Annotated in this window: 63 protein-coding genes and 2 pseudogenes (1 of these 65 cut by a window edge); 53 read left to right on the top strand and 12 right to left on the bottom strand. The window is 30.1% G+C overall.

What is annotated here, in order from left to right; all coding sequences use genetic code 11:
- Positions 1–428: 428 nt before the first annotated feature.
- On the bottom strand, positions 429–530 hold the full coding sequence (locus C661_RS0117535) for a putative holin-like toxin (RefSeq protein WP_017416661.1): 102 nt from the start codon (positions 528–530) through the stop codon (positions 429–431).
- A 255-nt stretch (positions 531–785) separates the two neighbouring features.
- Here C661_RS0117535 and C661_RS23760 point away from each other — a divergent pair, with 255 nt between their 5' ends.
- The 7 genes and pseudogenes from C661_RS23760 to C661_RS22265 all read left to right on the top strand — a co-directional run.
- Complete coding sequence (locus tag C661_RS23760) at positions 786–938, top strand: hypothetical protein (RefSeq protein ID WP_017416660.1); 153 nt, start codon at positions 786–788, stop codon at positions 936–938.
- Between the two features lie 26 nt (positions 939–964).
- Positions 965–1,747 (top strand): GNAT family N-acetyltransferase, encoded by a 783-nt coding sequence (locus C661_RS0117525; RefSeq protein ID WP_017416659.1) that lies wholly within the window; start codon positions 965–967, stop codon positions 1,745–1,747.
- Between the two features lie 286 nt (positions 1,748–2,033).
- Complete coding sequence (locus C661_RS0117520; protein ID WP_017416658.1) at positions 2,034–2,432, top strand: (deoxy)nucleoside triphosphate pyrophosphohydrolase; 399 nt, start codon at positions 2,034–2,036, stop codon at positions 2,430–2,432.
- Positions 2,433–2,658: 226 nt separating this feature from the next.
- Positions 2,659–2,829 carry an Rpn/YhgA-type helix-turn-helix domain-containing protein gene (locus C661_RS24050; protein WP_192812675.1) on the top strand — a complete coding sequence of 57 codons (171 nt, stop codon included), beginning with the start codon at positions 2,659–2,661 and terminating at the stop codon, positions 2,827–2,829.
- 40 nt (positions 2,830–2,869) lie between these two features.
- Complete coding sequence (locus C661_RS24045) at positions 2,870–3,040, top strand: hypothetical protein (RefSeq protein WP_017416656.1); 171 nt, start codon at positions 2,870–2,872, stop codon at positions 3,038–3,040.
- 128 nt (positions 3,041–3,168) lie between these two features.
- A complete protein-coding gene (locus C661_RS24355; RefSeq protein ID WP_017416655.1) occupies positions 3,169–3,312 on the top strand; it encodes a hypothetical protein in 144 nt (47 codons plus the stop codon).
- 12 nt (positions 3,313–3,324) lie between these two features.
- Positions 3,325–3,489, top strand: a pseudogene (locus tag C661_RS22265) (DUF4351 domain-containing protein); the annotation flags it as partial.
- Between the two features lie 82 nt (positions 3,490–3,571).
- Here C661_RS22265 and C661_RS0117500 read toward each other — a convergent pair.
- Positions 3,572–4,057: a GNAT family N-acetyltransferase gene (locus tag C661_RS0117500; protein WP_017416653.1), complete on the bottom strand. Its 486-nt coding sequence runs from the start codon at positions 4,055–4,057 to the stop codon at positions 3,572–3,574.
- Between the two features lie 312 nt (positions 4,058–4,369).
- Here C661_RS0117500 and C661_RS0117490 point away from each other — a divergent pair, with 312 nt between their 5' ends.
- From C661_RS0117490 to C661_RS0117455, 7 genes are all read left to right on the top strand, one after another.
- Entirely contained in the window at positions 4,370–4,720 is a 351-nt protein-coding gene (locus C661_RS0117490) for a DUF2200 domain-containing protein (RefSeq protein ID WP_017416651.1), read from the top strand.
- Between the two features lie 372 nt (positions 4,721–5,092).
- Positions 5,093–6,298, top strand: a complete 1,206-nt coding sequence (locus C661_RS0117480; RefSeq protein ID WP_017416649.1) for an aldo/keto reductase — start codon at positions 5,093–5,095, stop codon at positions 6,296–6,298.
- 223 nt (positions 6,299–6,521) lie between these two features.
- Positions 6,522–7,082, top strand: coding sequence for a nitroreductase family protein (locus C661_RS0117475; RefSeq protein ID WP_017416648.1), 561 nt, complete (start codon positions 6,522–6,524; stop codon positions 7,080–7,082).
- 195 nt (positions 7,083–7,277) lie between these two features.
- Positions 7,278–7,850, top strand: coding sequence for a bifunctional transcriptional activator/DNA repair enzyme AdaA (locus tag C661_RS0117470; protein ID WP_017416647.1), 573 nt, complete (start codon positions 7,278–7,280; stop codon positions 7,848–7,850).
- Positions 7,837–8,754, top strand: coding sequence for a DNA-3-methyladenine glycosylase 2 (locus tag C661_RS0117465; protein WP_017416646.1), 918 nt, complete (start codon positions 7,837–7,839; stop codon positions 8,752–8,754). Before C661_RS0117470 ends, C661_RS0117465 begins: the two co-directional genes overlap by 14 nt.
- Positions 8,738–9,226, top strand: coding sequence for a methylated-DNA--[protein]-cysteine S-methyltransferase (locus C661_RS0117460; RefSeq protein WP_017416645.1), 489 nt, complete (start codon positions 8,738–8,740; stop codon positions 9,224–9,226). Before C661_RS0117465 ends, C661_RS0117460 begins: the two co-directional genes overlap by 17 nt.
- Positions 9,227–10,006: 780 nt before the next feature.
- Positions 10,007–10,849, top strand: a complete 843-nt coding sequence (locus C661_RS0117455) for a nitroreductase family protein (protein ID WP_017416644.1) — start codon at positions 10,007–10,009, stop codon at positions 10,847–10,849.
- A 270-nt stretch (positions 10,850–11,119) separates the two neighbouring features.
- Here C661_RS0117455 and C661_RS22925 read toward each other — a convergent pair whose 3' ends face one another.
- Positions 11,120–13,216, bottom strand: coding sequence for a PocR ligand-binding domain-containing protein (locus tag C661_RS22925; protein ID WP_017416643.1), 2,097 nt, complete (start codon positions 13,214–13,216; stop codon positions 11,120–11,122).
- A gap of 153 nt (positions 13,217–13,369) precedes the next feature.
- On the opposite strand from C661_RS22925, the gene C661_RS24040 reads away from it, so the two are divergent.
- Genes C661_RS24040 through C661_RS0117440 form a run of 3 tightly spaced genes read left to right on the top strand, consistent with a single transcriptional unit; the run spans position 13,370 to position 14,856 of the window.
- Positions 13,370–13,558 carry a hypothetical protein gene (locus tag C661_RS24040; RefSeq protein WP_192812674.1) on the top strand — a complete coding sequence of 63 codons (189 nt, stop codon included), beginning with the start codon at positions 13,370–13,372 and terminating at the stop codon, positions 13,556–13,558.
- Between the two features lie 44 nt (positions 13,559–13,602).
- Positions 13,603–14,625, top strand: coding sequence for an SPFH domain-containing protein (locus tag C661_RS0117445; protein ID WP_017416642.1), 1,023 nt, complete (start codon positions 13,603–13,605; stop codon positions 14,623–14,625).
- Positions 14,626–14,655: 30 nt separating this feature from the next.
- Positions 14,656–14,856 carry a type II toxin-antitoxin system antitoxin gene (locus C661_RS0117440; RefSeq protein ID WP_017416641.1) on the top strand — a complete coding sequence of 67 codons (201 nt, stop codon included), beginning with the start codon at positions 14,656–14,658 and terminating at the stop codon, positions 14,854–14,856.
- A gap of 120 nt (positions 14,857–14,976) precedes the next feature.
- Here the strand turns inward: C661_RS0117440 and pdxR are convergent, their stop codons facing one another.
- Positions 14,977–16,401: a MocR-like pyridoxine biosynthesis transcription factor PdxR gene (gene pdxR, locus C661_RS0117435; protein ID WP_017416640.1), complete on the bottom strand. Its 1,425-nt coding sequence runs from the start codon at positions 16,399–16,401 to the stop codon at positions 14,977–14,979.
- Between the two features lie 258 nt (positions 16,402–16,659).
- Between pdxR and C661_RS0117430 the strand changes: the two genes are divergently transcribed.
- Entirely contained in the window at positions 16,660–17,121 is a 462-nt protein-coding gene (locus tag C661_RS0117430; RefSeq protein ID WP_017416639.1) for a pyridoxamine 5'-phosphate oxidase family protein, read from the top strand.
- Between the two features lie 536 nt (positions 17,122–17,657).
- Positions 17,658–17,807, top strand: coding sequence for a hypothetical protein (locus C661_RS23755; protein WP_017416638.1), 150 nt, complete (start codon positions 17,658–17,660; stop codon positions 17,805–17,807).
- Between the two features lie 184 nt (positions 17,808–17,991).
- Here C661_RS23755 and C661_RS0117420 read toward each other — a convergent pair whose 3' ends face one another.
- Positions 17,992–18,456, bottom strand: a complete 465-nt coding sequence (locus C661_RS0117420) for a GreA/GreB family elongation factor (RefSeq protein ID WP_017416637.1) — start codon at positions 18,454–18,456, stop codon at positions 17,992–17,994.
- Between the two features lie 479 nt (positions 18,457–18,935).
- Here C661_RS0117420 and C661_RS0117415 point away from each other — a divergent pair, with 479 nt between their 5' ends.
- The 17 genes from C661_RS0117415 to C661_RS0117350 all read left to right on the top strand — a co-directional run bounded on the left by C661_RS0117415 (position 18,936) and on the right by C661_RS0117350 (position 32,183).
- Positions 18,936–19,328, top strand: a complete 393-nt coding sequence (locus tag C661_RS0117415; RefSeq protein ID WP_017416636.1) for a YgaP family membrane protein — start codon at positions 18,936–18,938, stop codon at positions 19,326–19,328.
- A gap of 463 nt (positions 19,329–19,791) precedes the next feature.
- On the top strand, positions 19,792–20,058 hold the full coding sequence (locus C661_RS22255) for a flavodoxin family protein (protein WP_017416635.1): 267 nt from the start codon (positions 19,792–19,794) through the stop codon (positions 20,056–20,058).
- A 148-nt stretch (positions 20,059–20,206) separates the two neighbouring features.
- On the top strand, positions 20,207–21,343 hold the full coding sequence (locus C661_RS0117405) for a tyrosine-type recombinase/integrase (RefSeq protein ID WP_017416634.1): 1,137 nt from the start codon (positions 20,207–20,209) through the stop codon (positions 21,341–21,343).
- The gene (locus tag C661_RS24505) at positions 21,333–21,551 is read left to right on the top strand and encodes a hypothetical protein (RefSeq protein ID WP_017416633.1); all 219 of its coding nucleotides are present in this window, start codon (positions 21,333–21,335) and stop codon (positions 21,549–21,551) included. Before C661_RS0117405 ends, C661_RS24505 begins: the two co-directional genes overlap by 11 nt.
- A 205-nt stretch (positions 21,552–21,756) precedes the next feature.
- Positions 21,757–22,773, top strand: a complete 1,017-nt coding sequence (locus C661_RS24500) for a hypothetical protein (RefSeq protein ID WP_341349162.1) — start codon at positions 21,757–21,759, stop codon at positions 22,771–22,773.
- Positions 22,698–23,297 carry a tyrosine-type recombinase/integrase gene (locus tag C661_RS24495; protein WP_341349163.1) on the top strand — a complete coding sequence of 200 codons (600 nt, stop codon included), beginning with the start codon at positions 22,698–22,700 and terminating at the stop codon, positions 23,295–23,297. Before C661_RS24500 ends, C661_RS24495 begins: the two co-directional genes overlap by 76 nt.
- 2 nt (positions 23,298–23,299) lie before the next feature.
- On the top strand, positions 23,300–23,674 hold the full coding sequence (locus tag C661_RS0117395; RefSeq protein ID WP_017416631.1) for a DUF6262 family protein: 375 nt from the start codon (positions 23,300–23,302) through the stop codon (positions 23,672–23,674).
- Between the two features lie 93 nt (positions 23,675–23,767).
- The gene (locus tag C661_RS0117390; RefSeq protein ID WP_017416630.1) at positions 23,768–24,619 is read left to right on the top strand and encodes a TIGR04255 family protein; all 852 of its coding nucleotides are present in this window, start codon (positions 23,768–23,770) and stop codon (positions 24,617–24,619) included.
- Positions 24,612–24,818, top strand: a complete 207-nt coding sequence (locus C661_RS0117385; protein ID WP_017416629.1) for a hypothetical protein — start codon at positions 24,612–24,614, stop codon at positions 24,816–24,818. The genes C661_RS0117390 and C661_RS0117385 overlap by 8 nt, the downstream gene beginning before the upstream one ends.
- Complete coding sequence (locus tag C661_RS0117380) at positions 24,806–25,792, top strand: ComEC/Rec2 family competence protein (RefSeq protein WP_017416628.1); 987 nt, start codon at positions 24,806–24,808, stop codon at positions 25,790–25,792. Before C661_RS0117385 ends, C661_RS0117380 begins: the two co-directional genes overlap by 13 nt.
- A gap of 35 nt (positions 25,793–25,827) precedes the next feature.
- Positions 25,828–26,016 (top strand): hypothetical protein, encoded by a 189-nt coding sequence (locus C661_RS24350; RefSeq protein ID WP_017416627.1) that lies wholly within the window; start codon positions 25,828–25,830, stop codon positions 26,014–26,016.
- 102 nt (positions 26,017–26,118) lie between these two features.
- Positions 26,119–26,721: a P63C domain-containing protein gene (locus C661_RS22245; protein ID WP_017416626.1), complete on the top strand. Its 603-nt coding sequence runs from the start codon at positions 26,119–26,121 to the stop codon at positions 26,719–26,721.
- Between the two features lie 4 nt (positions 26,722–26,725).
- The gene (locus C661_RS22920; protein ID WP_157785708.1) at positions 26,726–27,238 is read left to right on the top strand and encodes a flavodoxin family protein; all 513 of its coding nucleotides are present in this window, start codon (positions 26,726–26,728) and stop codon (positions 27,236–27,238) included.
- A gap of 680 nt (positions 27,239–27,918) precedes the next feature.
- Entirely contained in the window at positions 27,919–28,902 is a 984-nt protein-coding gene (locus C661_RS22915; RefSeq protein WP_017416624.1) for a DnaD domain-containing protein, read from the top strand.
- Positions 28,903–28,910: 8 nt separating this feature from the next.
- Positions 28,911–30,224 (top strand): replicative DNA helicase, encoded by a 1,314-nt coding sequence (dnaB, locus tag C661_RS0117360; RefSeq protein ID WP_017416623.1) that lies wholly within the window; start codon positions 28,911–28,913, stop codon positions 30,222–30,224.
- Between the two features lie 249 nt (positions 30,225–30,473).
- A complete protein-coding gene (locus C661_RS0117355) occupies positions 30,474–31,055 on the top strand; it encodes a hypothetical protein (protein WP_017416622.1) in 582 nt (193 codons plus the stop codon).
- Positions 31,056–31,436: 381 nt separating this feature from the next.
- Positions 31,437–32,183: an alpha/beta hydrolase gene (locus tag C661_RS0117350; RefSeq protein WP_017416621.1), complete on the top strand. Its 747-nt coding sequence runs from the start codon at positions 31,437–31,439 to the stop codon at positions 32,181–32,183.
- Between the two features lie 800 nt (positions 32,184–32,983).
- Here C661_RS0117350 and C661_RS0117345 read toward each other — a convergent pair.
- A complete protein-coding gene (locus C661_RS0117345) occupies positions 32,984–35,470 on the bottom strand; it encodes a hypothetical protein (RefSeq protein ID WP_017416620.1) in 2,487 nt (828 codons plus the stop codon).
- Positions 35,471–35,597: 127 nt separating this feature from the next.
- Positions 35,598–36,881 carry a hypothetical protein gene (locus tag C661_RS0117340; RefSeq protein WP_017416619.1) on the bottom strand — a complete coding sequence of 428 codons (1,284 nt, stop codon included), beginning with the start codon at positions 36,879–36,881 and terminating at the stop codon, positions 35,598–35,600.
- 249 nt (positions 36,882–37,130) lie between these two features.
- Here C661_RS0117340 and C661_RS0117335 point away from each other — a divergent pair, with 249 nt between their 5' ends.
- The 3 genes from C661_RS0117335 (at position 37,131) to C661_RS24035 (ending at position 40,560) form a co-directional block, all read left to right on the top strand.
- Entirely contained in the window at positions 37,131–38,174 is a 1,044-nt protein-coding gene (locus tag C661_RS0117335; protein WP_017416618.1) for an RpnC/YadD family protein, read from the top strand.
- A gap of 343 nt (positions 38,175–38,517) precedes the next feature.
- A complete protein-coding gene (locus C661_RS0117330; RefSeq protein ID WP_017416617.1) occupies positions 38,518–40,257 on the top strand; it encodes an ABC-F family ATP-binding cassette domain-containing protein in 1,740 nt (579 codons plus the stop codon).
- 39 nt (positions 40,258–40,296) lie between these two features.
- Entirely contained in the window at positions 40,297–40,560 is a 264-nt protein-coding gene (locus C661_RS24035; protein ID WP_017416616.1) for a hypothetical protein, read from the top strand.
- Between the two features lie 61 nt (positions 40,561–40,621).
- Here the strand turns inward: C661_RS24035 and C661_RS0117320 are convergent, their stop codons facing one another.
- Genes C661_RS0117320 through C661_RS22230 form a run of 3 tightly spaced genes read right to left on the bottom strand, consistent with a single transcriptional unit; the run spans position 40,622 to position 41,747 of the window.
- Positions 40,622–41,194: a Uma2 family endonuclease gene (locus tag C661_RS0117320; RefSeq protein ID WP_414632545.1), complete on the bottom strand. Its 573-nt coding sequence runs from the start codon at positions 41,192–41,194 to the stop codon at positions 40,622–40,624.
- Between the two features lie 59 nt (positions 41,195–41,253).
- Complete coding sequence (locus tag C661_RS23250) at positions 41,254–41,424, bottom strand: DUF4351 domain-containing protein (protein WP_083861712.1); 171 nt, start codon at positions 41,422–41,424, stop codon at positions 41,254–41,256.
- Complete coding sequence (locus tag C661_RS22230; protein WP_083861711.1) at positions 41,352–41,747, bottom strand: PD-(D/E)XK nuclease family transposase; 396 nt, start codon at positions 41,745–41,747, stop codon at positions 41,352–41,354. Before C661_RS22230 ends, C661_RS23250 begins: the two co-directional genes overlap by 73 nt.
- Before the next feature lie 274 nt (positions 41,748–42,021).
- On the opposite strand from C661_RS22230, the pseudogene C661_RS23245 reads away from it, so the two are divergent.
- A pseudogene (locus C661_RS23245) lies at positions 42,022–42,132 on the top strand (transposase); the annotation flags it as partial.
- A gap of 17 nt (positions 42,133–42,149) precedes the next feature.
- On the top strand, positions 42,150–42,224 hold the full coding sequence (locus tag C661_RS24590; protein ID WP_500681105.1) for a hypothetical protein: 75 nt from the start codon (positions 42,150–42,152) through the stop codon (positions 42,222–42,224).
- A 65-nt stretch (positions 42,225–42,289) separates the two neighbouring features.
- On the opposite strand, the gene C661_RS0117305 is transcribed toward C661_RS24590, so the two are convergent.
- Together C661_RS0117305 and C661_RS0117300 are read right to left on the bottom strand one after the other, a co-directional pair.
- Positions 42,290–42,772, bottom strand: a complete 483-nt coding sequence (locus tag C661_RS0117305) for a hypothetical protein (RefSeq protein WP_017416612.1) — start codon at positions 42,770–42,772, stop codon at positions 42,290–42,292.
- A gap of 359 nt (positions 42,773–43,131) precedes the next feature.
- Positions 43,132–44,043: an Rpn family recombination-promoting nuclease/putative transposase gene (locus C661_RS0117300; protein WP_017416611.1), complete on the bottom strand. Its 912-nt coding sequence runs from the start codon at positions 44,041–44,043 to the stop codon at positions 43,132–43,134.
- A gap of 343 nt (positions 44,044–44,386) precedes the next feature.
- Here C661_RS0117300 and C661_RS23750 point away from each other — a divergent pair, with 343 nt between their 5' ends.
- The 12 genes from C661_RS23750 to C661_RS0117235 all read left to right on the top strand — a co-directional run.
- On the top strand, positions 44,387–44,527 hold the full coding sequence (locus C661_RS23750) for an Rpn/YhgA-type helix-turn-helix domain-containing protein (protein ID WP_017416610.1): 141 nt from the start codon (positions 44,387–44,389) through the stop codon (positions 44,525–44,527).
- Between the two features lie 376 nt (positions 44,528–44,903).
- The gene (locus C661_RS0117290; RefSeq protein ID WP_017416609.1) at positions 44,904–46,298 is read left to right on the top strand and encodes a bifunctional metallophosphatase/5'-nucleotidase; all 1,395 of its coding nucleotides are present in this window, start codon (positions 44,904–44,906) and stop codon (positions 46,296–46,298) included.
- Between the two features lie 656 nt (positions 46,299–46,954).
- Positions 46,955–49,849, top strand: coding sequence for an AAA domain-containing protein (locus C661_RS0117280; protein WP_017416607.1), 2,895 nt, complete (start codon positions 46,955–46,957; stop codon positions 49,847–49,849).
- 78 nt (positions 49,850–49,927) lie between these two features.
- Complete coding sequence (locus C661_RS0117275; protein ID WP_017416606.1) at positions 49,928–50,596, top strand: metallophosphoesterase family protein; 669 nt, start codon at positions 49,928–49,930, stop codon at positions 50,594–50,596.
- A 436-nt stretch (positions 50,597–51,032) separates the two neighbouring features.
- Complete coding sequence (locus tag C661_RS24345; RefSeq protein WP_017416605.1) at positions 51,033–52,019, top strand: SHOCT domain-containing protein; 987 nt, start codon at positions 51,033–51,035, stop codon at positions 52,017–52,019.
- Between the two features lie 114 nt (positions 52,020–52,133).
- On the top strand, positions 52,134–52,685 hold the full coding sequence (locus tag C661_RS0117265) for a hypothetical protein (protein ID WP_017416604.1): 552 nt from the start codon (positions 52,134–52,136) through the stop codon (positions 52,683–52,685).
- A 201-nt stretch (positions 52,686–52,886) separates the two neighbouring features.
- Positions 52,887–53,708 carry a hypothetical protein gene (locus C661_RS22905; protein ID WP_017416603.1) on the top strand — a complete coding sequence of 274 codons (822 nt, stop codon included), beginning with the start codon at positions 52,887–52,889 and terminating at the stop codon, positions 53,706–53,708.
- Positions 53,686–54,273, top strand: a complete 588-nt coding sequence (locus C661_RS0117255; protein ID WP_017416602.1) for a hypothetical protein — start codon at positions 53,686–53,688, stop codon at positions 54,271–54,273. The genes C661_RS22905 and C661_RS0117255 overlap by 23 nt, the downstream gene beginning before the upstream one ends.
- Before the next feature lie 415 nt (positions 54,274–54,688).
- Entirely contained in the window at positions 54,689–55,273 is a 585-nt protein-coding gene (locus tag C661_RS0117250) for a GGDEF domain-containing protein (protein WP_017416601.1), read from the top strand.
- A gap of 55 nt (positions 55,274–55,328) precedes the next feature.
- Positions 55,329–56,303 carry a helix-turn-helix transcriptional regulator gene (locus C661_RS0117245; RefSeq protein WP_017416600.1) on the top strand — a complete coding sequence of 325 codons (975 nt, stop codon included), beginning with the start codon at positions 55,329–55,331 and terminating at the stop codon, positions 56,301–56,303.
- Positions 56,304–56,445: 142 nt separating this feature from the next.
- Complete coding sequence (locus C661_RS0117240; protein WP_017416599.1) at positions 56,446–57,561, top strand: hypothetical protein; 1,116 nt, start codon at positions 56,446–56,448, stop codon at positions 57,559–57,561.
- On the top strand, positions 57,561–57,671 hold the start of the coding sequence (locus tag C661_RS0117235) for a hypothetical protein (protein WP_017416598.1). 1,638 nt of this gene lie beyond the right edge of the window; only the first 111 of its 1,749 coding nucleotides appear in the window; its start codon is at positions 57,561–57,563; its stop codon lies off the right edge, out of view. Before C661_RS0117240 ends, C661_RS0117235 begins: the two co-directional genes overlap by 1 nt.

Below are 57,671 nucleotides of genomic sequence, written 5' to 3'. Positions count from 1 at the left end.
ACTAAAGCATCAAAGGAGTACTATAAGCATATATGTATTGGGAAGGGAAATTTTAAGTCTCTTAATTCCAGTTGAGGACCTTTTAGTGACGGAAGCTATAGAGAAGGAAGATTCAATATTGAGATGAGTCCACATCTCATGGTTATAACATGAGAATAAATTTGGAATAAAGAAGACTTGCAAATAAAATTAAATTATCAGGATTCAATTAACTTCCATATACTGGGTTTATGGACGTAATAAATTTTAAAATTATATAGGTTTATTTTCTACTAAAATTTGATATAATATAAGTAAGAAATACAAATAATAAAAAAAGTAGAGTGCGTCAACACTCTACTAATATACAATTCTAGTTGCTTAGGCAACTGGTATCACTAAATTTTTAGTTTATAAAAATAGTAGCTTCCAATTGCGAGTCGGGGCTACTATTTTTTTGATATTTTATCCATAAGTAACACTATAAATGTTAATAGTGCCAATAAAAATAATCCACCAGTAAATAGTAACGTTAAAACATCATTACTCATAAGTATCACCTCCCTTCATAAAAGAGGTAAGTGATACCAGTAGCCCACGATTAACTATTGAATTGTACTTTACAATTATACCATAATTATGAAGGACTTATACAGAGGAATAAATCAGTTCAGATAAAATGTCCAAACAATTAAATTTCTAATTGTTTGGACATTTTGACATTATTCAACAAATCTTTCAGTATATAGATGTTATAATATGAATTATAATGTAAAAAATGGAAATCAAAAGTTGAAGAATTTTAAATGTCATTACTAGGGCTTTTATTTGGTAAAGGCAAAAAGATTGATAAGCCAATATTTGTTAAGGAATTTAGCAAACAAAACAAACAACTTAATGATTTAGAAGAGTTATGTGAGAAGCTATCTAATAGTGATAAGAAGGAACTTATTGAATAAGAAAAGATATTAAAAGGGGGAATTTGATGATACAAGTAGAGAAAGTAACATCATCAGAAGAAAGATTTATTTTGAATAAAGAGTATATTAAGACTTTAGCATCGCCAATAGATGGTTACTGGGAAAATGTAATTATAGGGAATGCCCAGTGCTATACAATTATTTATAATGGAAAGAAAGCAGGTCATTTTTTCGTCGATTCCAAAAAAACTTTAGTACAATTCTATACTTTTACAGAGAATTTTATACATGCACCAGAGATTCTTGAATATATCATTGCGAATAATATTGCCGAAAATGCTACTGTTTCTACTAAAGAGGCAGAGTTTCTATCTTTGTGTCTTGATTATCAGAAGAGTATATCTATAGATTGTTATCTTTTTACTGATAACAAAAATATAAAATATGAATTGGATAATTTTAAAGATGTGTCCTTCCAGTTAGCTAAAAGCAATGATATAGGCGCTATAAAAACAAAATGTGACCCTGCATTTGAAGGTTATTATGAAGATTTAATAGAAAACAATCAACTATTCGTACTATATAGTGATGACATTTTACTAGGAATAGGTGAATTTAGAATATTCAAATCAAATGAACAATATGGTGATATAGGAATTATTGTAGCAGATGAATATCGTAAAAAAGGTGTCGGAACATATATTATAACTCTGCTTAAGGAACATTGTTATAGGAATAATTTAAGGCCGATGGCTTGCTGCAACCCTAAAAATATAGCATCAAGAAAAACATTGGAAAAGTCGGGATTCATCTGCAATCATAGAATTATATATGTAACTTTAAAGTGATGCTGCCATGAATTATCAACTTAAGATGGTAGCCATCATATGAGTAATGATTTTTTATAAGTAATATTTAAAAATCATAAGTAAAAAAGTCTACGTTATAACCGTTACGGGGAACTCTATCATAACTAATAGCAATAAAATAAATACCCTCACCAGTATATAATTAAGGCAATTGTAAGGAAGTCCTGAACAGGGAATAAGTATTTTAATAATCATGCTACAATTTACAATTGAAGATATTCAAAACTCCAGCTCAATATGTTAAACTATTGCCGGGGTGTTTCAAATGAAAAAACTAGTTAAAGTTGTAGGTGCAATTATTGAAAATAAAAACTCAGAGGTTTTATGTGCTCTTAGATCCACAAAGATGTCTATCCCAAATCTGTGGGAATTTCCAGGTGGCAAGGTTGAGCAAGGCGAGGAAATCAGTGACACTATAGTTAGAGAAATTAGAGAAGAACTAGGCTGTCACATTGAATTTAAGGAAGTTTTTCATGATAATACTCATGAATACGATAACTTTATTGTTAATTTAATTACGGTTAAGTGCCGTATTGTTGAAGGTGAGCCTATAGCATCGGAGCACGATAAGCTTATATGGCTTAAAAAGGAAAACTTAAAGTCCCTTAACTGGGCTCCAGCAGATATTCCAGCTGTTGAACTTTTAGTTAAGGAAATACTATAAAAAAGTTATAGTTACAATAATTTAGAGCTCCCTTTGTGGTATACAGTTTAAGCAATAATACTGTGCACCATAAAGGGAGTTTTTTGAAGCTATCAGTGAGGCTTATAAATGTGATAAAATTACCTTAGAAGATTATAATGAAATGCTAGCAGTAATAAAGAATTTAAATGATTATTTTATAGATAACTATAATTACTATAAAGGATTAAGTAAGGAGGTTGAAACTATGTTTAAAAGCTTTTATGACCCAGAGGTTGAAAAAAGGGGTGAGGAGAAGGCAAAGGAAAATATAGCTAAAAATTTGCTAAATGATGGCTTAAGCTGTGAACGTGTTGCAAAAAACACTGGGTTAAGTATAGAGAAGGTTAAAGAATTAGCAAAAGAAATACTGAATTAGAATCTCAAATTACAAAGGTCTATGTAAGGTGATTGAAACTATGTTTAAAAGTTTTTATGATCCAGAGGTTGAAAAAAGAGGAGCAGAAAAAAATGCTGAGCGTATAGCAAAAAATCTACTACTTAAGGGTTTTAATATTGAAATTGTGGCAGAAATAACAGAATTAAATTTAGAAAGAGTTAAAGAAATTGCTAAAGAAGCAGTGAATTAGAAGACGAAACCATTTTGTAAGTATCGATACGCTCCCTTTACGGTACATAGTTAAGCAATAATACTGTGCACCATTAAGGGAGCTTTTTAAGACTTGACCTAGGCTAATATAAAAGGAAGTTAAAATGCATGTCTTTACTATATGCTCTCTTTGAAAAGTTTGGAGATAGGGAAAGTAAGAAAAAGTTTATGGAGGTGTTTACAATGACTGAAATTGGTAGGATGATAAGAGAAAATGGTAAAGAGGAAGGGAAGCTAGAAGGGAAAATATAAGGAAAACAAGAAGGAAAAGCAGAGATGCTTATTAAATTATTAATCAAAAAATTTAAATCCTTACCTGAAGAGTATAAAAATAAAATTAAAGGTCTCCCTGAGGAAACTATAGAAGTTATTGCAACAGAGATTTTTGATATAACGAGTTTGGATGAATTAAAACAGTATTTTGCTTAATAATAGTTAGAAAGATTTACAAAAAAGATATATAGGTTTGGATGAATTAACTAAGAGCCAGGCGGAAATATTCTACCTGGCATTACTTATCTGTAATTTCAATAAAATTGAATTTTTTATATAAATTATAGGCAGGTGTATTATCCATATGAACGTCTATAATAAGGCCTGTTACATTGCTTGCACACATATCATTTATACATTGAGATAATAGTGTAGAGCCAACACCTTTATAACGATATTCTGGTGAAATATGTAGTGAGTAAATATGTAATAGTTGCTCTTTTTGGGGCAATCCTATTAAAATACCAATAGTTTCATTATTATCATGTGCAGTGATAATATATCTATTAGAAAAATCACCCAAAATACCCTTTTGAAGATTACTAATAAATTTATCTGGCTTTAGTCCTGCAGTATCTGGGTCTAATATTCCTACTATAAATTTTGATAGGTAACACTTTAGCTTTTCTTCTAATTCAATGCCTTCTAAAAGTAATTTCTTTACTTGAAATTGAGATGAAATTTCTATGGGTTTAAGTGAAGTTTTTTTCAGTTGAATTCTCATTGAGTTATTCTCCTATTCTCACAATAATATTTAATAATTTCAAACAATCTACAAGTAAATTATACCATATAATACTAAATGTGGATAATATTCAAAGCCATTAATTATATGTAAGGATCAAATAATTCATCATCTACAAATGTTATAAAAATGGTGAGGGAATATTCCTATAATGTTTGAAGGTAATTTATGGGAGGTAGAATATTTTATTGGATTCACAAAAAAAATAAGCATAATTTTCATTAAAATGAATTATTTTTGTGATATAATAGAGAAAATTGTTTAATAAAATTATTTAAGTGAGGTTTTTTTATGGCTAAACATAATGTATATACAATGAGTATTGCAAGAGTTTATCCTCTTTTGGTTGCAAAGGCAGAGAAAAAGGGACGAAGGAAAGCAGAAGTGGATGAAATTATCTGTTGGCTTACGGGATATAGCCAGGAAGAGTTAGAAGCACAACTGGAAAAAGAGACAGACTATGAAACCTTTTTTGCTGAAGCTCCAAAGCTTAATCCTTCAAGGAATTTAATCAAAGGTGTGGTTTGTGGGGTGCGAGTGGAAGATATGGAAGATTCAACTATGAAAGAAATTCGCTATTTAGATAAACTCATCGATGAGTTAGCAAAAGGAAAAGCCATGGACAAGATTTTAAGAAAATAATAACTAAAAAGAATAAGCACTGATTTCATGTAAATATGTTCTATTAAAGTTTATACTTTTGTAATTAGGGTTGTGATTATTGAATAATTACTAAAATGTATTTTCCTTACTAGAACATATATACAATACAAAGAAACAGTGTTTTTTTGAATCCACAATATTGGCATTAATTATAGAGAAACCACTTCAATGTTTGAAATATTACTTCCAAGAAGTGATTTATACCAAAAGATGAGAAGAAAAAATATTAATTCCTTTCAAGCTCAAATTACTGTAAAAATATAAGATGTTTAAAATATCAATAGATTTTCAGATTTAAAAATATTGCACTTATTGAGCTTGCATATCTATAAATATAAGGGGATGTACTGAATGAAGTCAGAAGAAGGCAAAAAAGTTATGCAATATAGGAGAGATAAAAAGGGTAACAAAATATCTATCCTTGGTTATGGGTGCATGAGATTTACAAAAAAAGGTACTAGCATTGATTTGGACAGAGCTGAAAAAGAAGTGATGGAAGCCATTGAAAGTGGTGTGAATTATTTTGATACTGCTTATGTTTATTCAGGAAGTGAAGCAACCCTTGGTGAGATACTTAAAAGAAACTCCTGCAGAGAAAAAGTGTATATAGCAACCAAGCTTCCACACTATATGGTTAAATCCAAAAACAGCCTGGAAAAGTATTTTGGGGAACAGCTTAGGAGGCTACAGACAGATTATGTGGATTATTATTTAATGCATATGCTCACAGATGTGGATACTTGGCAGCGTTTAAAAGCTTTAGGAGTAGAAGAGTGGATAAAGGAAAAAATGGATAGTGGTCAAATCCGAAATATAGGGTTTTCCTATCATGGAAATACTGATATGTTTATAAAATTAGTAGATGCCTATGATTGGGATTTTTGCCAGATTCAATACAACTATATTGATGAGCACAGTCAAGCGGGTAGAAGAGGTCTTGATTACGCAAGTAAAAAGGGGATACCAGTTATTATAATGGAGCCACTTAGAGGTGGAAGACTTGTGAACCTGCTTCCAGAAAAGGCAAAGGATATTTTTCAGCAGGATTTAAGAAACCGAACTCCTGCTGAATGGGCCTTTAGATGGTTATGGAACCAAGAGTCGGTTACCTCAGTTTTATCTGGTATGAATTCTCTTGAAATGATAAGAGAAAATATAAGAGTTGCCTCAAAAGTTAAAGTTGGTGAGTTTTCAGAAGAAGATTTTGCTTTAATAGACCGGGTTAAAAGTGAGATAAATAAGAATATAAAGGTTGGATGTACAGGATGTGGCTACTGCATGCCTTGTCATAAGGGTGTTGATATCCCTGGGGCCTTCCACAGCTACAATATGATATATTCAGAGAATAGAAAATCAGGTTGGCGTGATTATATAATGTGTACTGTAATGAGGAAGACTCCAAGCAGTGCATCTCAGTGTGTGGATTGTGGAAAATGTGAAAAGCACTGTCCTCAGAATATTGAAATTCGTAAGGAATTAAAAAATGTGAAAAAAGAACTTGAAACCCCTGTTTATAAAATTGCGAAAGCAGCAGTGGGATTATTTAAATTATGGTAATAGGCTTTATAAAATACTAAGTTTAGACATAGACATAGACATAGACATAGATGTGGATATAGATATAGATATAGATATAGATATAAAGCCTTTACTTTATGGGTAAAGCCTATATAGAAACCAAGGTAGGAGTAGGTTGCAAGGTAAGTGGTGACTTTGAGCACCTACATTTATGAAAGTAGTACTTTTGAATTAGTATATTAAAATTAAGGAGTGGATATATATGACAAACCAAGTTATGAACATAATCAAAGCTCGTAGCAGCATCAGAGCATACAAAGGAGAACCTTTAACTGAGGAACAAAAAACGGTTCTTCAAGAGGCAGCACTTGCTTCACCAAGTGCTATGAACCTTCAACCATATAAGTTCATATTTATTAACAACAAGTCTATTATAGAGGAAATGGAACAGGATGTTGTTAATTTCTTTGTGGCAATTGGCAATAAGGAAGTAGTGGAGCGCATAAAATCCAGAGATAATAAAGTGCTTTATAATGCCCCTTGTGTCATTGTTATTGCAATTGAAGAGAAGAATTCCTATGCAAAAGTTGATGCAGGAATAGCAGTTGAAAACCTTGCTTTAGCTGCAAAATCAATAGGGTTGGATAGTGTTATTGTTGGTATGCCTGGAGTAGTTTTTAGCGGTGAAAAAGCTGAGTACTGGAGAAACCGTATTAGTATTCCAGAGGGCTATGGTTATGGCATTGGTATAGCTGTTGGCCAGGCTGACATGGAAAAAGCACCTCATGAACCTGATCCATCAAAAATAATTACAATTGATTAGTATATCCTAGGACATTAATACTAGAAACTTAGAAACCCTCAGACCTATAATTTAGGACTGAGGGTATTATTTTAGAAGGAACACCATAACAGCAAGAATGAGGACGAAATGAACATGAGTTACTTGCTAAAATGAACTCAGATAATATTATAAGAAAAGAAAAATGCACAACCTAAGGTGAAAGGAAGTGGTTAAATGGTGAGGAAAATCAATCTTTCCTTTGAAGAGATGTGGGAGAGAATTATGGCTTGTGATAGTAAATATGATGGACTATTTTTTACAGCAGTAAAGACAACGAAAATATATTGTCGTCCTTCTTGTAGATCAAGAAAGCCCAAAAAGGTAAATGTGGAATTTTATCAGGATATAAAGGCAGTTGAAGAAGCGGGTTACCGTCCTTGTAAAAGGTGTCAGCCTGAAATTGAGCTATCACCCCATATTGAAGTTGTGAGAAATATCATTACCTTCCTAGTTAATAACTACAAACAAAACTTAAAATTGAAAGATATATCGGAAAGTGTTGGGTTAAGCCCTTATTATTTAGAGCGTTTATTTAAACAAGAAACCTCTGAAACTCCACGGACCTATCTAGAAAAAATACGCATTGATAAAGCTGGTCACCTTCTTAAAAGTACTACTTTGACAAACCTTGAGATTTGCTATGAGGTGGGATTCCAGAGCCCTTCAAACTTTTATAAAGCTTTCAGAAACTTGAAAGATTGTTCACCCAGCGAATATAGAAAGGGGCTTGAAAATGAATTGGATTGATCATAAAACTTATATTGAGGTATTTCCACCAAAGGAGTTTAATTTTCAGGAGTGCTTAATTTTTTTAGGAAGGTCTCATCAAGAAATACTTCATAAAATTAAAGAGGGAACTTTATACAAACTATTAAAGGTAGAGGATGCCATAATCTTTTGTAAAATTAGTTATACTAGCGATTCCATAAGAGTTAAGTTTCCAATAAGCAAACCATCTAGTTACCACCGTGAAAAAGTAGGAGAGTATATTTGGGAATGGTTTGACTTAGAGCAGGATTTACAGGGTTTTTACCAAATGGCTGAGAGCGATAAAGTTTTAAATTTAATTGTAGATAAATACTATGGCTTACGGATTATGTGCATTCCAGATTTATTTGAAGCCTTAGTATGGGCAATTATTGGACAGCAAATTAACTTAACCTTTGCTTACACCTTAAAGGAAAGATTTGTTGAAGAGTTTGGTGAATTTATAACCTTTCAAGGAGAAAATTATTGGGTGTTCCCTTCCTTTGAAGTTATTTCAACCTTAAATGTTGAGGATTTAAAGAAACTTCAATTTACAACCAGGAAGGCTGAATATGTTATTGGCATTGCAAAAGATATGAAAAGTAGAATTTTAACAAAGAAAATGCTGCTGGAGAAACAAGATTATCATGAGGTAAAAAAGGCACTAATGAATATAAGAGGTATTGGACCGTGGACAGCAGATTACGTAATGATGAAATCTTTGCATGAAACCTCGTCTTTTCCTATTGCAGATGTGGGCTTACATAATGCCTTAAAGACTATATTAGGACTTAAGGAGAAGCCTACTATAGAAGAAATAAAAGAGTATGCAGCAAATTGGGAAGGTTGGCAGGCCTATGCTACCTTTTATCTTTGGAGGTTATTATATGATAAAGAAATATAAATTACACTATGAATCACCCATTGGAATAATAGAAATAGAGGGGAGTAGTGATGCCATCAGCTCAATAATGTTTGTAGAAGAAAATGAGAAAATGAATTTAATACAAGTTGAAACCCCTACAGTTTTAGTAGAATGTTATAACCAGTTGGAGGAATATTTTAAGGGGAGTCGCTTTGATTTTACATTTCCCTATGAGTTTGGAGGCACTGAGTTTCAAAAAACAGTTTGGCAGGCTCTAACCCAAATACCTTACGGCGAAACTGTAGCTTACCAGCATATAGCTCGTTTAATTGAAAATGAAAAAGCTGTTAGAGCTGTAGGCAGTGCAAATGGAAAAAATAAGTTAAGTATTGTGATTCCTTGTCATAGAATTATCGGGTCTAACGGGAAATTAACTGGTTATGCAGGTGGTTTATGGAGAAAGGAATGGCTCCTTAATCATGAAAGAGAATTTAAAAAGGTCAGGGCTTAAAGCCTTATTAACCCTTAGTTTTTGATTAACTGGCAGAAACTAAGGGTTATTTTAATGGAAATAAAAAATCTATTAACCTTACTTATAGGTATATTGATGAAAGGCATCATAATATAATTAAAAGTACAACATTATCATAAGTATTGGTCATTTTAAGCAATGGGTATATAAAGAAATATTAATTAGAGCTGTGAAAAATCATCAAATATAGGTCAGACATGCTTTCACTGGCTGAATTACTGTAAAGATAATCTACAAATTGCAGAAGTTATTTACTTGTAACTATTGGGGTAAGCTGATAAGGGATTATAGGGAAAAGTTACCTCAGAGAATACCTTGACAAAAGGATAATGGTTGAATACAATTAAATTTAGAACAATTGAAATTTAACCATGTGAAATACCATAAACATATATACAATACTAAAGGAAAAACTAGAAAAAATTTAACTTAGGTACAACATAAGCTATAAAAATCTAAATTAAGGGTTTCAAGAAGGAATTTTAACTTATTCAGTATGAATGAATCTATATCCAATAACCTATTAAGGGAACCAGGTTAGGACTCACGCGTAAGTTAAGTTTTAAATCTGGTTTCTCAAAAAAGATAGGGACAAAAAAATAGCAGTTCTTTTTACAAAAAAATATTAATTGTTGTCAAGCTCAACTAATGTAATTATCTAAGTTTCTATTAATATCAAGGAATAATAATATTCAAAGATATATATAGTTTTAAGCTTGTTTATCTATACAAATAAGAAATTAAGAGGAGTTATTATTTATGAATAATGTAATGAAAACCATAGAGTCAAGATACTCTGTAAGAAATTATATAGACAAACCAATTGAAAAGGAAAAATTAAATATTATTAAAGCTTTTATGGAAGAAAATAAAAAAGGTCCCATGGGCAATGAAGTTGCCTTTCATCTTATTGATGCTTCAGAACACGATAAAGCAGAGCTAAAGTCACTAATTACCTATGGAATGATAAGTGGGGCAACAAGTTATATTGTAGGGGTTGTTAAACCAGGGGAGTATGCTATGGAGGACTTTGGCTACTGCATGGAAAAATTAATTCTTAAGGTTTCGGAGTTAGGGCTCGGAACTTGCTGGCTAGGTGGAACTTTTAATAGAGGTGGTTTTGCAAAACAAGTAAACCTATCTGGTGAAGAGTTATTACCTTGCATCACTCCTATAGGTTATACTGCTGATAAAAGAACTTTAAAAGAAAATTTCATCAGGACCTTAGTAGGGGCTAAAAAGAGGAAAAACCCTGAAGTGTTATTTTTTGAAAATAACTTTAACGCTTCATTAAATTTAGACACCATAGGATCATACAGTAAGGTATTAGAAGCCTTGAGATTAGCTCCTTCTGCATCCAATAAACAGCCTTGGAGAATTATTAAAGACTCTCAGGGGTTATATCATATTTTCTTAGAGGAAGATGAAAAGTACAACAATACCTTTAGTGGAATTAAAATTCAAAACATAGACATGGGTATTGCAATGTGCCATTTTGAACTAGCAGCAAGGGAACTTGGAATAACAGGTCAATGGATAAAGTCAAAGCCAGAGGTTCAGGCTGCCAAGCTTAAATATATAGTTACCTGGAAAGAGAACTAAACTCCATCCATTAATGGGCAAATAGAATAGCTACTGACAGAATGTGTAAAAAAGCGTAAAGGAACTCATAAGGATAAAAAAGGGGAAGAAGACTTAATAAGATAAGTGTTCTTTACGTGGAATAGGTTAAAACCCCTAAGATTTATAGAAATTCTAGGGGTTTTAATCTATAATAATAAGAAAAGATATATTTGAAAAGAAATTTATCTATAATAACAATTATAATATTAGTAAATTAGTCTTAAAGTTAAAAAACATACAAGTTATATGTTAAGTAAAATAAATATCAGAAAACTCTATGGTTACTTTTTCTGCATTAGAAGGCTGGCTTATATGCTTATCATTTAAAGTTTCAGCTTTATTAGCGCAGAAATTCATGTTAGAAGGAAGGTTAACTATAAATTCACTACCTTCTCCATAGCTACTATTAACCTTAATAGAACCATTATGAAGTTCTACAAGAGCTTTTACAAGAGATAATCCAATACCGCTACCTTCCTGTTCCCTTGTAAAAGATTTATTTACCTGTTTAAAACGTTCGAATATGATATTAAGCTGATCTTCTTTAATTCCTATACCAGTGTCTTTCACAGAAAAGGAAATAAAATTTCCCATGTCTTTTAAATATATATAAATTATTCCAGGTGCACTGCTAAATTTAATTGCATTTGAAAGTAAATTTAATACAATTCTTTCTATTTTATCAGGATCACAATACATAATTTTTTCTTCAATATCTGTATCAAAAACCAACTCTAATCCTTTGTTTTGAATGTATGGTATTACAGAAAGCGAAATATCCTCTAGTAAATTAACAATATTACACTTTTCCATACTCAGTTCTAAAAAGCCTGCGTCGTGTTTAGTAATATCAATTAGATTATTTACTAATCTCAGTAATCTATAACAATTTTGCTTTATACTTTTTTTGCAATTTAAAAATTGAAGGTTATTATCATTAGGTGAATTATTATTATATAAATCAGTTAATTGTATTGAGCAAAATATTATATTCAATGGGGTTTTCAGCTCATGAGAGATATTTGCAAAAAATTCTGTTAAGATTTTCTCTTCATTTTTTCTTTTTGTTATATCTAAGCCAATACCAATAACATTTTTAATAGTGCCTTCTTCATCTTTTATGATTTGAGTATTCCAAAGTATAGTAACTAGCGAGCCATGGTTATTAACAAAAGATTTTTCTATTTGTGTTGAGATTATCTCTGGACTTAGTGAACGAATGTAGTTTAATATTTCATTGCCATCTTCTTCTTCAAAAATAGTATTTCTCCAGTTATAACCTAAAACTTCTTTAGCAGAATACCCTGAAAGCTTTTCTCCATATTTATTAAATTGAACTAGAAAACCATCTTGGTTCCAAACACAAATTATAACATTTGCATTATCTATTATGGTTTTAGAAAAAGTTTGTACTTTCTTTAATTGTTCTTCAGCATTTTTTCGACAAGATAGATCTGTTAAAGAACCAGCCATTCTTAAAGGAACATTTTCATCATTACATATAGCAGCCCCACGAATTAAAACCCACTTATAGTTATTGAAATTAGCTTTAATTCGAACCTCTTGTATAAAGTGTCTATTATGCCCTTGGAAGTGGTAGGATAATTCTTTTACGAAATCATCTCTATCTTCAGGGTGAATAAATTCCTTATAATTGGGGAAGTAAAGGTTAAATTCAGATTTTGTATAACCTAAGATCTGAAGAAATCTATCTGAAGCATAAAAAGTACCATCTTTGATTTTGTAATCCCACATTCCATCATTAGAACCCTTTAGCGCAAGTTCATATCGCTCATCAGAAAGCATAAGTTGTTTTTGTGATTCTAGAATTTTTAATTGGCGCAAACCTAATTCCCCAACCATTTCTGAGAGGTGTTTAAGGAAAATAAGGATTTTTTCGTGTTCTTCTTTATTAACAATTGGGATTTCATCTAAAGCTTTTAGGTAAGCTTCTTCATCAAAACCAAATTTTTTTGCTTGCATTCGAAAAAATTCTTTATCTGGTTTTTCAAAAAAAATTTGACCACTAAAGATAGTGGCGAGAAAAATTCCATCTACTACAATAGGTGTTCCGATATCTATCAACCCATTTTTGCATTTATAATCCACAATAATGTCTTTATTTTTCAGCTTTTCTAGGATGAATACATCACTTTCAATACATAGGAGTTTAGAGTTAGGATTTACTCTATGAAATTTTGTGCACATATCTCTCCAACCTGTTGAGGTGAGAATGGTACCATCTCTTGAAACGATTCCAGAAGCAATATTAGTTGCTTGATAAAAGCTATCTAACAACTTTCTGAGCTGATTAATATCTACAAGATCTGTTAGTTCGTATTTCATGATATCCCCCCAAAAATTCAAATGAAGTTAATATATAATCTCTGTTATTAATACAAAATAACCCCTTATTCTAATAAATTTCTTAATATATTCTATATGTTGTATAAAAACCCTTTTTCTAAAAAGAAAATGTGTTATTTTATCTGAATAATCATGCAATTTCACAATCAACTATTTTATCAAAGTAAAATAAAGATACTACCCTATAAAGTTGATGTGAGCTTTGGTATATCAGAATATGATAATAATTTATGGAAAACAGCTACAGAACTAATAAATCTAGCTGATAAGGAAATGTACAAAAGCTATTGTAAATATATTCAAAAAGATGTAAGATATTAATATGATATCAATTTGATATCATATTAATATTTTTAGGGGAGTGAATGGTTATGGAGGATAAGAAAATCCTTTATGAAGAAAAAGAAATGCAAGCAAGAAGTGGTATGGGAATGCTCATTGGAAATATGGCACTAATTATATTAGCTATAGCTGGCATTATATTAAGTGCTAGCCTTGTGGTAGAAACTAATACAGCCATTGGTGTAAGTATTATATTAGTATCAGTTGCAGTTATTATTATTGCACCTATAATGCTTATAGGACTTAAAGTAATAAACCCAAATGAAGCTTTAGTTTTAACCTTGTTTGGAGAATACAAAGGAGCATTAAAAAAAGAGGGATTTTATTGGGTAAACCCTTTTTGTACAGGTATAAATCCAACTGCTAAACATGTAGTCACTACAGCAAGTCAAATTGCTGCTAATAAAGATCATGAAAATATGACTCATGATACTGTTGGTAAAAAAATTTCTTTAAAAGCAATAACACTTGAGAATAGAAAACAAAAGGTTAATGATGAACTTGGTAACCCAATTGAAATAGGAGCTGTTGTAATATGGAAGGTAAGAAATGCTTCTATGGCAGTATTCAATGTAGATAACTATAAAAATTACATTTCTACTCAGTGTGATTCTGTAATTCGTAATGTAGCAAGATGCTATCCTTATGATACTAATGAAGCTGGACAAGAGAATGAAAATAACAATGAAAAATCTTTACGTGGTAGCAGTCAAGAAGTTGCTTCTATTATGCAAAGAGAATTACAAGAAAAGGTTGACATAGCAGGACTTGAAGTTTTAGAGGTTCGTATCACTCATCTATCATACGCACCTGAAATAGCTTCAGCTATGTTACAACGTCAACAAGCAGTTGCTATCATTGCAGCAAGACAAAAAATTGTAGAAGGTGCAGTAGGCATGGTTCAAATGGCTTTGAATCAGCTTAGTGAAAATGATATAGTTGAATTGGATGATGAAAGAAAAGCTGCTATGGTAAGCAACCTACTAGTAGTCCTTTGCGGAAATAAGGATGCACAGCCAATAGTAAATAGTGGTTCAATTTATTAAAAAATAATTAGGAAGAGGGCTTGAGAGATAGTGGATAAGAAGTCAAAGGAAAAAGATAAGAAACAGGTTTTATTAAGACTATCACCAAGTCTTTGGAATGAGCTAGCAGCTTGGGCTGAGGATGACTTTCGATCCATCAATGGACAAATAGAATATTTACTGACAGAATGCGTAAAAAAGCGTAAAGGAACTGATAAGGATAGAAAAGGTGAAGAAGACTTAATGGAATAAGTGTTCTTTTCGTAGAATAGTTAAAACCCCTAGGATTTTTAGAAATTCTAGGGGTTTAATCTGCTTATCTTAATTTTTAGATACATAGATTTTATTAAATATAGGAGTCAATAGGTAAAATTACTTATTAAACCACGCATCCTTAAGAAGAGCTATCCCCTGAAGGATGGATTCTTCACTCATGCCGCTAAAGCCAATGCAAACCATATTATTTTTATAGCTCTTTGGATTTATAAAATAGGGTGCTAAAGGGTATACCTTAACCCCAACCTCTTTAGCTCTTTCTATTGCTTCTACTTCTGTTAACCCATCTTTAAACTCCAGGAGAATATGAAGTCCTGCATTTTTACCATGAATAACTACTTTGTTTTCCATTTGAGTATTAATACATTGAATTAGAGTGTCATGCTTCTTTTTATAAGAATGGGTTATTTTTCTTAAATGGCTATCCCAATGACCTAAGGACATAAATTCTTCAAGGACCTTTTGTTGCATCCAAGGCACCTGGCAGCTGTATCTTCCAAAGACCTTATCATATTTCTCAATCCATTTCTTTGGGAGCACCATGTAACTCATCCTGAGACTTGGAGCAAGAGACTTTGAAAAGGTTCCAATATATATTACTTGTCCATTAGAGTCTATGCTTTGTATGGAGGGAATAGGCTTTGAATTATATCTAAATTCACTATCATAATCATCTTCGATTATTATTCCATCCTTTCTTTTTGCCCAATCTAGAAGCTTTAACCTCTTTTGAATAGGCATTAAAGCACCTGTTGGGTATTGATGAGAGGGAGTTACATAGACTATTTTTCCATCACTAGCTTCCAATTTCTCAAGATCAAGTCCATCTTCCTCCACTGGAATAGGAATTATTTCATAGGAATTATTAATAAACACATCTCTTGACCCAATATACCCAGGTTCTTCAAAGGCCACTTTTTTTGAGTGTTCTCTAAATAGCACGGATAATTGCTCCACGCAGTTTTGCACTCCTGCACATAGGATAATTTCATTAGGAGTGCAGTGTACCCCTCTAGATTTACTTAAATATCTCATTATTTCAATTCTTAATTCAACCTCACCTTTAAGGTCATTGTAATGTAGCATTTTCTCAGCACTAACTGAGGAAAGGCATTGATTTGTAAGCCTACGCCAAGTATTTAAAGGAAAATTCCCAGAACTTAGAGCTCCATATTTAAAATCATATAAATAAGGTTCCTCATTATCATTGTTAAAGCTTGCCTCTGTCAGGTAATCCACGTTAGGTTTAATACTTTTTACTTCGGAAGCAGTAATTTCTAAGCTATGAATTTCTTCAACAATATATCCACTACAAGGTTTGCTTTTAATATACCCTTCAGAAGAAAGCTGTTGATAAGCTGCTTCTACAGTGTTTCTGCTTACATTTAAGGACTTTGCAAGAGTACGAGTAGAGGGAAGCTTGCTACCCACAGATAGATTTCCAGATAGAATTTCTTCCTTTATCTTATTATATATTTGAACACATAAAGTTTCTGATGAATTTTCATTTAGCACCATCATAGTATTACTCTCCTTATAAACTGGCACTCTTAAATTATTATAAATTGGCACTTATAATGAGTACAGTTTCATTGTAATATTATGTTAAACAGCAGTCAATTTGAAAATGAGGAAAGTTCATATTTTCTGTTTTTGGGGAATTGTTGTTAAAGATTATGGTTAATTATATAGAATCACAAAACATAGGAAACCCTTAAAGTTAAACATGCTTATGTGATTCTCTCAAACACAATGATTTATAAATAGGGAGGAATAAAAATGAGAAGAAGTGAAAAGGAAATTAAGGATTTAGAAGTCATAGAATCTATAATGAAAGAAGCTTTAGAATGTAGAATTGGGTTATGTGAGGATAATAAACCTTACATTGTACCCATGAATTTTGGATGTAAGGATAACTATCTATATATTCACTCTGCCTTAGAAGGTAAAAAGATTGAAATATTAAAGAAAAATAGCAATGTTTGCTTTGAAGTGGATGTAAAGACTGAAGTAGTTAAAGCTAATAATCCTTGTGGTTGGTCTATGAAATATTTAAGTGTAATAGGCTTTGGTAAAGCATACTTTGTGGAGGATCTAGTAGAAAAAGCGGAAGCTTTAAATGCAATAATGGAAAAATATTCAGGAAAAGCTGATTTTAAGTTTCCTGAAGCCGCACTAAAAAAAGTGGCAGTTATTAAGATTGAAATTGAAGAGATTACAGGGAAGAAATCTAAAGATTAAACTAGAAATAAGTATAAAAAGGAAGTGCAATATTATTGATGGTTATAAAAGGTATGCATATAGATATACCACGTAATAGCTTTAAATAAAATTAAGTTTTTTCAATGCTTCCATAGCAAAATGCTTTAGCGTTTTAAGTGGTAAATCTATAGATAAACAAGCCCAAAACTTTATATATCTTTTAAAATGACAATTCCTTAATAATATAAACTTAGATAATTACATTAATTGAGCTAGAAAAGAATTAACTTTTTTTGAAAAGAACTGATATTTTTTTGCACCTATCCTTTTGGAGAAAACACTTTTAGAACATATAAATTAAATGTGGAAGTGGTTTCTCCAAGCTGCAAAAGAATAAAGTGAAAATTAATTTAAAGGTCTTCAATCTAAGTATAAAAAAGAGAATGTTTCAAGGATAACTACAAAGAGTAACTCCACCATGGACATGATCCTATAGTAAAATTTCTTACATAATTAATTGAATTAATGAAATTATAATAGATGTAAGTCAAATTATCTTAGGAGGTCATATTCTTATGAAAAAGGCTAATAAAGTTATTAAATCAGAAACAGAAGCTGCTACTCGAAACCAGAGAGGTGGCAGTACTAAAGGGTCAAGCAATAGAGGAGAAATAGATAGCGAAGGTCTTAAGAAGTTAACTGAAGGAGTTACAACTGGTAAGTAAAAAAATTAGTTTTATTATAAGAATTTTAAAGGAATCACAGTAAGCTTATGATAAAATTAGTGTTTCCTATTCTTTTAGCTTCAAGGAAAAGCAGAGAAGTTAAGCATAAAAGCTGTTTCAAAAGTAATCCTATACCTTTGAAACAGCTTTTAAAAATCTTAAATATAATTTACTTTTTAAAACATTACAATAGCTCTAAAATCTCAACTTCATAGGTTTCATCTGGAGCATTAACCTCTACTACATCTCCAGCTTTTTTACCAGCCAAGGCCTTTCCAAGATCTGACTCTATGCTTATAAACATTTTTTCTGGATCTGCATCCAAAGTAGTTGTTAAGGTAATATCAGTTTCAAAATCATCCTCTACAAACTTAACTTTAGCTTTTCTATTAACCCCTAAAACCGAGCTATCTAAAGAAGTATCATCTATTACTGTGGAGGTTGAAATCATAGTTAATAAATATTGAATCCTATTATCATTTTCTCTATAGTTTGCACAGGCTTCCTTATATTCTGCATTTTCAGACCTATCACCATGGGCAGCAGCTTCCATCTTTTCCTTGGCAATTTCAGCTCTTTTCACCGTAAGCCTATAATCTAATTCTTCTTTTAATTTTTCTAAGTTTTCCTTAGTCAATTTGTTATTCATATACAAAATACCTCACAAGAATTTTTATAATATATGAAATGCAATAAAGATACTCTATAAATATATCTAATTATGTTTTGCATTCTCTTTAATATTATAATACATATTATCATAGATTTGCATATTCAACTACCATCACTTAAAAAGAAAATTCCATATTAAAAAAATTTGTTTAGAGATTGTTAGCAAAGTGTGCATGTAATTTATTTTCATTAGGATTAATAAATATAAATTTTTATTTTAGCGAATAATATAGGCATCCATGATATAAAAGCATCTTATTCATCATGAATGAAATTTATAATGAATTAAATTTTTGCAAATAATTCATTATGAAAAAGTCCAAAGGGAACCAAGGTAGGCTCAGCTATAAATTAAGTCTTAACCCTAGAAGCTTATATTATTATTTAGGAAAAACATTATTTGTATAACCGTAAAAAATAATGTTAGTGGGTAAAGTAGGATAAAGGAGGCAAAGTATGAGAACTATTTTTCCAGATACAATGAAGAGAGTGCAGTTACATACTACTAGGGAAATAAATAATAAAATTATGAAAGAAACCTTAGAAAATGTTTTAAGCTATGCAGATAAAAGCAAAGATGAAATTAAACACAGACTAAAAGAATTGGAGGAAGAATGGGATATTGAAAGAGTCCTTGAAACCAATGCGGCAAGTGCTATTATTGTAACTACAGCTTTGGGCTTTACAGTAAATAAGAAATGGTTTTTAGGAACAGGTGTGGTAGGAGGATTCTTATTACAGCATGCTCTTCAAGGTTGGTGCCCACCCTTAGAGGTTTTTAGAAGAATGGGAATTAGAACCTGTTCGGAAATTAATTATGAAAAAGAAGCGCTAAAGAATTTACTATAAAGAGTTGAGGAATGCCTAGCATCTAAAAAGGTTTGTAGGGCATTCTTTTAATTTTATGGAATTCTATATATAAGTTGAAACAGTATTTCTAAATTACTTAATAAATCAAAAGCAGCTTATATGAAAGAGAATGCAAAAATAGGTTTCTAATTAGTGAGGTTAATTTTTGGAATTCTATATATGTAAAGAATTAGAGGGAAAATTACCCCAGAGGTGGTATTACTAATAATAAGACAAATCTCCAAAACTCTATCTCAACATGTTAAACTATTATAAAGGTGTTTTAAATGAAAAGATTAGTTAAACCTATAGATAGACAACTTACCCCTAGGGGAATTATAAAATGTGGACAAGATTCATTTTACTAATATTAATTATAATAAAGACTATAATAATCTATTAACATATAAATAAGAAAAGCTTTGTTGAATAAAGAAAACAAGTATTTACAAAGGTGGGAGATATGGTGAAAAGAGTTATTGCAATAAATAGCAGTAGGAGAAAGAAAAATACCTATGGAATCTTAGAGCAACTTCAAGAAGAGCTTAAAAAGGAAAAGGTAGAAGTAGAAATCATAAACCTGTTCGACTATGACATAAAAGAATGCTATGGCTGTGAGCAATGCCTAAGAGTTGGTAAGTGTCACATTAAAGATGACATGGATTTATTAATGGGTAAACTTAAAGTATGTGATGGAATAATAATAAGCACTCCGGTTTATATAATATAGTGTACATAATAACATGCTACTCATAGTAGTTTATGTTATTTTTTTATATCATATTATAACACTGGTTATTAAATATATAGTTTGAATATTTATAGTACATATAATAAACTATACAAAGATATAAAAGTATAGGAGTGTAAATTATTATATGGAAGTAGTTAAGGTAAAGACGGAAGATGGGAAAGAACGATACTATTTAGCTGATAATGAAGGATTGCCAATAGAATCAGTATTAAAATTTATTAAGTTTAAGGATAATACGAATTATGCAAGGAATACATTAAGAATGTACTGTCAACACCTAAAGTTATATTTTGAGTATCTTGAGCAAAATAATATAGATTTTGAGAATGTAACTATTGATAAGTTATCTATGTTTGTAAACTGGCTTCAAAATCCATATAATAGTTCAAAGGTAAGAGCAGTAACTCCAGTAGAATCAGTGCGGTGTCCTAGAACAATTAACATAATAATTGACACTGTTTTGTTATTCTATGATTATCTTTTGAGACATGAAGAGTATAGTAATAATATATCTGAGAGACTTAGAAGGTTTATTACTTCTTCAAATAGTAATTTCAAAGGATTTTTATATGGAATAGCTTTAGAGAAGAAGAAATTAACTAGTAATATTCTTAAATTAAAAGTTCCTAAGAATAGGCCAAAGACACTTAATAAACAAGAGATTGAGATGCTTATATTAGCATGTAATAACCTTAGAGATAGGTTTTTGTTAACATTGTTATATGAAACTGGTATGAGAATAGGCGAGGCCTTATCTTTATGGATTGAAGATTTTGATATTAGTGAATATATAATAGAAATTAAAGACCGCGGTGAGTTAGAGAATAACGCTGAAATAAAAACTGTAGCGAGCCCTAGAAGAATTGATGTTTCACAGAATCTTATAGATATGTTTATGGAATATATAGTAGAATATCATACTGAAGAAGTTGAAACCAATCATATATTTATTAAGATAAGTGGATCTAATAAATATAAAGCAATGAGTTATGTTGATATTGATAATTTGTTTAGGATGTTAAAAAAGAAAACAGGGATATATGTCACGCCTCACATGTTTAGACATACATCATTAACCACTCTTAGGATGGCCAATTGGCAGCCAGAACTTCTAAGAATAAGGGCTGGGCATAAAAATATATATACTACTTTAAATACTTATATACATCCTTCAGATGAGGATTTAACAAGAGAGTTTGAGAGGATTCAAGCAAATTTAAACTTAGATATTTTTAAAGAAGAGGTGAATGATGAAAACTAACCTACAAAAGATAAACAAAGGTCAATTAAATAAATATGAAGAAATTACAAAATATTTAAAGCAAGATGATGGTTATTGGCTAAATAATGACAAATGGGATATAACGGAAGAATTCTTTATAGGAGAATCTATTCACGGCAGGAGATACATTGATTTTTCAAGATTTAAAAATGTGTTTTTAAAAAATGAAATTAAATATTATATTTAATTTCAAAGAAGGGAAATTAAGTAGTAAATATATAACATCTATATCTGAAAGTTTTAAACATTTAAGTGAGTTTTTAAATATATATTATTATAATGTTAATAGTTTTAATGAGATAGATTACGATAAGTTTTACAGAAGATGGAATATATATTTATCTGAAGCATGAATTAAAACTGATAATAAGGGATTTAATAGTTTTAACATAATGAACATATTATTAGTGATTAAGTTCATTGGCAGATACTATGATGATAGAGAAGAAATAGAAAAAGATATATGGTATGCAAAAAACATAAAAGGGGTCAGGGTTTCAGCCACTCAAAATATTAGGACAAATAGGTTAAACTTTACATCTATACCTGAATATTATAGGGAGGCTGTTAAAAGGTATTTTGCAACAATTATAACAAAAAAATCGTTTAGTTTGTGTTCTAACATATTGAGTTTTTTAAACTACTTTTTCAAATCATTTTATTCCAGAGGATATGGGGATGGATTTGTAGAAAATTTAGATAGAAAAGACATTGAAGAATATATATTTCATTTAATGAATGACCGCAAGGGGAAAAGCAAACAACAAACTAACTTATTTATTTCATATGTTAGAGCGTTTTTAGAATATATACAGTTAGCTCAATATAAAGAAGCACCTAAAAAAGATGTGTCACTATTAATTTTTGCAGATGATATGCAGAAAAGAGCATCTTGGGATAGCAAGAATATAAAAGCTAAGTTTATTCTTGAACCCATTTTAAAACAAATAGATAATAATATTGGAGATTTATATAGCTCGGAATATATTCCAGCTTATATTCTTCTTAGAGAAACAGGGTGGCGTGGTACAGATATATTGAATCTTAGATATAATAACTGTTTAGAACAAATATGGAACAGTAAAGAGCAAACTTATAATTATTATCTTTGTGGAGAAATAACTAAAACAGGAATTGCACAACTTAAAATATCTATAAGAGATAAAGTTGCAGAAATGGTTCAAAAATCTATTGATAAAGCAAAGGAATTAAGCACAGAAGAAAATAATCCTAACAAGTATTTATTTAATATTTATGAAGGAAAATTAAAAGGAAATCCATATACTAAATTTAGGTTGTTGTATTCCATAAAACGGCTAATCAAAAAAAAGATATTAGGGATGTCAATGGAGAATTATATCACTTCAAACTTCATTCGTTACGTCATACTAGAGCTAAGGAGTATGTAGAACAAGGAATGGGGATTTCTATTATTCAACAAATATTAGGACATACAAGCCTTCAAATGACAGTGCATTATGCCACTGTAGATGAAAATATCTTATATGAAAAGTGGAAAGACACAGAGGAACTAGAACTATTCAAGGTCAATACTGAAACTCATAAATTAGAACCGATGGATGTAAGTACACAAGAGGTAGAGAATTTAATAAAGTACGAGTACGTTAAAAAGAATTTAGATGCAGTTAAAGTACCTTTTGGAGTGTGTTTTAAGTCATCTAAGTTGCCTTGTAAACAACAGATGAATCATTGTCTAAATTGTGCTAGTTTCTGTACTACGATTGAAAATATACCTGAGTATGAGGAAGAAATAGAACAAGTTAAAAAACAAATAGCAATAAGTGAAAGATGTGGCAGAGAACTTTGGGCAGAAAAGAATAAAGTTTATTTAAACTTATTACAAGAAACATTAGAGAATATCAAGGAACATAAGTTAATTCATAAAAATGGTTCATCAAGGGAGGAATTTTAATAATGGCTGGGAGCACAAAAGGGCTAAAGGAATATGCTAAAAATAAATCTAAAATTACTTTAGAAAAAGTAGATAAGGTCATTAGAGAACTCTCTTTAACTGAACAGAAAATTAACTTCAACAGTGTCTCTCAACTTAGTGGGGTGTCTAAGACATTCCTCTATAACAATAAAGATATTAAAAAAAGAATTGAAGAACTTAGAGATAAACAAGTAAATAAAACTATGAATCAAAGGGCTAAATATGATAAAACATCAAAATCTAAAGATGTTATAATATTGGCCAAAGATAAAAGAATTAAACAGCTAGAGGATGAAAATAAAAAACTGAAAGAACAACTAGAAGTTCTTAGAGGTAAATTGTATGAGAAAGTATAATATGATAATATGGATTACATAAAATTAATTTAATAGAATATAAAATATGGTATAATAATTTAAATGAACACAAACGAATGGGAGGCTTTTGTTTTGAAAAGTGATGTAAAAAGAAAAGATTTAACTTCAAACTTACTTAATAAAGTAACATTAAGAATAGATTTTTTAAGAATAGTAAATATAGAAGAATTAGTTGCGGATTTACAAAAGTTATTAATTGATAAAAATTTCTTTCTTACAAATGAAGATTTTATTAATGATATAGAGCTTCAAATAAATGACCCTGATGTTTTATCTGAAGACGGTTTTAAAGTTAAAAAGTCTATAAAAAGGGAACGTATTTATATATTTCAAAACCCCGAAGATACAATTGATTTAATAGTTGGCGAAAGCTGTATAATCTTTAATGTTAAGAAATGCAATGAAAAATATTGTTTTGCAAGTTGCATAGAAACTTTTTGTAATGTAATTATCTTAGCTCAAGAAAAATTCAAGTTTATTAGATTTACTAGAATTGGATTGAGAAAAATAAACAATATCATATGTAAAGATACAAATTTATATTATTGCTTCGAAAAAGATTTTTTTAATGAAATTAATATTAAAGATAGCACTAAGAATGATAATGAAATTAAATATATGAGAAGACAATCAATTGATAATTGTGAGTTTAATGGGCATTCGTTTAATATTTTGAAATTTATTCAAGAAGGCTTTTTAGATGACCAAGAGAGAGCATTTAATGTTGTATTAGATATAGATGGTTATATAAAAGAGAATATATGTGAAAGATTTGATAGTTATAATGATCTAGAAACAATGATTAAAAAAATAAATGATGATATATTTGAAATTTTTAAATCTATGATTACAGAACATTTAATAAATGATTTAATTAGTGGTAAAAGTGATAAAGTTGAATGGGGGTTGAATAAAAATGATTAAATTTACAGCAACTTATAAAAACATCTATTCAAATCTTCCTGAAGATAAAAAAGAAGAGAACAAGTATGTTATAAAAGTTGATAGGAATAAAGAAATAATTACATTTCGCAGTAAATATAATATATCTACATATATAAGCAAAAGTGAAAGACACATTAGGAAAAGTATAGAATTAGAAGAAGTAGAATGGGAATTATAAAGAATCACTTAAATAAAGTAAAAGATTTGTTTATAGAAGTGTATTTAATTGGATATAATAGTGCTGGCGAAAGTATATTATTTTTAATAAAAAGTATAACACCAGAAGAAAAAATAATTTTTTCTGGTGTTATAGATTGTTATGAAGAAAAAGGTATAAACAAAACTATTGAATTATTAAATAGTTTTAATATTGATAAAATTAATTTTTTATGTTGGACACATCCTGACGAAGACCATTCTATCGGTATAGATAAAATACTTGATAATTATACAGATGAAAATACTCGGATTATAATCCCACAAGCATTAGTCGAATTAAGCGATAGGCTTTCTGAAAACACTCAGCTTCTATGTAATAGCATAGCTGATAAAATAAAAAAGAAAAAAGATACTGAAATGTATGATGTAGTAGAAGCACAAGCTGGAATGAAGTTAATTGATTTATCAATAGGTAGCGAAACAAGTATAAAACCATATAAGTTTTGTATACATAGTATTTCTCCATTTTATAATTTAATTCTTTCACAATATGATAACAAGAAATTGAAAAATAATCATTTTTCAATTGCATTATTGATGGAATTTGAAGGGGTTAATTTTATATTTACTAGTGACATTGAGAAAAGAACTATAAATAGATTTTATGAGAACATATCATTACCTGATAAAATTCACTACATTAAGATTCCACATCATGGCTCAGATAAATCAAAAATGTTTTTAGACTATTTAGATTCTTCAGGTATAACTAACCATTTAGTTAGTTGCAGTACTGTATATAATAATGCAAATTTACCAAGCATAAGCCTTTTGAATAATTATAAAAGTAGGTCACATAAGACGTTTTGTACTAATTGCAAAATTAAGACTAATAAAAATGGACAAGATGGTTATGGCGTTTCAGTGGTTAGGGTAGATGTTATAAACACAAGTATTGCATATAAGTGTTTAAATGATGCTGTAGAACTATAAAAATAATAAAAACAAATAAGAAGGAATAAATATATGTGAAAATACCAAAAGTTATAAGTTCAGGAGTTTTAGAGGTTTTTAATGACTTGCCTTGCTATGTTTTAGACGATGGCCAAAGAGTTTTTAAACTAAGTAATTTAACTAAAGCTTTAAGAGGTAAAGAACATGGTAAATTCGGAAATTATTTAGCCGTATCAAACATAATAAAATATCTACCAGATTGACTTAAGCCATTAACGGACAAGCACCATGATAGAGTACCTCAAGGGATTGTAGAGTTTGAACATGATGGCAAAATAGAAAAGGGCTATAATTCAGAAGATTTTATGGATGTTTGTAGTGCATTTATAACGGCCAACCTAAATAATGAAAAGTTATCAGAAGCACAACAAGAGATTGTAAAAAATGCAAATAAATTTATAATATCAACGGCCAAGATTGGTATTATTGCATTAATAGATGAGGCTACTGGATATCAAAAGGTTAGGAATTCAAAAGAGCTCCAACTAAAGCTGAGATATTTCTTAGTTGATGAAGATAGTAATGCAAGAGAATGGGAAAAAACATTTCCAGATGAATTATGGTATGAGTTTGGCCGACTTACTAATTGGAAAGGTAGTTTAAAGAAAAGACCTAAATATTCGGGAAAATATGTTAATCAATTAATTTATAATTTATTAGATGAGGATATCGCTAAATATTTGAGGGAAAATAAACCACCTAAGTATAATGGCCATAAAAAATATTTTCAATGGTTAAACAGTGAATATGGGCTTAAAGAACTAACCCAACATATATGGCAAATTATCGGTATGGCCAAGTTGTGTGGGGACATGAAAGAACTGAAAGTTTTGGCCAGTGAAAAATTAAGTAAGGACATTAATATGTCTATGATTACATGTAGTCTATGCTATAAACGTTATAAGTAAAGGCATGGATATAAGCAGACACGAGATATTATTAATGGGTGGTATAAGCGGAAAATTAAAGGTATTTGTTGATCGTACCTGTAGATTGTTCCACAGACCAGAACTTGTTGGGATTCCTGCGTTAACCGTATCAACCACTGCTGTTTCAGGGTTAAAGGATACTTTAAAGGGACTTGATAAATTATTAATTCAATGGGCTGCTTTTCCCACAGGAAATATAGGAAGAACAGCAAGTACCATTGAAAACCCTATTGAGCAAAAGGAATACAAAAATTTTGTGAACCATTTATTTATGAAAAAAGAAGATTACAAACCTACCTTAAATCAATTGATAATGTTTCAAGTTCAAAAGGTATTAGCAACGAAGATTTTGGAGCTAGACAGAGCATATTGGGAAGAGAAAAACTGGATAGGTAATAACTATTTCTTCAACTGTAGTATTTCACAAGGAAAAAGAGGGTTGTCAAAATCCTTTTATAAAATCCTTAATAAAAAGGTGAAAAAGGTTGGAGATTAGATAATTAACCCCCTACCAACCCACTGACCTATACTACAACAATAATAAAATAAACTACTACAACTAAAACAAACAAGTGAAATTGTCTTTAAGATATAATCAATAAATTAAATAAAACCGGTACATATAAAAGGATTATTACAAAAAAGTAATAGTCCTTTTGTTTTTTGTAATTATAACTTGGTTTTTCAGGAATTATTTTTTAGAGGATAGTAAAAATAAAATTTATATTTCTAGAAATTTTATTATTCAAAAGCTCAAATAACAAGGTTTATATAAGCAAGTACCTTAGAGCGCTCTTAATAAGTTTTCAGGATTAAATTCATGCTGAATAAATTAAAACCTCACTAAGAAAATCTAGAAGCATAGCTCAAGTGAAGTCTTACCTTGTCTATCTTAAGTTTTTTTAGAAAAACTTTTACCATTGGAGTCTATAAAAATTAAAGCTATAAAAAATATTCTAAAAATTTTTTCAAAATCCATGCAACTTTTATAAAAACTGCATATTTAATCTTTAGAGTTATAATTTTGCTGAAAATTTTATGAATTTTATTTATACCTGTAAGCAAAGTAGATTATTACACGAAACTATTTAGCAACTTTTGGGGCATTTCAAATCTGTTTCCAAAGCAGCTCTACAAAAAGAACTTTTTATTATTTTAAGAGTAGGATGTGTTTTTATGTATAGACCAGTTGATATTGAGTTTTGGCAAGATGAATTTATACTAGAGCTTTCTTCAGAGCAAAAGCTAACCTATATATTTTTATTAACTAATAGAAGAACCACCCAATGTGGAATTTATAATATTGGGCTTACTATTGCTCAGCTAGAGCTTCAATTTTCTGAGGAGAAAATCATGAACCATCTTAAGTTTTTTCAGGAGAAGGGAAAGCTTTTTTATAATCATAAGAATAAGGAAGTAATGCTTTTAAATTGGTATAAATACAACAACACTCATAATCACAAAAACATTAGAATTTGCATCAATAAAGAGCTTAAAAGGATTAAAACTACAGAATTTATAAGTACTTTTTATGAAATATGCAAAGGAATTTGTAGGGAAGAACCTGAGTTTCTAGAAGAAATTTTTAAAGATGTAGAAGTTCCTGATGAATTATTAGAAAGAGAAAGAGAAATGCAAAGAGAAGCAAAAGAAACCAAAGAAGCAAAGGAAGTAAAAGAGGAAGCTGCTACAGGGGAATTTGTAAAGGCAAATCAGGAGGGAGGGCATAAAGGGAGCAATAAGGAAGATGGCAAAGAAAATAATGGGGAAAATCATAAAGAAAATAGTGAAGAAATCAGTAAAGAGAATATAGACAAGCCTCAAAATAAAAATGTAGTTTTACAATGCTTTAAAAACAACTTCCACTTACCTTCACCAATAGAGATACAAAAGCTGAATCAATGGGTAGAGGACATGGGTGAGGCTTTGGTGTTAAAAGCGTTAGAAGAAGCGGTAGGTGTTAATAAACGGAATCTAAATTATGTGTCAGGAATCTTAAACAACTGGCTGTCAGAGGGAATAACCACCTTGAAGGAAGCAGAAGAGGCTATCAAAAGATACAAGGAGCTCAAAAAGGCTGCAATTGGGAAAAAGGAAGATAACAGTGGAACAAGATTTTATAGCAAAAATCTGGCAGAAGTAGACTATGAAAAGGAGTAGAAAAGCCCATGGATAGAAGATTTAACTTAAAGGCTGAAGCAGAAGTTCTAGGAGCAGTAATAAAAGAAAATAAGCTAATTCATGAGATTTATGACTTTCTACTACCTGAGGACTTTTATGATAAGAAAAATAAATTAATTTATAGTGCCATAAGACAGCTTCAAGAAAGTAACTTCCCAATAACCCTGGTAACTCTTACAGAGGCCTTAAAAGAAAACCTAAGTGAGGCTGGAGGAATAACCTATTTAAGTGAGGTCATAGCATCCTCTTTATCAGGAGAACATATAAAAACCTATAGCGAAATAATAAAGGACAAAGCTAATTTAAGAAGATTCATAAACTGTTCTAACAATGCCACTAAGGAAGCTAATGAAGGGGACAAGTCTATAGGAGAAATAATTAGTGATTTGGAAAGTACTATAAACCTAATCAAAACTGGAGGAAAAAGGCATAGTGGAGAGCTAAAAGAAGGCATAGATAATTTTATAGGAGATATAGATGCAGTTAGAAGGGGAGAGAAAGCTTTATCTTCCATAAGTTCAGGGTATAAAAACTTAGATCATATCCTAGGAGGCTTTGAAAGACAGGAGCTTTTAATAATTGCAGGAAGACCCAGAATGGGAAAATCAGCAGTTAGTATGAACTTAGCTTTAGCTACAGCCATAAGAGGAAAAAACAAGGTAGCTTACTTTTCCATAGAAATGAGTAAAAAGCAATGTTTTCAAAGAATAGCAGCAGCTCTATGCAAAATACCCATGAACAAAATTAAAAGATCTAATCTAAATGAGGAGGAATTTTCTAGAGTTAAAAACACCATTGAAAAATTATCAAACTATAACTTCAAGCTTTATGATTCGGTGATTTATCTTGAAGACATTAAAAGTGAATGTTACAGATTAAAAGAAAGTGAAGGACTTGATGTGGTTTTTATAGATTACCTTCAAATTATAGGACTTCAAACTTCCTTTTCAAACAGAAACTTAGAGGTATCAAACATATCTTCACAGCTCAAGAGAATGGCAAAGGAACTGGACATCACAATGGTATGTTTATCTCAAATAAATAGAGCCACAGAAACCAGGGTAGACAAAAGGCCAATCCTTGCAGATTTAAGGGATTCAGGTGCCATTGAACAAGATGCAGATACAGTGATGTTTGTTTATAGACATGCCTACTATGAGCCAGAAGAAGCTAAAGAAGATGAACTAGAACTGTTGATTGGAAAAGCAAGGCAAGGAGAAACTGGAGTCATACCAATGAAATGGAATGGAGCTTATCAAAAGATGGAAGAGAGAGAAAAAGTCTTAAAGGATTCAAGGTAAATTTAATGTATAACTAAGCCAAATCTAAATATCCTTTAACCCTGAATAGTTCCTGGTCAAGGTAAATTCAATTTATAACCAAGCCTTACTTTTGATTTCATAATATAGGGAACTAATTTCAACACTGAACTTATCCATGGAACCTACAGTGTTTCCCTTAAGGCTTTCGCATGATGAATATAATAGATTTTAATCTTTGAAACCAATATACAAACTAAATATAAATTCTAAAATGAAGGGGAGTTAATTATGGAGATTTATAGTATTAAAAAAGGAACTATTAAAAACCTAAAGGATGAACTTATATTAAGTGAACAAGTTATAACAGAGGAAAAATTAAAGGATAATCAGCCAGCTAAGGAGGAATTAAAAAGACTTTTAAATGAAGCTTCATTTAAAAGAAGCTACAGTGACAGCAATAAAATAACCTTTTACAATCTAGAAATAATCTTTGAAATCATGAACGCCTTGGCAAAGGAAAGAGAAATAAAATGGAAACATCACTATGATGCAATTATAGATAAAAATGCAAGATATGTTCTTAGAATTAACATAAAATCCTTCTTTAATAAGATTATAAAAAAATCCAGAGAACTAGGCTATCAGTGCTGCTTTGACGAAAATAAACCTTACGATTTAGGAAGACTAATTAGACATAAAGAATATTGCCTAGGAAATTTTAATGCACGACTTCTAAGAGAAGATGAAAGTGAGAAAAAGTATATAAACAGCAGCTGCGTATACATTGATATAGCAGAACTTCAAAACTTAGGAGTTAATATAAATGGGATGTTGGTGGATAATACTTTAGTAGCTGATGAACTTAATTAAAACAGCTCTATGTCTTAGAAAGGTAAAAGGTTAAAACTCTCCACTAAATCACCAAAGTTTTGCCTCTATGCTATAACTAGAAATACAATTTGGGAAGTTAAAGAAGAAAGTATTCAATTAGAACCTATAGAATTTCTGAAATTGCTACAATCATGGAGAAAGATAAAAAACTGTTATGGTAAATAGTGCCTGCTTTTAAAACATGCAAATAAGTTGCTTATCCTATCAGATTCTCATTTTCTTTGTAGTTAAAGCTATGATAAGGTCTAGGCAGATTAATAAATAAATTCCAAATTACTCTAGAAAAATTCTTACCTACTCTTTATGAAAGATATATAATAGAAGTATATAAACAAAATCAATTATACGAGGAGAAATGGAATGAAGGAAAAAAAGTCTTTGAAGTTTAAAATTTTTCTTGGAATTGGTGTTTTCTTAGCAGTAATAGCCACAGCATTTTTTATTTATGTAAGTTCTTACTATAAAGCTAGTTCTTTAGCTTTTAACACTTTAAAATCTGATTCTCTTGTAACTGTAGAAGAAAATGGTGACATATTATTTAGTCCAGTTTCTAAGAAAAAAAATATAGGGTTTATTTTTTATCCAGGAGGAAAAGTAGAGGCTTCAGCCTATGGTCCTTTAGCTAAAGAAATAGCTGCTAAGGGATATACTGTTGTAATTGCTAAAATGAACTTTAATCTAGCAGTGCTTTCTCCTAATAAGGCAGATGCGATAATAAATAAGTATATTGATATAAACACATGGGTTATAGGAGGTCATTCCTTAGGTGGAGTTATGGCAGCGGATTATGCCTTTGACCATGATAAAATAAAAGGACTGGTTTTATTAGCTTCCTATCCACAAAGCAGCAAAGCTTTAACTTCAACCCAGTTAAAGGTGTTGTCTCTATGGGGAAGTAATGATAAGGTGGCAGATTTAAATAAGGTAAAAGAAGCTAAAAACCTTGTGCCAAAGGATTCAGAGTTCATAGAAATAAAAGGTGGAAACCATGGGGGCTTTGGAGATTATGGACATCAGCAGGGGGATGGAGAAGCTTCTATAACAAATGAACAGCAAATCCATGAAGCATCAACCTACATTATAAAACTTTTAGAAAGCTTAAAATAAGTACAGTCAGTGACTTAAACTTAAATGTTATGAAAAAGCACTAAACTATATTACATCCATAAAGCTTAATCAATAGTAATAGCAAGGATCTTATTCTAAGGGACATAATATTGAATTTGTGACAGGAACAACAGAATTAATTTAGTGAAAGTTAATGAATCAGCTAAAGAAATAGTGGATTAAATTATGAAGTCATGTGGAGAGATACCACATGGCTTTTATCAATTTAACAACCTTTTTATCAAGTGTTCATAGCAATTCTACATGGTACAATTTATTGTGCTTTCAAAGGGGAAAATGTTGCTAAAAGACCCCAAACTCCCATGATCACTATGTTTTCTTATCTTTTTTTAAAAGATATCTTAAAATTAAGATATCTCATTATATTACTATCTTAATTTGAGGATAAAAATAGCAATTTTGGGGTAATTATCAAATTGTTAAAACAATTTGCTTTCTTATAAATATAAAATTACCTGGAATTAGAAAGTTTAGTCCTTCATAAATACCATGGTATGACTAATAAAATTTCAAATTAAAAATTTGTAAGAATCCTACATAAGACTTAATGCAAATAATAAAATATAGATATTGGCAACCTAACTAATTATATTTTATTATTTACGATATTAAAATAGGATTATAATTCTTGCAATTACAACCCTACAAATAATTATAGAAAAACAAATAGTGAAGAAAAATTGCAATTAACATTGAACCATTTACAGACTAGTTGATTCTTATTGCAATAATTTTATAATATAAAAAATTAATTGTACAATTTACTCAATTAATAATATCTATCTTCTTAATATACCTAAGTCATAAATTTGTGACCTTAACTTTTGTTCTAATATTTTATATAGATAATTAAAATCAGATAAGTCTTCTTTCAAATATTTTTTTAATATCAACTTTATTTGATACCAACCTGCATCCCATGTGTTTAGAAAGTATTCAGGATGTTCTTCATTCATTATGTCTCTAAACTGAAATGATTTTTCTACAAGGTAACGTGCTTTATTTAAAACAATTGAGGCCTCATAAGATAATTTAATTTCGCTAATAATTTTATATGCATAACGATCCGTTCTAAAACTTTTAGCATCTATATATAACTCATCATTAGTATACTTATTTGCCAAATCAAGCATATGGTCGTTTGACATGAAGAAAAATTCATTTTGAATATTCCATAGATTTTCCTTGTATTTGATATTTCTCAAAGAGCTTTGGTTGGAAGATGTATTAAATAAGGAGTATATAATTGCATCTGAATTCCATTCCTTGTATCTTTTATCTCCTGTATTGGGTGCGTAATATTCATCTTTATTGTTTTTCCAATTTGAATATTCACCAGTCATGCACTTTCTCGAAGCAAAATTAGCCATTACCCTATTAAAATTGTTTGGAAGTATGGATATACCATGTCCTCTTGATGAACATCCCGATACAATGAAAACATCCCCATTATTATCATATATACTATTACCAGAATTAACATAATACCCAAGGGCTTCCTTAACTAGTTTACCATATCCATGTTCTTTAATAACTAGTGCACTACTTAAAAGAGGTGCATCATATGTTTTGTAATTAATATCTTCTTTTATCCAATCTGAAAAGCTTTTGCTACCATCAATGTTATATACTTTTTTATTACCTAAATTAATTATTTTATTTATCCCTAAACTAACATCGTGACTTAATTGCTTTAACTCATGAATGAAAATATTTTTATTTGACGTTTTTCCAGAGGTCCAAATGTTAAAGCTTACTCCCCAACCTTTTGATACATCATCAAACTCATCAGCACTAAAAAGCATGCCACTCCTATATTCAAATTGGGTAAGAAACTTTTCTCTGAATTTTTTAAAGGAACTTCCAGTCATAAAAATAGGAGAAGAAAATAAGCATATAACAACATTATCTAAGTTATATTTTGCTTTGAATAACAATATTTTATATAAAAACTGGGCAAAAAGTTGTTGGGAGCAAGACCCAATTTTATCGTTTTTCATAATTCTATTTGTTTTTGTTTTACAAATATCTTTCTTGCTTGACCCGTCTGTTTTCATTGTACCTGCCGCCCCATAAGGGGGATTTATAAAAAATACAATTGGTTTGTTTTGATGTAAAGATTCTAATAAATTTATGGGCATTTTTATATGATCTGTTAAAAGATAATTATTTTCTAATAAATTAATATCGTCATTTAAAAAATCATATTGAAATTTTACAGCAGATTTATTATATCTTTCTCCTATCTCTAAATCACTTTTATGCAAAGTTGAACAATATAAATTTTTAAAGTAGTAATCTCTAGTTAAGTTACCAGTGCCCCAGGCACAGTCCCATACTACATATTCATCTTTCCATTTGTCACCTAGAGTACGTGAAATCATTTCATGAGCCTCACTTACCCAAGAAGTAGGAGTATAAAACTCTCCATTTTTCCTTCGCGAGGTATCTTCAAGAAGTCTATCTGCAATTTCAGTAAACTTATCTTTTTCTTTAGGAGTATAGTCTTTTTTAAAGTACTCAAAGAATGATGTAAATCTATCCCCATTTATAAATATTTCGCTTTTATCTTGTAAAATTAAAATATTTTTCTTTTTTGTGTGTAGATATGTTTTATTTGGGTTTGTCATAAGAGTGATAAATATTCTAACTAAATCATTGGTGTTATACTGTCTATAATTTCTTATTACATTTATAATAAAGTAATCGAAGACACTAGATATGTTTTTTTCTGTAATTGCAACATAAGTCTTTAGCCCGTTTGTTATTTCATTGATTTGATTAATTATAGTCTGAAATGAGAACTTTTCATCAATATGAAATACAAATGGTATAATGGTGTCGTCTTTAACCATTTTTAGAACTAATCGAATATTCTTCATGCTAGCCTTTGATGGGACAAGAGACCAGTCAACTTCTTCGTCAATATATTTATTAATTATATTATCAGTAACTAAAAATACTTCATCTTTATCGCCTATAAGTATTATGTTAGGCAACTTTTGGTCATTAATTTGAAATTTTTTAATATAATAAAGGGCCTGTACTATAACTTTGCATTGAACACTTCTATCGGCGAAATCTTCATTATATTTTAATTCCATTATTAACTTCAGTTTTCCTTTCTCAATTAGTCCATCACAACCATAAGGGTTTGATATTATAATATCAGGATAGTAGTAGTTAAGCTCTTTTTTATATACTAACTCTACCTCTCTTTCAAGCTTAGTTACATTGAGCTTTTCAAAAAAACTATTTTTTCTCATAAAGACCTTTTTAAAATTGCTTTCTATATATTATATTTATTTAAATATGCATTATTCGTGAATTTAGGTCTTTTAAAAATGAGAAAGAATCTACAACTGTTTATAGGTTATAGATTCTTTTAGAAAACTATTCTTGAAAAGATAGTGCGAAAGAAGCTTCTTTATTAAATATATCAATTTTTTGTTCAAGTCTAACGATATATGCACTAAATTCTATGTAGTTGTTCTTAATTTTGGTAGCTTTATTGTCTAATTTAAATGAATTTATTACATTTTTTATTGTTTCCTTTTGTTCAATAGTAAGTTCATCTATTATTAAAATAATTCTAATATTTGCTTCAAATCCAGCCCTAAGCATTTTATCCAACTCACGATCAATTTGCCTTTCTTTAATACCTGGCTTAAGAGTTTTCATCCATGAATAAACCTTTTTTGTTAATGTTTCATCAATATCAATATAATCCATTATCTTATCTATCCAGGTTTTTATAGTTTTTTCTCTAATGCTATTGTCGGTAACAATACTAAAAGTTGAAGCGAATCTAATAAGCTGAGGAATTATAGTTTCATTAAGATAATTAAACTTTTGCACAGTTTTACATTTAGATTCTCCATAGCATTCATATTCGATTAAGTTTATTTTTAAGGGAGCATCTATACTATCTTTATCGAATGAAATTAGTAAGGCATCTGGTATACTTTTTATTCCAATAATGAGTTCATTTCTATTGTTCTTGAGGCTGGCGGTTGGAAATAGTCTGTTTTCTGGAATTAATATAGTTTTTTCTTGGCTAAAATGTTGGAATAGCTGATAAAAATGTTCAGTAACTAATGGTTCAAGCCCACTTATTTTATCGGTTTCATTCTTAAATTTAACCGTTTGAAATGTACCCATGATTTCAAGAGGTTCTTCTTTGTATAACTCATCTTCATCTTCATCTGTGCAAACAAATTCCTGACTTTCAATATAGTTTAAATCCAGGGTTTCTATATTTTGATATGCCTCTTCTAGATATGTTGGGGCTAGAAGTTTGTTGTTACCAAATTCATTCTCAAGTCTTAATATTGCACCTGAATCCTTGATTAACTTTGACCTCTGTAAGTAAAGAGGCCCCCATGATTTTCCACCATACTCTTTTAAGATACTAATATCAAAAGGTGTACAAAATTCCATATTTTTAACCTTAAAACATTGAACATATCTATCAGAATCCTCCCAAGGCTTGTAATCTGTAAGTTCAGATAAAATTCCTTTAGCACCGCAAAGATTTTTTTTGTTGTATTTTACCGAGAAAAAGATTGTGTCACCTACATCTGCAGTTCTTTGTGTAAATCCTGCCACTTTCTCATTAATACAAATATAGTAATTTTCCATAGAACTACCACAATTTAAAATTCTATAACCGCTCATATATTCACCTTTAAATTAATTTTGGATAACATTCTAAATTATTACCAAGTAGGATTTTGTAATACATAAATCCGTAATAAATTTGTTTTTATAAGATCATATAAAAAAATCATAGTGATAATAAATAAATTGTAGTCTTAACCAGTTTATCTTATTAAACAAATATTGTATTTTTCTTTGAGAAGTGTGCGAACATATGTTTACAATTTAGTTTTTAGTCAATAATATTTAATGAGAGGAAGTGAATTTATGTATTACTTAAAACAAGGAAATGTAATAACTTTAGTTCAAGAAGAAGATTCAAATTATGAAAGTGATACAAATAATAATTCTAAAAAGACTTCATTAAATATGGATAGTATAATGAAGCGACTATTTACCCTTAAAAATAAGAAGCCTATTATTGATTTTCTTAATTCTATTTATGGTGATGATATTGGATATGATGCAGAGGTTTATTATCCTAATGTGGAAAATCTAAACAGAAATATAAATAATGGTCTTTTAAGCTTTAGAGCAGACTTATATATTGAAGTTACTTATAGAGATAAACTCTATGATTATGCCATTGAATTTCAAACTAAATATGAAAAGGACATGGGAATAAGGATTTTTAGATATGGCTTTGATAAAGCTGTTAAGAACCTTACTGAGCTAGACAAAAATACTATAATTATTAACTTTCCAGAACCATATCTCATAGTTTTAGAAAAAGAGAAGGGGTTAGAGGATCAGATTACTTTAGAAATTAATTTTCCAAAGAAAGAAGGCATTCACTATGAAATAAATGTGCTAAAATATTGGGAATATGATCTTCAAAAGTTGCATGAAGAAAATAAATATCTGTTATATCCTCTGCAACTTTTTAATTACAGAAGGTTTATGGAAAGATTAAGGGAAAGCAAACAGGCAGAAGAAATAAAAAAGGCTAAGATAGAAAAGATAAATGAACATATATTGATCACAATAAAAAATACCCTTGAAGCTATTAGTGAAGCCTATAAATGTGGTAAAATTACCTTAGAAGATTACAACGAAATGTTATCAGTAATACAGAATTTAAATGATTACTTTATAGATACCTACAATTATTACAAAGGTTTAAGTAAGGAGGTAGAGGTTATGTTCAAAAGTTTTTATGATCCAGAGGTAGAAAAAAGAGGAGAGCAAAAAGGAAAGGAGAATACTGCCAGAAACTTACTTCGAAAAGGCATGAGCTATGAGTTTGTAGCAGAGACAACAGAACTAAGTTTGCAACGTGTAAAAGAAATAGCCAAAGAAATAATGAATTAAAATATGAAGCTATGTGTGAAAGCACATGCATAGGAAAAACCTACCACTGATGTGATTAACAAATTGCGAACACAACTTGCTTTATTATTCAAAGATTTATTTGAAGTTAGTTGGGCAGATGTAATTCTTAACAGAAGCTAAAAAACTTGAGGATAAATTTCCTGTGTTATTAATGGATTTTTTTAATCATTGAACTTAGTGATAAAAAGTGTTATGCTATCAAAGGTAAACTTAGTAGAATAGTTTAGCACATAAAAATGAAATAAAAATTAAAATTAAGAAGATAATACATTTAGGAGCTTATTTTTATAAGCTCTTTTTTATGATAAAGAGAGGTATTAATATGATAAAAGTTGAAAATTTGTCCTACTCATTTCCGCAAAAGGATTTATATAATAATATTTCCTTTACCTTAGAAGAGGGGGAGCATTGTGCTTTTATAGGAAGAAATGGCAGTGGAAAAAGTACACTGATAGATATAATTATGGACCCTGAAAAATATATCTTTGAGGGTAAGGTAGAGAAAGACCCAAATTGTAGAATTGGTTATGTTAGTCAGTTCTCGCAGCTAGATGAAACAGAAGAAACTACAGTTTTTGAGTATATAGCGGAAGAATTTATTAAACTACAAAATGAAATAGCAGCAATTTGCAGTGAAATGGAAACAGCTTCTGATGTTGAGCCCTTACTAGAAAAGTACCAAGAAGCCTTGGATGCCTTTGCTGCAATTAATGGAGATGACTTCGAAAAAAACATTAATAAAAACCTAAATCTTGCAAACTTAATGAAGTGTAAAGATCTAATGATATCCCAACTTAGTGGTGGAGAATTTAAGCTTATTCAAGTAATTAAGGAAATGTTAAACAGTCCAGACTTAATGATTATGGATGAACCAGATGTGTTTTTAGACTTTGAAAACCTTAATTCTCTTAAAAACCTAATTAATTCACACAAGGGTACAATGCTAATTATTACCCACAATAGATATTTACTGAATCATTGTTTTAACAAAATTATACACCTTGAAAACATGGAGCTCCAAGAGTTTCAGGGAAGCTATATAGAGTATAACTTCTCATTACTTCAAACAAAAATTGAAATGCAAGAACTAGCAATTGCTGATAATGAAGAACTTGAGAGAAATGAAAAATTAATAGAAAAACTAAGAGATAGGGCAACTACTGATGCTGAAGGTGCTAGAGGAAAGACTCTAAGGGCCAGAGTTAAAATTCATGAAAGATTAGAAAAGCGTAGAATTAAAGCGCCATTTCTAGATATTAAACATCCGAATTTCAGATTTTTTATAGATAATAAAATAGAAGAAACTATTGCTTTAAAAGTTAGTGATTACAGTGTTTCATTTGATGAGTTGCTTCTAGAAAATGTGAACTTTGAGATTAAATCCAACGAGAAAGTAGCCATTATAGGTCCCAATGGTACCGGAAAAACTACGCTACTTAGGGAAATCTTTGAAAATAATAATCCTTCCATTGAGATAAATGAGGCCATGGAAGTAGCTTACTTATCTCAACTTCAAGGTAAAACACTAAATGAGTCTAACACCATAATGGAAGAGTTCTTAGAGGCTGGGCTTAAAACTTATGAAGATGTTACAGATTATATTTCAGACTATGGTTTTGAGGAGGAAGCCCTTAATCAAAAGATAGGATCTTTATCTGGTGGAGAAAAAAACATACTTCAAATAGCTAAAGTTGCTGCAAGTCAAGCTAATTTCTTGCTGCTTGATGAACCCACAAGTCATTTAGACACCTATTCACAAATAGCACTTGAAAAAGCCCTAGAAAACTATAAGGGTGCCGTACTAATGATTTCTCATGATTTCTACACTGTAGTAAACTGTATGGATTCAGTTTTAATCATTGAAGATAAAACAATTAGAAAAACGAAAATAAAGAAATTTAAAAAGATGATTTATGCTAGTCATTTTGATAAAGATTATTTAGAAACTGAACAAAAGAAAAAATTAGTTGAAACAAAAATAGAATCGGCTTTAAAGAATACTGATTTTATCCTTGCAAAAGAGTTATCAGAAGAGTTAGAACAGCTGATTAAGTTACTATAATTTTATAGGTAAAAACAAACCTCGCATAAATAAACTTATGTGGGGTTTTTAAACAATCTTATATTAAAAAATACCCTGGAAGCTATTAGTGAGGCATATAAATGTGGTAAGATTACCTTAGAAAATTACAACAAAATGTTATCAGTAATACAGTATTTGAATGATTATTTTATAGATACCTACAATTCTTATAAAGGGTTAAGTGAAGAGCAAGTTGAAAAGTTTTTTAAAGAGAGAGTTAGCAAATATGAACACAATTTGTTTGCTAACTACATCAAAGAAAGTCATGTGTGTAACACATGACTTTTATAATTTAAAGTACTAATTTAGTTATAAAAATATCCAGCATAAACTCAAAATATTACTATGTTAAAAGTTCTTCCAAATCTACAGAAAATCCCTTTAAAATATGGGAAGAAACTTTTCCAACATCACTTTTTACCACTGCCTGCTCATATTGATAATTTTCATCTAAAACGTAGACTTGAACAGTGTTAAGCATCGGGTTAATTATCCAATACTCCTTTACTCCGTATTGCATATATAAATTTAATTTAAATACCAAATCATGAGATTGATTTGAAGGGGATAGAATTTCTATAATTACTGTAGGAACACCTTCATATCCACTATCACCAAGACCTTTTTTATCACATATCACAGAGAGGTCAGGAATAACGATCTTATCTCCAGCAACTCTATCACTTTTCAATTTAATGTCAAAGGGAGCAGAAAAAACTTCACATTCTTTTCCTTTTAAAAATTCATATAATTTGCTAGACAATCTCATAGATATTCTTTGATGCTTAGTTGAAGGAGATGGAGCCATATAAGTAATTCCATCAATGTATTCAATAATACCTTCTTTATTCTCCCTGTATCTATAAAATTCATCTAGCGTCATAAGTTTTTCTTGTGGTAAGCTCAAATTTTTCACCCCTTTATTGAAGTTTTTATATTTCTAATTATACCATACTAAATTCATTAAATGGATTCTTACAGGTACTTATAGATATCTTCTACTGAATTAAGTTCAAAAATTTCTAGTGCTAAAGTCTTAAATTTCTCTTCAGGAAGCTTTTTGATTTTTTTCTCTAAATCATCAGATAAGCCTTTAAATTTTCTATTGAGTAGCTCGAGTAATAAGGTAACTCTTCCCCCTCTAATGCTTCCTCATGTCTAGTTACTTCACCACGAAGAGCCATTTCTCTTGATAGGTAGAGGGCACGAGCCTCTCTATTTTGGCTCATAGTCCTCAAAATATCGTAAGCTTTTTCTATTTCACTATTTACCCTCGCCATTTCTAAAATAACCTCCTTTGAATCGCCTTTTATAAAATTCATCCATTGTGATAATTTATCCATATTGTTAACATTCCTTAGCTTGCTAAGTTCGATAAAGTGAATTTCTAGAACTTCTGTTAATTTTAGTATCACCAAAAATTTTCTTAAAAGCAAAATCATTCTTTGGTTTAAGTAAAAACTCTTCATATTTATCTGAGTTTTCTCTAACGAAATAATTCTCTATAACACTATTATAATGCATGAAACCAGTCCTTTCTATAACTTATATCTTAATTATTGACAAGAAAAATATAAATATGCAAACAAATGTTTGGAGGTGAGTAAAGTGCTCAAGTAGGATTTAACCTCCATGTGCGTAATTCTCCCGTCCTCTATAGGAGGGAGATGGATAGCACTTGCCGATAGGCAACAGAAATAATAAACTATATTCAGTTGTAAAGACTGAAAGGCAGTGGTATCAATAAAATTAGATAGTAATAATCATTCAGTATTCTTGCTAAACTATCACTTAGTATTAGTTATAAAGTATAGGAGTAAAGTTGTAGATGATAAAGTATCAGATAGGCTAAAGTAGAAATTGCGAGAAATATGACTAGTAAGGGATTTAATAAGGTGGTTATTGTAGAATTAACTGGCTTAAGTGAAGAGCTAATTAGGAAATAATATGAGAAAGTTGACCCAGGGGTGATTAATAAATGGTGAACAGTATTTGTTTTCTAAGGATGAGTTTAGTCTAAGTTCATTGGTGCATAGACATTGTATTTGAAAGCTGGATATATTATTTCATTAACCATTTTACTTTCTTTCCTGCTGGTACAGTATGCCTTTATGGAAAGTGTCTTTATCATGGTGTTGTCATAGACAACGCTGGTTTTTATGGCAATGTTCTCACTTCTTAAAATATCTGCAAACTCTTTGCCGCTGTGCAGGGTGTCTGCTGTGATATCAAAGATGTAAAGCTTCTCCTTCTCAGACTTTTTAACTGCAAGCCCTGGAACTAGAGTCCCGATAAATGTAGCGGCACATATAGCTACGATGCTTAGGATGCCATTTGAACTTGCCATCTTTACAACAGCAATCATATATATAGTTGTAGACAAGGCTGCTAGCAAGCTAGAAAAAAAGAACTTTCCACGGGCTAGATATATATTCTTCATTGTGCCTAGCGTGTTGTCCAGTAGTTTTAGTAAAAATACTATTAAAATTTCCATGTTACCTCCGATTTCTGTTGCTATAAAAAACAAAAAACTCTTGCTTTCAAAATCACAAGAGTCAAATAATATCTTAATTTATGGATAAAATTATTTTGCGCTATATGGCGCATTCTTTCGCAACTATATTAGTATATCATAAAAACATACAAGATGTCAACTTATAGTAGGTGAGCATGGAAAAGTGGTTAGTAAGATTAGGCTTTCAGTTCCACGCCATCATCTCTGGGGGGATTAACAAATTGTGAGTAGGATTTAATTTGCTAGTGAAGTAAAAAAGAAATAAAAAATTAACACCTGCATAATTTCAGGTATTAATTTTTTATATTTAAATCAATGAAATACACTTCTAATAGGTTTTACAGGTACTTATATATGTCCTCTATTGTTTTTAAGTCAAAGATATTGAGGGATAAAACCTCAAACTTATCTTCCGATAGCTTCTTGATTTTTTCCTCTAAGTCGCTAGGTAACCCATTAAATTTTATATTAAGTAACTTTATTAAAAGAGTAGTCCTACCTTCCTCTAAAGCTTCCTCACGTCTAGTTGCTTCATCATGAAGAGCCATTTCTCTTGATAGGTAGAGGGCGCGAGCCTCTCTATCTTGGCTCATAGTTCTCAAAATATCGTAAGCTTTTTCTATGTCACTATTCACTTTCGCCATTTCTAAAATAACCTCCTTTGAATCGCCTTTTATAAAATTCATCCATTGTGATAATTTATCCATTTTGTTAACATTTCTTAGCTTGCTAAGTTCGATAAAGTGAATTTCTAAAACCTCTGTTAATTTAAGCTTAGTTTCATCTTCCATAATGTGAAATATATTATGATATTTGCTTACATTTAAATAGTCATAGTCAACAATGTTAATAGCAATGGTCTTTTTAAGTTTCTTATAACTTTCACCAATAGTAATTTGTTCTATGTAGAGCTTTGACCAGTAATAAAGGCTTCTTTCAGGCATAGAAACAGTTCGTAAAACTTGAATTTCTATATCAATATGATGACCAGCATCAGTTACAGCTCTCACATCTAACACACTTTTCTTATCTTCAACATTCTCTTTCAATAGCTCAGAGTTTAAAATTGTTACATCATTAACTTTATCACTTAAGATAGAATTTAAAAGAGATATTAAAAGATCCTTATTTTTAGCATCACCAAAAATCTTCTTAAAAACAAAATCATTCTTTGGCTTAAGTAAAAATTCTTCATATTTATCTGAGCTTTCTCTAACGAAATAGTTCTCTATAACACTATTATAATGCATGGAACCAGTCCTTTCTATAACTTATATCTTAATTATTGACAAGAAAAATATAAATATACAAACAGGTGTTTGCGGTGGGCGGAATACTCAAGTAAACCTAAATGTTAGAGTAAAAAAATACACTTGAAGCTATTAGTGAGGCATATAAATGTGATAAAAATACATTAGAAGATTACAACGAGATGTTATCAGTAATACAGAATTTAAATGATTATTTTATAGATACCTACAATTATTATAAAGGATTAAGTAAGGAGGTTGAGATTATGTAAAAAGTTTTTATGACCCTGAGGTTGAAAAAAGGGGAATTGTAAAAGGGTTTGAAAAAGGAATTCAGCAGGGAATGCAACAAGGACAAGATAGAGCCAAAATTGAAATTGCGAGAAATATGATTAGTAAAGGATATAATAAGGTGGTTATCATAGAATTAACTGGCTTAAGTGAAGAGGAAGTTAAAAAGCTTTTTAAGGAGAGAGTTAATTAGGAAATAATATCACAAAGTTACCCCCGGGGTCATTAAATCAAAGGGTCGTGTACACATTACATGACCCTTTTTCACTATGGATTTACAAGGTTTTTTTTAGTATGAAAAATCACCTTAGTACCCGCAAATCTTCATGAATACTATATCTTCTTTTCTTCTTTTAAAGATATGTTTATAAAAGAGACATCTCATTAAATTCTTATCTTAATTTATGGATATCTTCATATCTTAATGTTCATTCTTATAAACTTACTTCGCAAAGGTATGAGCTATGAAAAGGAATAGGAAATATATTTTGTTGATACCTAAATTCCAAAAGTTGTATAATTAGTGTGTAAAAGTAATAACTAGATTTTAAAATTATTGGGGGATAAATATGAAGTTAAAAATATTACACACAAATGATATACATAGCAACTTTGAGAATTTTTCAAAAATAGTGAGTAAAATAAATGAGCTTAAGGATGAAACTACAATAATACTGGATGCAGGGGATTTTGCTGACTTTAAAAGATTAGAATTACAAGGAACAGATGGAATGGCTGCCTTAGAGTTACTTCAGTGTGGTGGTTATGATGCTATAGCTGTAGGTAACAACGAAACCTTTAATGGCTTAGACACCTTGAAAAATATGGTAAAGAACTCAAGGCTTCCTTTTTTAAGCAGTAATGCATATAGTATTGGCTTTAAAGAGATTCATGGAGTGAAAAAAAGTTTTATCTTAAATAAAAACAATCTGAGAATTTTAATTATAGGTGCATCTCCTGATTTAGGTGTATTTAATGACTTAAGTGGACTTGCTTTTAAGGATTACATAGAAGTAGTTAAGGAAGAAATAAGAGTAAACAGTGGAAAATATGATTTGTGCATAGTGTTGTCACATCTTGGAATGGACAAGGATAAGGACCTTGCAATGAATGTTCAGGGTATTCATGTGGTAATAGGTGGACACTTTCACATATTAATGGAGGAGCCTGAAATAGTAAATGGAAAGATAATATTTACCTCAGGTAGTTTTGGAGAGAACTTAGGAGTATTAGAACTAGAAGTAAATGATAAAAAGGTTGAACTTATTAAAGGGGAAAATATAAATATTCAGCAATGCAGCCCCTGTGAAAAAATTATACATATATTAAAGGATAATAAGGAAAAGGCTATAGATAAATTAAGTGTACCTCTTTATAACCTTGAAAGTGATCTTTGGCATGATGTAGTTGAGGAAAACCCGATGACAAATTTACTAGCAGATGCCTTAAGGGATGTGCTTAAGTGCGATATAGGGCTCATAAATAGTGGAGTTATAAATGGAGGCATGAGAAAAGGTGAGGTTTCAATGAAGAAGCTTCTAGAATTAAGTCCCTCACCCTTAAATCCCACCAGCTTTGACATACAGGGGAAATATTTAAGGGAAGCCCTGGAAAGTTCTTTGGATACAGATTACTGCTATACTGATGGTAAGGGCCCAGGTTTTAGAGGTAAATATTTAGGGAGGCTCCATGTATCCAATGTTATTATTGAGCATAATGGAAGAAAAATAGTGAATATTTTTATAAATGAGGAAAAGCTTCAGGAGGAAAAATGGTATTACATTGCAACTTCAGATTATCTACAAAGAGGAACAGGATATGCATCATTAAAAAACAATGAAAATGTAAGATATAAGAAGGAATATTTGAGAGATACATTAAAAGAGTATCTAGCTAAAAGGGAGTTTGTTGAAAAAGCTTTTATGGATAGGTGGATTCTTACCCCAGGAGCAGGTTTAAAATAGTAAGAGGGAGCCATGTGTGATGGAGCACAGGGCTTTCAATTTAAGAGCTTTAGTATTGAAATTGTGGCGGAAACTATTAAATTGAGTGCAGTAAGAGTAAAAAAATAGCTAAAGAAATAATAAATTAAAATAAAAATCAATGTAAGATGTCCAACTAGTTAAAAGTTTAATTGGTTGGACCTTTTTATAGTATTTTACAAAGTCATCAAATATAATATGTTATAATATGAATGAATATGTAGAAAATGGCACTTGAATATGGGAAGAGTAAAATGTAATTTTTAGAATTTCTATTTCGCGAAGCAAAAACTATAAGCAAACCAATATTTGTTAAGGATTTTAGCAAAGAGAACAAACAGCTAATTATTCTAGAGGCGTTATAACAGATACTCCTTCGGCTAAGATAATAAAAGACGGGCATAAGCTTATTTTTTTGAGTGATATAGAAAGAAGATTAATTTAAACTAAAGGTTTTAATGGAAGAAATATTAATGAAAGACCAAGAAAAATAGAAGGCTGCTAAGCAAATAAGTTATGTTAAATAAAGGGCAGAAATAAAGGGTAAAACGTTTGTAATGTTTTATAATTATAGTTGATAAATGTAAGTATAGCTAGACAAACATCAAGGAGATATCAAAAGAAAGTTTGGTGGGAAATTGAATAATAAAATAAAAGAAATAACATCATATTTTAAGAGTGCAGTTGCAGCTCAGGTAAATAAGGGGATAGACTTTAAAGACGGTAATTATTATCAGTTCACATTTGATGAATTGTTACAGGGTCAAATTAGTAAGGATATTTTTGAAAGCTTATCTAAAATATCTTCAGAAGATAAAGAAAAAGATAGCATCAATGTGATAATCGTTGCAAAGACCATAAAAACAATTTATGATTCTCAAGAAAAAAGGAATAGTAATTTTGAAGACTTGACAGGGATATATTTTATTCCTTCTTTATTAAAGAGTGATGGTAGCCTTCGTTATGACGAAGGAAAGTTTCCATGGATACCTAGAGAGTTTCTTCAACCCATGATTGAATCTAAATTAGCTATGGGTCATTATAAAGATTATGACAACTATATGAGTGAAAGTACAGGAAGAATTTATAAAATAAAAAGCTGGGAGGATTACATAAATTTTGCTAAGGACATATATGAAAATGTTACTCAAGCAAGATTTTTAGAGTGTAATTTATCGGATACAGAGCTAGATAAATATGTTTATGTTTTTAAGGATGATACCATAAATGCTACAAAAGCAATACTAAAATTATATGACAATATAATTGATGAATGTAAAGAATCTAAGCTTTATGAAAACTTTATTAGTTTAGATTCCAATAAGGTATTACCACTAATACCAAATGACATATCAGCAATGAAGAAACACTGTGGACAGATGGGTGGAGAATATCCATTATCACCTTCTCAAAGAGAATGTATTAATCATTTTACAAATATGAACCAAGGGGAAATATTAGCAGTAAATGGGCCACCAGGCACAGGGAAGACAACCTTGCTTCAATCCATAGTTGCTAATATGTATGTGGAAAGAGCTTTAAAAAAGGAAAAGGCGCCGATTATAGTAGCAGCATCTACAAATAATCAAGCGGTTACTAATATAATAGAATCCTTTGGTAAAATAAATGTTTTAGGATATGAAAATCTTGAGGAAAGATGGATTGAAGGTGTAAATAGTTTTGCAGTTTATTTTCCATCTCCTAAAAGTGAGAAAAATGCAAATGTTAAAGGATACCATTACACTAATATAAATGGAGATAATTTCATTTCAGATATTGAAAGTGAAGAAAATATATTAAAATCTAAAGAAAATCTAATAAAGAATTGCAACAAATACTTTAGGGATAATATTTCAAATTTAGATGTGTGTGAAGAAAAAATACATACTACATTATGTAGAATTGATTCAGTTAGGAAAAGCCTTTTAGAGTTATTTAAAAAGCTTGAGGCATATGGGCTTAATGATAAAACCATAGAAGAACATTTGGTTTTTCTAAGGAATGAAATAAAAGATTTAGAAGACAAGGTTTCTTCAGGTATTTTACGGGTTGAAGCTTGGAGAAAACATTTTAAGGAAATGCCCCTATTGTATAAATTACTAAAATTTCTTAAAAGCTATAGGACAAAAATAGAAGTAAGAAATAGAATGTTTATTGAAAGTGAAGAAACCTTTTTAGATGAATATATGAGCTTAGATAAAATTGAAGAAAAATATAGTTATACAATTAAAGACTTAAGGACTAAGCTGGGAGAACTGCAAAGAATATATAAAGAAATAGAAAATTTAAAAGCGCAGTATGATGACAATTTAAGAATATTGAGTGAGTTAAATATTGATATATATAAAGGTGAAAAGAAAGAGATTCCTGTTAACTTAGGAAAAATAAATGAACTAATGGATAAAACCCTTAGATATATTGAGTTTTGGTTATCAGTTCATTACTATGAATGCCGATGGACCAAGGGAGAAGATTGTCTAACTGAAAACCAAAAGAGAAAAACCTTTAAAAATGTCTTGGATAAGCGATATAGCAGATTGAGTATGGTTACCCCTTGCTATGTAATGACCTTTTATCAACTTCCAAAGAATTTTTTAGCTTATGAAAATAATAAGCACTATTATCTTTACGATTATATAGATTTATTAATTGTAGATGAAGCTGGACAAGTCTCTCCAGAAATAGCGGCATGTTCTTTTTCATTAGCTAAAAAGGCTATAGTTGTAGGTGATGAAAATCAAATAGCCCCTGTGTGGAGTGTTAGTAATGCTTTAGATAAAACTTTAGCTATGGAAAAAGAAGTAATAGAAAGCAAAGAAGAATATAAGAAACTTTTTGATTTAGGTATAAATGCTTCTAATTCAAGTGTAATGAAGGTAGCTTCAAAAAGTTGTAAATATATGAAGTTTGAAAATAGAGGATTATTTTTGAGTGAACATAGAAGATGCTATGATGAAATTATTTCTTACTGCAATGATCTAGTATATAAAGAACTTGAACCTTTACGTGGAAAAGGTGCCGATGATAAGGATTATAAGTTAAATAAACTACCACAGATAGGATATAAACAAGTTGAGGGCGAATATTCAAGTAAAAAGGGAAGTAGTAGATATAATAAAAAAGAAGCAATTGAAATAGCGAACTGGATTAATGAAAATTTCCATATAATTAAAGATGCTTATCCAGATGAAAATACAAAAAATCTAATAGGTATAATTACTCCTTTTAAAGCTCAGGTTAGTTGCATAACAAATGAGATAAATAAAAAAGTATCAGAACATATCAAGAAAAATATTAGCATCGGTACAGTGCATACATTTCAAGGGGCTGAAAGAAGGGTAATAATAATGTCTACAGTGTATGGGGAAAATGAAGGTTGCCATTTTATAGATGAAAATAAAAGTATTTTAAATGTTGCAGTTTCCCGTGCAAAGGATAGCTTCTTAGTTTTTGGAAATATAGATAATTTCAGTAAAGATAAAACCAGTGCAAGTGGATTATTAAAACAATATATTATGAATCATAGCCTATAGCTATTTTAGCTATAGGTTAATATTATTAAAAATTCAAATATATGAGAAGCTTAACATATAGGAGATGGTATAAAGGCTATGAAAGTATTTATTACAAGTGATATTCATGGAAGATTTGATATACTTAATAAAATTATTGAGTTTCTTAAAGAGAGGCAAGATATAGAGTGCATAATTTTATGTGGAGATATAACTGGAGACCATGCCTTTAGCTATTTTTATGAACTTGAAGATAAGCAATACGAGGATTACATAAAAATTAAGGATATGCTACAGCAATTGGATAGAAAAGTTTTATTTATTCAAGGTAACCATGATGTATTTACTGTTGATAAGTCAGATATCACTTATTTACCATATTGTAAGACAGAAGCTTTTAATAAATTTATAGCTATAGAATACCTTAATTTCTTCATGTACGGAACAAAGCGAGAGGGAAATGAAGAAGATATGAAACATAGGCTATCTAAGCTTAATATAGACAATAAAAGCATTATCATATCACATATTCCACCTTACAAATGTTTGGACAAAGCAAAGAATGGTGTTTATTATGGGAGTGAAGCTATTAGAGAAATGATTAAAGAAAAGAAACCTGCATTTTTTTTCTGTGGACATGTGCATGATTCTTTTGGTTTTAAAAAGTTACATAATACATTTGTTTTCAATGCTGCTTGTGATGAAATTACAACTAGAGGGTGGATTATAAATTTAGAAACTGCACAATATGAAAAGGTAATATTATAAAAATAAAATCACAAGATGGACAAGTATAGATATAAATAGAACTTTAAAATTTTATTTAATCGACAGAGAACCCTTAATTGGGTTCTTTTTTCTATTTAAAGTTATTAAAGATAATAAGTAAAAGTAAAAAAATTTTAAAGCTGTATCAGATAATTAAAATGACTGGATATTTTGACGATATTCTACAAAGTTTTCAAACAATTCATGTTACAATATGAAGTAATATGTAAAAAGCGACACTTGAATATGGTGGAGAGTAAAATGTCATTCTTGGAATTTTATTTGGAGAAGTGAAAGACATAATTAAACCAATATTTGTTAAGTAATTTATATAGAGAATCAACAGCTAATTGATTTAGAAGTTAAACATTCGCGAAATTTACTTAGACTATTATGGAATAAAAAGATATTATAGGAACCTTGAGGGAGGGTAAATATGGAAATTTGTAGCGTGTGTGGTAAAAAAAGTTTGCTGCCAGAAAAGTATCGTGATACCTCGTTGTGTAAAATTTGCTCCATGAAGATTCTTTCGCCAACCTGGAAAAGTAAAAAATACTTGTCAAATGATGAGGTTGATAAACAGAAAGAAAAGGTAATTAAATTTGCTAATGTTAATGGCTTTTCCACAGAAGTAATTGAAGACATAGCAAAGTTCTTTGAAGACAAGAAGATCCATGGGTTAATTAAGGTTTTTCATGGTGAGAGAGGACAAACACTAACGGTATGTGAAACATACTGCCTAATTGATACTACAGAGAATTTTGACTACAAAGAAACAGAAAAAGCTTATTTGAAATTAATGACACCTGGTAAAAGAGGTGAAAGTTCGTCCTCAGGCATGCTTGATAGTGTTATTAACTCTCAAACGGCTGTGGGAATACTGGGTGATGTAGTTGGTAGTATGATACCGGGTGGTAGGTCATTAAAAAAGCAAATTGCTCAAGCTGGGAAGAATATTGCATTAAATGCTATTACCCAAAAATTAAATGGTGATAATCAAAGTGGAACAGAAAGAAAACCAATAATACTTTGCGTTCACTCTGGAGAACGTCTAATTAAATATAATGACTATGATATTGTTAAGTATATAGAACCAGTAGGAGAAGAAGAATGCGGGTTTATTAAGCTACAAAATAGTAAATTTGCGAATGACTCTGAAGAAGATGTTTTATTCTTCTTTGGTTCTAGATCTGACACTAAGAAAGAAGCTAGACAGTTATATGAATTCATTAAAATGAAAATAAATACAATAAATGAAGAGTTAAAAAATTCTACACCAGTTTACGAAGCTCCTGTAGTTGAGCAAAAGGCTCCTGTATCATCCAATGCTGATGAGATATTGAAATTTAAACAACTTCTTGATCTAGGTGCAATCTCACAAGAAGAGTATGATGTGAAGAAGAAACAGCTTTTAGGTTTATAATAGGTTGTTTAGTTATAAAAATGGAGCAGAATAACTAGAGTATTCTGCTCTCAATAAAAGGATTATTATTAACCTGCAAAATTTTTTATGGTTTTATAGTAATGGAGTGGTAGTATGATTAATTATATTAAAAACAAATTTGGCAGTTTAGGTGAAATCAACAAGGTAGTTGAAAGTAATGATAAGATAGATCTTCCATATGAGCTAAGAGGAAAGAGTATTAATTCAGAAAAAATAATACCGACTGTTTGTAATCTGAAAAATATGCTAGAAAAACTAATAGAAGCTAATGGTGACTATAATAAGCTTAAGCAATGGGAAAAAAGAAGCTACAAACATTATTGCATTGATGAAATTTACAATGATATAGCTAGCACGTCCGAAAAAGAAAAAATAAGAATAATTAGAAATCACATTTTAAAAAATGATTTTACTAAACTTGGTGCAAGTCCTTTTGATATCTATATAGTAGCTTACGTTTCTGAAAAAATAGGGGTTGGAAGAGGAGTTTTTGAAAACTACTGTCTTAAAAATGGATTAGCGGGAACTCAAAATTCAGCAATGGCAATTTATCAAGTTGGCAAAGGGGATGGAGTTTTTCTTAAAATTTTAAATGAAGATGGAACAGTAAGAGACTGGGAATTTATGAAGCAGTGGATTGGTTAATTTACTTTATTAGCTTTTAGCAAACATGAGTTGATTTATAAAAGAATGCTTAACGTCTGCAAAGTGCAGGCGTTAAATTTTTTTTAACAGATTTCATACATGGACAATAATTGACCATATAAAATCATATAATTAAGTTGTGGTTAAATAAGGAAAGAAGGAAATCAGTTGTTGTAAATTTAATGAAGCGAGGTGATAAATATGATAGCAGAAATAAAAGGGAAGATTAGTAGCACTGGTAGCAATTTGAATGATAGGTTAGAGGATAATCTAACTGGTAATGTGTTTGGGGCTTTAAGATATATTCCTTTTGATTTAGCCATGAAACAAGTATTAGTAAATTCAATTTATCCAAGGTCCGTAGGTGCTTATATTCAAGAGGTACAAGCTGACTTTTGGAACAATAATATTGAATTTTGGCCATATGATGAAGAAGGTGAATTAGATGCAATAATTGACTTTGAGGATATCCTAATTGGAATAGAAGTAAAATTTTTAAGTGGGTTATCTTCCGATGATAGTATGGATTTCTCTGAAGCATCAAAAGAAACTTCAATAGAAGATGAAAAAAATAAGAGTCAACATCAGCTTTCAAGGGAAGCACGAATAATATCAAAAAAGGGTAATAAGAAGAAAAAACTACTCGTTTTTATTGCGAATAGTTCAGCTTGCAGTTATGTGTATGAGGATACTATAAAAAGAGAATTAATTGAGAGTGATGTAGAATTAGGTTATATTACCTGGCAATCCTTCTTTCATGAGCTGACAAAACTAAAACTAGATAATGAGTTTCATAATTTAGTAATTGAAGATCTTATAAAACTACTGAAAAGAAAAGGTTTAGATCAATTTAGAAATATGAGCTTAGATGAAGATTATATTGTAGATGATTTAGGCTTTTACCAGTTTAATGGGGAAGTTAATAATGAAATATTCAACAGTAAGTTAAAAAGCACAATAAATTTTAAAATAGATACACAGGTAAGGGGAGATTTATACTATGAATTCAAAGGAAAATGTTAAAAACGCTTTACAAGTTCTTTTTAAAACCTATGATAATGTGGAAAAATTAATGGATTATTGCAAAATTATAGCAGCTGAAAAAACAAATTATGTTGCTTCAGCAAACAAATTCTTAAGAAGAAAATCAGATAATGATACGGTAGCATGGCTTCTTAATGATTTTATTTTATTATTTCAAAATAGAAATGACGGAGAATGTGAAAGTGAAAATGGTTGGCGAAAGGGACCTATTTATGTTTTAGAAATATGTTTAGGGGAAAAGGGAAGCGAAAACCTTCCACTAATATATTTATCAAAGTTTGAATACCATGATTTAAATAGTTGGAATGAGGGGTGTTCACCAGCAAATCACTGGGGTTTTTACTTCCCATTAAGATACGACCAGTACATGGACTTTACAAAAGAAGGCGAGTATAAAATAGCAACTCCTAAGAATGAAAAAAGTTCAAAAACCTATTGGGGTCTAAAAAAGATAACTACAAAATCAATAGATTTATTTGAAGTTACCTCTGAAAATTTAGAAGAAAAGATATTTGGTGAGTTTGATAAGCTTGCAGATTTATAAATATAAATATTCTAGGAGTATGCATTGAAGCATAGTCCTTTTTTATTGTATAGAAATTTCAACTTTCTTTATTTCAAACTGTACTTTTAAATCTTTGTTATAACTCGTTTTTAAACACAATATAAAAGACAAGTAGAGTTTATAGTGATGCTACCACATACTTTTGCCCAAATCAACTATTAAATAATGAACAAGTTCATTTTGTTTAACAACTTTGGAAACAGATTTTGACTACCATCAAAGCAATTTCTCTAGGCAGAGCAACTGTCACTTAAAGAAGATGGCAGACTTGAAGCTTCCAAAATGTTATTAAAATGAAAAAACTTAATATTAAAATGTAAGTAGACAGAATATGTCCACTGTTATGAATAAAATATATTTATAGGTATTGATAATAACACATGGGGTGGGAAGTTTGAATAATAAAAGTATTGATTCAGCAGAGGTCATTAAATTGTTAATGGAGAAGGAAAACAAAATAAAGGCTTTGGAAAGACAAATAGAAGATCTTAAGTTATTAACTAAAACAGATAGTTTAACTGGTGTATTAAATAAAAGAGCTGGCATGGAGCTTTTAGATAAAGCTATAAGAAACTGTGAGGATAAGTCTTCAAAGATAACAATAGTCTTTCTAGACATAGACAACTTTAAAGAAGTTAATGACACCTATGGCCATGTAGAAGGTGATAGACTCTTACAAAAGTTAGCTAAACTCATAGAAGGCACAATTAGAAAAACTGACTCTGTATTTAGATGTGGCGGAGATGAGTTTGTCATAGTTTTTTCTGAAGGTAATTTAAAGAAAGTTAGAAAAGTCTGTAATAGGATGACCAATAGAATAAAAGCCTATAACAAAACAGGGATATTGCCCTATAAAATTGGGGTAAGCTATGGAATTGCACAATATAATAATAATTTATATAACACGCCAAAGGAATTAATAGATATGGCAGATAGAGAAATGTACAAACATAAGAAAAAAAAGAAGGAAAATGGATAAACTTGTTTAATTATATAGATACATGTCTAAAAGCGAAGGATAAGGGGCTACAAGGATGAGTAAAACGGAAATGCTATTACATATTTATGATATTTTAGTTAAGGGTGGATTAATAAATAAAAAAGAAATGTCAGAGGAATTTGGTGTTTCAGACAAGACAATTTCCAGATATATAAAAGAAATTAATATGTACTTTTGTGAAAACAATATTAATGCGAAAATAAGCTACAGTAAAAAAAGAAAAGGACATGTTTTAATTAATGAAAATGACTCTAATCTAAATAGTAAAGATATTCTAGCCATATCAAAGGTGCTTTTAGAAAGTAGAGGCTTTTGTAAAAAGGAAGTAAATGAGCTAATAAATAAACTCACATCAAATTGTTATGGTGAAGATAAAAAACAAATTAAGTTATCTATAGATAATGAGTTAGATACATATATTTCACCAAAACATAGTAGTGAAGTTATAGACAAGCTTTGGACACTGAATGAAGCTATCAAAAATCAAAAACTTATAGAAATCGCTTATAAAAAAATTGGGGCAAATGGAAAGCTTCAAGAAGAAATATCAAAAAGGATACTAGAGCCACAAGGGATAATATTCTCAGAATTCTATTTTTACCTAGCTGCTTATATGAAGGGCTATGATTTTGAATATCCAGTGATTTATAGGATTGATAGAATAAAAAAGTATAAGATTCTAGGAGAAAGTTTTAAAGTAGATTATAGTGAAAGATTTAAACCAGGTGAGTTTAGAAACTTAATTCAATTCATGCATTCAGGAAAGCTACAAAATGTAGTATTTAAGTTTAAAGGCGGATCTATAGAAGCCGTGCTAGATAGACTCCCTACAGCAGAGGTAGTTAAAGAAAGTAATGGAGTATTTACTGTTAGAGCTAAGGTTTTTGGAAGTGGAATAAAAATGTGGATTTTAAGCCAAGGGGCAGCTATAGAAGTTTTAGAACCAGTGGAGTTGAGGGAGGAAATTATTAAGACTATTAGTAGTATGGTGAATAATTATAATTCATAAAGGTCATATCATTTTCTAGGATAATAATAAGTTAGAGTCTGTTAAATAATAGTATCATATATAGATTTTATAGAAATGACAAAAAGTAGTATATGCTAATTAAATTAGTAAATAAGGAGTTTCTTGATTAGAGGAGATTAAATTGAGAAAATATGATAATTTAAAGAGAAAAAAAGATCTAATAATAAGTGGGATCAATGAAGACCTTGATAATTTAGATAAAATATCAAAGGAAGCAAGTCGTGTTGCTGAGGTTGCAAACAATATTACATTAGTAGTAAATGATATTGAAAAACAATTTAAAAAGGTTACAAAGCTTACTAAAACAGACATTTCCTTTTTAATGCTAGCAACGGCATTACAATGTGCAAGACAGTATATATTTACAAATGATAAATTTAGATTAGATAAGGCTTCAGATGGTGATAAGCTGATAAAAGATCCTCTTAAAAAAATTACACCAAAAGAGTGGCATGATATATTATTTGGAAGTGTACCCTATGATGCTGTTACACAAACAGAGAGTTTTAAAGATTTGAATATAAATTCTGGAATTTCAGGTGCTACACACAGATATAGAGCATTGGGACATGACCCTGTTATTGGGTGGATAATTGGACCGATAAATATACTTTCAGATTCCTTAACAAAAAATGATTTTATAACAACCTTTAAGGTTACTAATAAGCAGTTGGATGGAAAATTTGAAGGTGGAACCCTAGGTGCAATTGATGTCGCTAGTGAACAAATCTGTGCTGACAAATGGAATTTACCCGCTGCAGTTATTAAGCAGGCAATTCATTTCGGAGCGGATAATTTTACTAAGCAGGGGTTACCTGTGCCAGGTTTATCAACCTTAAATGAAGATATGGCAAAGAAGCTACTTACAAAATACCATATTGATAATTATAGTATTGTGCGAGGGGCTTCCATGGCTATTTTAATAAATAGTATAATAGAATGCATACATATGCTCTTTTACAATGAACAAAATGATATTTCTGTTGATCTATATAAGGTAAGAAGCAAAAAAATAATAATGTATTCAAATATTATTGCATCATCAAGTAATATTATTTATGCTGCATTAACTAAAGATCTAACAAAATTAGATGTTGGTGGTATTTTGGTAACCTTATATAGAATTGTAAGCGATACAAAGTTTATCAGTGAAGTAAAAAAAGAATTTTTAGAAAAAGAATTTTATAAAACTGTTATGGGAGAAAATCTTAACAATATGATAGGGGGAAAAGAGTAATGAGTACAAAAGATTTTAAACGCGGAATGGAAGCAGGAGTTAAGCCATTTAATGATAAGTTTAATCAGACAAGCCAAGCAATTAATAAAGTTGGAGGTCAAATAAGTGAA

The organism is Clostridium tunisiense TJ (genome assembly GCF_000300195.1).
GTDB lineage: Bacteria > Bacillota > Clostridia > Clostridiales > Clostridiaceae > Clostridium_J > Clostridium_J tunisiense.
The sequence above is the reverse complement of the archived record's forward strand: the minus strand, read 5'-3'. Positions and strand labels throughout refer to the sequence as shown.

What these genes read in the sequence shown, in the direction of transcription:
- C661_RS0117535 (WP_017416661.1), bottom strand. Translation starts at nt 530, where the DNA reads ATGAGTAATGATGTTTTAACGTTACTATTTACTGGTGGATTATTTTTA.
- C661_RS23760 (WP_017416660.1), top strand. Translation starts at nt 786, where the DNA reads ATGTCATTACTAGGGCTTTTATTTGGTAAAGGCAAAAAGATTGATAAG.
- C661_RS0117525 (WP_017416659.1), top strand. Translation starts at nt 965, where the DNA reads ATGATACAAGTAGAGAAAGTAACATCATCAGAAGAAAGATTTATTTTG.
- C661_RS0117520 (WP_017416658.1), top strand. Translation starts at nt 2,034, where the DNA reads ATGAAAAAACTAGTTAAAGTTGTAGGTGCAATTATTGAAAATAAAAAC.
- C661_RS24050 (WP_192812675.1), top strand. Translation starts at nt 2,659, where the DNA reads ATGTTTAAAAGCTTTTATGACCCAGAGGTTGAAAAAAGGGGTGAGGAG.
- C661_RS24045 (WP_017416656.1), top strand. Translation starts at nt 2,870, where the DNA reads ATGTTTAAAAGTTTTTATGATCCAGAGGTTGAAAAAAGAGGAGCAGAA.
- C661_RS24355 (WP_017416655.1), top strand. Translation starts at nt 3,169, where the DNA reads ATGTCTTTACTATATGCTCTCTTTGAAAAGTTTGGAGATAGGGAAAGT.
- C661_RS0117500 (WP_017416653.1), bottom strand. Translation starts at nt 4,057, where the DNA reads ATGAGAATTCAACTGAAAAAAACTTCACTTAAACCCATAGAAATTTCA.
- C661_RS0117490 (WP_017416651.1), top strand. Translation starts at nt 4,370, where the DNA reads ATGGCTAAACATAATGTATATACAATGAGTATTGCAAGAGTTTATCCT.
- C661_RS0117480 (WP_017416649.1), top strand. Translation starts at nt 5,093, where the DNA reads ATGAAGTCAGAAGAAGGCAAAAAAGTTATGCAATATAGGAGAGATAAA.
- C661_RS0117475 (WP_017416648.1), top strand. Translation starts at nt 6,522, where the DNA reads ATGACAAACCAAGTTATGAACATAATCAAAGCTCGTAGCAGCATCAGA.
- C661_RS0117470 (WP_017416647.1), top strand. Translation starts at nt 7,278, where the DNA reads ATGGTGAGGAAAATCAATCTTTCCTTTGAAGAGATGTGGGAGAGAATT.
- C661_RS0117465 (WP_017416646.1), top strand. Translation starts at nt 7,837, where the DNA reads ATGAATTGGATTGATCATAAAACTTATATTGAGGTATTTCCACCAAAG.
- C661_RS0117460 (WP_017416645.1), top strand. Translation starts at nt 8,738, where the DNA reads ATGATAAAGAAATATAAATTACACTATGAATCACCCATTGGAATAATA.
- C661_RS0117455 (WP_017416644.1), top strand. Translation starts at nt 10,007, where the DNA reads ATGAATAATGTAATGAAAACCATAGAGTCAAGATACTCTGTAAGAAAT.
- C661_RS22925 (WP_017416643.1), bottom strand. Translation starts at nt 13,216, where the DNA reads ATGAAATACGAACTAACAGATCTTGTAGATATTAATCAGCTCAGAAAG.
- C661_RS24040 (WP_192812674.1), top strand. Translation starts at nt 13,370, where the DNA reads ATGCAATTTCACAATCAACTATTTTATCAAAGTAAAATAAAGATACTA.
- C661_RS0117445 (WP_017416642.1), top strand. Translation starts at nt 13,603, where the DNA reads ATGGTTATGGAGGATAAGAAAATCCTTTATGAAGAAAAAGAAATGCAA.
- pdxR (WP_017416640.1), bottom strand. Translation starts at nt 16,401, where the DNA reads ATGATGGTGCTAAATGAAAATTCATCAGAAACTTTATGTGTTCAAATA.
- C661_RS0117430 (WP_017416639.1), top strand. Translation starts at nt 16,660, where the DNA reads ATGAGAAGAAGTGAAAAGGAAATTAAGGATTTAGAAGTCATAGAATCT.
- C661_RS23755 (WP_017416638.1), top strand. Translation starts at nt 17,658, where the DNA reads ATGAAAAAGGCTAATAAAGTTATTAAATCAGAAACAGAAGCTGCTACT.
- C661_RS0117420 (WP_017416637.1), bottom strand. Translation starts at nt 18,456, where the DNA reads ATGAATAACAAATTGACTAAGGAAAACTTAGAAAAATTAAAAGAAGAA.
- C661_RS0117415 (WP_017416636.1), top strand. Translation starts at nt 18,936, where the DNA reads ATGAGAACTATTTTTCCAGATACAATGAAGAGAGTGCAGTTACATACT.
- C661_RS22255 (WP_017416635.1), top strand. Translation starts at nt 19,792, where the DNA reads ATGGTGAAAAGAGTTATTGCAATAAATAGCAGTAGGAGAAAGAAAAAT.
- C661_RS0117405 (WP_017416634.1), top strand. Translation starts at nt 20,207, where the DNA reads ATGGAAGTAGTTAAGGTAAAGACGGAAGATGGGAAAGAACGATACTAT.
- C661_RS24505 (WP_017416633.1), top strand. Translation starts at nt 21,333, where the DNA reads ATGAAAACTAACCTACAAAAGATAAACAAAGGTCAATTAAATAAATAT.
- C661_RS24500 (WP_341349162.1), top strand. Translation starts at nt 21,757, where the DNA reads ATGAACATATTATTAGTGATTAAGTTCATTGGCAGATACTATGATGAT.
- C661_RS0117395 (WP_017416631.1), top strand. Translation starts at nt 23,300, where the DNA reads ATGGCTGGGAGCACAAAAGGGCTAAAGGAATATGCTAAAAATAAATCT.
- C661_RS0117385 (WP_017416629.1), top strand. Translation starts at nt 24,612, where the DNA reads ATGATTAAATTTACAGCAACTTATAAAAACATCTATTCAAATCTTCCT.
- C661_RS0117380 (WP_017416628.1), top strand. Translation starts at nt 24,806, where the DNA reads ATGGGAATTATAAAGAATCACTTAAATAAAGTAAAAGATTTGTTTATA.
- C661_RS22245 (WP_017416626.1), top strand. Translation starts at nt 26,119, where the DNA reads ATGGATGTTTGTAGTGCATTTATAACGGCCAACCTAAATAATGAAAAG.
- C661_RS22920 (WP_157785708.1), top strand. Translation starts at nt 26,726, where the DNA reads ATGGATATAAGCAGACACGAGATATTATTAATGGGTGGTATAAGCGGA.
- C661_RS22915 (WP_017416624.1), top strand. Translation starts at nt 27,919, where the DNA reads ATGTATAGACCAGTTGATATTGAGTTTTGGCAAGATGAATTTATACTA.
- dnaB (WP_017416623.1), top strand. Translation starts at nt 28,911, where the DNA reads ATGGATAGAAGATTTAACTTAAAGGCTGAAGCAGAAGTTCTAGGAGCA.
- C661_RS0117355 (WP_017416622.1), top strand. Translation starts at nt 30,474, where the DNA reads ATGGAGATTTATAGTATTAAAAAAGGAACTATTAAAAACCTAAAGGAT.
- C661_RS0117350 (WP_017416621.1), top strand. Translation starts at nt 31,437, where the DNA reads ATGAAGGAAAAAAAGTCTTTGAAGTTTAAAATTTTTCTTGGAATTGGT.
- C661_RS0117345 (WP_017416620.1), bottom strand. Translation starts at nt 35,470, where the DNA reads ATGAGAAAAAATAGTTTTTTTGAAAAGCTCAATGTAACTAAGCTTGAA.
- C661_RS0117340 (WP_017416619.1), bottom strand. Translation starts at nt 36,881, where the DNA reads ATGAGCGGTTATAGAATTTTAAATTGTGGTAGTTCTATGGAAAATTAC.
- C661_RS0117335 (WP_017416618.1), top strand. Translation starts at nt 37,131, where the DNA reads ATGTATTACTTAAAACAAGGAAATGTAATAACTTTAGTTCAAGAAGAA.
- C661_RS0117330 (WP_017416617.1), top strand. Translation starts at nt 38,518, where the DNA reads ATGATAAAAGTTGAAAATTTGTCCTACTCATTTCCGCAAAAGGATTTA.
- C661_RS22230 (WP_083861711.1), bottom strand. Translation starts at nt 41,747, where the DNA reads ATGAAGAGTTTTTACTTAAACCAAAGAATGATTTTGCTTTTAAGAAAA.
- C661_RS0117305 (WP_017416612.1), bottom strand. Translation starts at nt 42,772, where the DNA reads ATGGAAATTTTAATAGTATTTTTACTAAAACTACTGGACAACACGCTA.
- C661_RS0117300 (WP_017416611.1), bottom strand. Translation starts at nt 44,043, where the DNA reads ATGCATTATAATAGTGTTATAGAGAACTATTTCGTTAGAGAAAGCTCA.
- C661_RS23750 (WP_017416610.1), top strand. Translation starts at nt 44,387, where the DNA reads ATGCAACAAGGACAAGATAGAGCCAAAATTGAAATTGCGAGAAATATG.
- C661_RS0117290 (WP_017416609.1), top strand. Translation starts at nt 44,904, where the DNA reads ATGAAGTTAAAAATATTACACACAAATGATATACATAGCAACTTTGAG.
- C661_RS0117275 (WP_017416606.1), top strand. Translation starts at nt 49,928, where the DNA reads ATGAAAGTATTTATTACAAGTGATATTCATGGAAGATTTGATATACTT.
- C661_RS24345 (WP_017416605.1), top strand. Translation starts at nt 51,033, where the DNA reads ATGGAAATTTGTAGCGTGTGTGGTAAAAAAAGTTTGCTGCCAGAAAAG.
- C661_RS0117265 (WP_017416604.1), top strand. Translation starts at nt 52,134, where the DNA reads ATGATTAATTATATTAAAAACAAATTTGGCAGTTTAGGTGAAATCAAC.
- C661_RS22905 (WP_017416603.1), top strand. Translation starts at nt 52,887, where the DNA reads ATGATAGCAGAAATAAAAGGGAAGATTAGTAGCACTGGTAGCAATTTG.
- C661_RS0117255 (WP_017416602.1), top strand. Translation starts at nt 53,686, where the DNA reads ATGAATTCAAAGGAAAATGTTAAAAACGCTTTACAAGTTCTTTTTAAA.
- C661_RS0117245 (WP_017416600.1), top strand. Translation starts at nt 55,329, where the DNA reads ATGAGTAAAACGGAAATGCTATTACATATTTATGATATTTTAGTTAAG.